General features: G+C 71.6%; 59 protein-coding genes and 2 tRNA genes. 30 read left to right on the forward strand and 31 right to left on the reverse strand.

Going from position 1 to position 52,752, the window contains the following annotated elements; all coding sequences use genetic code 11:
* Positions 1-136: 136 nt before the first annotated feature.
* From QSK10_RS33675 to QSK10_RS33685, 3 genes are all read right to left on the reverse strand, one after another.
* A tRNA-Ser gene (locus tag QSK10_RS33675) sits at positions 137-226 on the reverse strand.
* Positions 227-236: 10 nt separating this feature from the next.
* Complete coding sequence (locus tag QSK10_RS33680; RefSeq protein WP_285667612.1) at positions 237-986, reverse strand: TetR/AcrR family transcriptional regulator; 750 nt, start codon at positions 984-986, stop codon at positions 237-239.
* A 10-nt stretch (positions 987-996) separates the two neighbouring features.
* Positions 997-1,395 carry a hypothetical protein gene (locus QSK10_RS33685; RefSeq protein WP_285667613.1) on the reverse strand — a complete coding sequence of 133 codons (399 nt, stop codon included), beginning with the start codon at positions 1,393-1,395 and terminating at the stop codon, positions 997-999.
* A gap of 132 nt (positions 1,396-1,527) precedes the next feature.
* Here QSK10_RS33685 and QSK10_RS33690 point away from each other — a divergent pair, with 132 nt between their 5' ends.
* The 6 genes from QSK10_RS33690 (at position 1,528) to QSK10_RS33715 (ending at position 8,803) form a co-directional block, all read left to right on the forward strand.
* Positions 1,528-1,968: a nucleoside deaminase gene (locus QSK10_RS33690; RefSeq protein ID WP_285667681.1), complete on the forward strand. Its 441-nt coding sequence runs from the start codon at positions 1,528-1,530 to the stop codon at positions 1,966-1,968.
* A 55-nt stretch (positions 1,969-2,023) separates the two neighbouring features.
* Positions 2,024-3,331: a cytochrome P450 gene (locus tag QSK10_RS33695; RefSeq protein WP_285667614.1), complete on the forward strand. Its 1,308-nt coding sequence runs from the start codon at positions 2,024-2,026 to the stop codon at positions 3,329-3,331.
* A gap of 37 nt (positions 3,332-3,368) precedes the next feature.
* Entirely contained in the window at positions 3,369-5,051 is a 1,683-nt protein-coding gene (locus tag QSK10_RS33700) for a hypothetical protein (RefSeq protein ID WP_285667615.1), read from the forward strand.
* A 7-nt stretch (positions 5,052-5,058) separates the two neighbouring features.
* Positions 5,059-6,765, forward strand: a complete 1,707-nt coding sequence (locus QSK10_RS33705; RefSeq protein ID WP_285667616.1) for a serine/threonine-protein kinase — start codon at positions 5,059-5,061, stop codon at positions 6,763-6,765.
* A gap of 44 nt (positions 6,766-6,809) precedes the next feature.
* Positions 6,810-7,517, forward strand: coding sequence for a purine-nucleoside phosphorylase (gene deoD / locus QSK10_RS33710; RefSeq protein ID WP_285667617.1), 708 nt, complete (start codon positions 6,810-6,812; stop codon positions 7,515-7,517).
* 107 nt (positions 7,518-7,624) lie between these two features.
* Positions 7,625-8,803: an MFS transporter gene (locus QSK10_RS33715; RefSeq protein ID WP_285667618.1), complete on the forward strand. Its 1,179-nt coding sequence runs from the start codon at positions 7,625-7,627 to the stop codon at positions 8,801-8,803.
* Between the two features lie 437 nt (positions 8,804-9,240).
* Here QSK10_RS33715 and QSK10_RS33720 read toward each other — a convergent pair whose 3' ends face one another.
* Positions 9,241-11,184 carry a glycoside hydrolase family 18 chitinase gene (locus QSK10_RS33720; RefSeq protein ID WP_285667619.1) on the reverse strand — a complete coding sequence of 648 codons (1,944 nt, stop codon included), beginning with the start codon at positions 11,182-11,184 and terminating at the stop codon, positions 9,241-9,243.
* 189 nt (positions 11,185-11,373) lie between these two features.
* Here QSK10_RS33720 and QSK10_RS33725 point away from each other — a divergent pair, with 189 nt between their 5' ends.
* From QSK10_RS33725 to QSK10_RS33745, 5 genes are read left to right on the forward strand one after another with little or no spacing between them, the layout of a single operon-like run.
* Positions 11,374-11,763 (forward strand): YbaB/EbfC family nucleoid-associated protein, encoded by a 390-nt coding sequence (locus QSK10_RS33725; RefSeq protein ID WP_285667620.1) that lies wholly within the window; start codon positions 11,374-11,376, stop codon positions 11,761-11,763.
* Positions 11,760-12,074, forward strand: a complete 315-nt coding sequence (locus QSK10_RS33730; protein ID WP_285667621.1) for a WXG100 family type VII secretion target — start codon at positions 11,760-11,762, stop codon at positions 12,072-12,074. Before QSK10_RS33725 ends, QSK10_RS33730 begins: the two co-directional genes overlap by 4 nt.
* Before the next feature lies 1 nt (position 12,075).
* The gene (locus tag QSK10_RS33735; protein WP_285667622.1) at positions 12,076-12,777 is read left to right on the forward strand and encodes a WXG100 family type VII secretion target; all 702 of its coding nucleotides are present in this window, start codon (positions 12,076-12,078) and stop codon (positions 12,775-12,777) included.
* Between the two features lie 28 nt (positions 12,778-12,805).
* Positions 12,806-13,504, forward strand: coding sequence for a CdiA C-terminal domain-containing protein (locus QSK10_RS33740; RefSeq protein WP_285667623.1), 699 nt, complete (start codon positions 12,806-12,808; stop codon positions 13,502-13,504).
* 9 nt (positions 13,505-13,513) lie between these two features.
* On the forward strand, positions 13,514-13,987 hold the full coding sequence (locus QSK10_RS33745) for a hypothetical protein (protein WP_285667625.1): 474 nt from the start codon (positions 13,514-13,516) through the stop codon (positions 13,985-13,987).
* A gap of 29 nt (positions 13,988-14,016) precedes the next feature.
* On the opposite strand, the gene QSK10_RS33750 is transcribed toward QSK10_RS33745, so the two are convergent.
* Positions 14,017-14,205 (reverse strand): hypothetical protein, encoded by a 189-nt coding sequence (locus QSK10_RS33750; protein ID WP_285667626.1) that lies wholly within the window; start codon positions 14,203-14,205, stop codon positions 14,017-14,019.
* Between the two features lie 217 nt (positions 14,206-14,422).
* Between QSK10_RS33750 and QSK10_RS33755 the strand changes: the two genes are divergently transcribed.
* The 4 genes from QSK10_RS33755 (at position 14,423) to QSK10_RS33770 (ending at position 18,432) form a co-directional block, all read left to right on the forward strand.
* Positions 14,423-15,496: an NAD(P)-binding domain-containing protein gene (locus tag QSK10_RS33755; RefSeq protein WP_285667627.1), complete on the forward strand. Its 1,074-nt coding sequence runs from the start codon at positions 14,423-14,425 to the stop codon at positions 15,494-15,496.
* Between the two features lie 245 nt (positions 15,497-15,741).
* Positions 15,742-16,983, forward strand: coding sequence for a vanadium-dependent haloperoxidase (locus QSK10_RS33760; protein WP_285667628.1), 1,242 nt, complete (start codon positions 15,742-15,744; stop codon positions 16,981-16,983).
* 148 nt (positions 16,984-17,131) lie between these two features.
* Positions 17,132-17,884 (forward strand): MBL fold metallo-hydrolase, encoded by a 753-nt coding sequence (locus QSK10_RS33765; RefSeq protein WP_285667629.1) that lies wholly within the window; start codon positions 17,132-17,134, stop codon positions 17,882-17,884.
* Positions 17,881-18,432 carry a hypothetical protein gene (locus QSK10_RS33770; RefSeq protein ID WP_285667630.1) on the forward strand — a complete coding sequence of 184 codons (552 nt, stop codon included), beginning with the start codon at positions 17,881-17,883 and terminating at the stop codon, positions 18,430-18,432. Before QSK10_RS33765 ends, QSK10_RS33770 begins: the two co-directional genes overlap by 4 nt.
* On the opposite strand, the gene QSK10_RS33775 is transcribed toward QSK10_RS33770, so the two are convergent.
* Positions 18,433-19,185 (reverse strand): spermidine synthase, encoded by a 753-nt coding sequence (locus QSK10_RS33775; RefSeq protein ID WP_285667632.1) that lies wholly within the window; start codon positions 19,183-19,185, stop codon positions 18,433-18,435.
* Between the two features lie 25 nt (positions 19,186-19,210).
* Entirely contained in the window at positions 19,211-19,852 is a 642-nt protein-coding gene (locus QSK10_RS33780; RefSeq protein WP_285667633.1) for a TetR/AcrR family transcriptional regulator, read from the reverse strand.
* 157 nt (positions 19,853-20,009) lie between these two features.
* Here QSK10_RS33780 and QSK10_RS33785 point away from each other — a divergent pair, with 157 nt between their 5' ends.
* The gene (locus tag QSK10_RS33785; RefSeq protein ID WP_285667634.1) at positions 20,010-21,188 is read left to right on the forward strand and encodes a cytochrome P450; all 1,179 of its coding nucleotides are present in this window, start codon (positions 20,010-20,012) and stop codon (positions 21,186-21,188) included.
* Between the two features lie 12 nt (positions 21,189-21,200).
* On the forward strand, positions 21,201-21,398 hold the full coding sequence (locus QSK10_RS33790) for a ferredoxin (RefSeq protein ID WP_285667636.1): 198 nt from the start codon (positions 21,201-21,203) through the stop codon (positions 21,396-21,398).
* A 43-nt stretch (positions 21,399-21,441) separates the two neighbouring features.
* On the opposite strand, the gene QSK10_RS33795 is transcribed toward QSK10_RS33790, so the two are convergent.
* The 5 genes from QSK10_RS33795 to QSK10_RS33815 form a co-directional block, all read right to left on the reverse strand.
* Positions 21,442-22,590, reverse strand: coding sequence for a hypothetical protein (locus tag QSK10_RS33795; RefSeq protein ID WP_285667637.1), 1,149 nt, complete (start codon positions 22,588-22,590; stop codon positions 21,442-21,444).
* Between the two features lie 603 nt (positions 22,591-23,193).
* A complete protein-coding gene (locus QSK10_RS33800) occupies positions 23,194-24,123 on the reverse strand; it encodes a DUF2332 domain-containing protein (RefSeq protein ID WP_285667639.1) in 930 nt (309 codons plus the stop codon).
* Positions 24,124-24,130: 7 nt separating this feature from the next.
* Entirely contained in the window at positions 24,131-24,550 is a 420-nt protein-coding gene (locus QSK10_RS33805) for a winged helix-turn-helix transcriptional regulator (RefSeq protein ID WP_285667641.1), read from the reverse strand.
* A 20-nt stretch (positions 24,551-24,570) separates the two neighbouring features.
* Entirely contained in the window at positions 24,571-25,311 is a 741-nt protein-coding gene (locus tag QSK10_RS33810; protein ID WP_285667642.1) for an MBL fold metallo-hydrolase, read from the reverse strand.
* A gap of 59 nt (positions 25,312-25,370) precedes the next feature.
* A complete protein-coding gene (locus tag QSK10_RS33815) occupies positions 25,371-26,231 on the reverse strand; it encodes an EamA family transporter (protein WP_285667643.1) in 861 nt (286 codons plus the stop codon).
* 75 nt (positions 26,232-26,306) lie between these two features.
* On the opposite strand from QSK10_RS33815, the gene QSK10_RS33820 reads away from it, so the two are divergent.
* The 3 genes from QSK10_RS33820 to QSK10_RS33830 all read left to right on the forward strand — a co-directional run bounded on the left by QSK10_RS33820 (position 26,307) and on the right by QSK10_RS33830 (position 29,263).
* A complete protein-coding gene (locus QSK10_RS33820; protein WP_285667644.1) occupies positions 26,307-27,197 on the forward strand; it encodes a LysR family transcriptional regulator in 891 nt (296 codons plus the stop codon).
* 62 nt (positions 27,198-27,259) lie between these two features.
* The gene (locus tag QSK10_RS33825; protein WP_285667646.1) at positions 27,260-28,189 is read left to right on the forward strand and encodes a mycothiol acetyltransferase; all 930 of its coding nucleotides are present in this window, start codon (positions 27,260-27,262) and stop codon (positions 28,187-28,189) included.
* Positions 28,190-28,258: 69 nt separating this feature from the next.
* Positions 28,259-29,263, forward strand: coding sequence for a sporulation protein (locus QSK10_RS33830; protein WP_349497717.1), 1,005 nt, complete (start codon positions 28,259-28,261; stop codon positions 29,261-29,263).
* A 79-nt stretch (positions 29,264-29,342) separates the two neighbouring features.
* Here QSK10_RS33830 and QSK10_RS33835 read toward each other — a convergent pair whose 3' ends face one another.
* Positions 29,343-29,963 (reverse strand): hypothetical protein, encoded by a 621-nt coding sequence (locus QSK10_RS33835; protein ID WP_285667650.1) that lies wholly within the window; start codon positions 29,961-29,963, stop codon positions 29,343-29,345.
* Positions 29,960-30,547: an RNA polymerase sigma factor gene (locus QSK10_RS33840; protein ID WP_285667652.1), complete on the reverse strand. Its 588-nt coding sequence runs from the start codon at positions 30,545-30,547 to the stop codon at positions 29,960-29,962. Before QSK10_RS33840 ends, QSK10_RS33835 begins: the two co-directional genes overlap by 4 nt.
* A 102-nt stretch (positions 30,548-30,649) precedes the next feature.
* Between QSK10_RS33840 and QSK10_RS33845 the strand changes: the two genes are divergently transcribed.
* The gene (locus tag QSK10_RS33845) at positions 30,650-31,192 is read left to right on the forward strand and encodes a chloramphenicol phosphotransferase CPT family protein (RefSeq protein ID WP_285667654.1); all 543 of its coding nucleotides are present in this window, start codon (positions 30,650-30,652) and stop codon (positions 31,190-31,192) included.
* Positions 31,193-31,256: 64 nt separating this feature from the next.
* On the opposite strand, the gene QSK10_RS33850 is transcribed toward QSK10_RS33845, so the two are convergent.
* Complete coding sequence (locus QSK10_RS33850) at positions 31,257-32,195, reverse strand: inositol-3-phosphate synthase (RefSeq protein WP_285667657.1); 939 nt, start codon at positions 32,193-32,195, stop codon at positions 31,257-31,259.
* Positions 32,196-32,247: 52 nt separating this feature from the next.
* Positions 32,248-33,459 carry an NAD(P)/FAD-dependent oxidoreductase gene (locus QSK10_RS33855; protein WP_285667658.1) on the reverse strand — a complete coding sequence of 404 codons (1,212 nt, stop codon included), beginning with the start codon at positions 33,457-33,459 and terminating at the stop codon, positions 32,248-32,250.
* A 117-nt stretch (positions 33,460-33,576) separates the two neighbouring features.
* Here QSK10_RS33855 and QSK10_RS33860 point away from each other — a divergent pair, with 117 nt between their 5' ends.
* The gene (locus QSK10_RS33860; RefSeq protein WP_285667659.1) at positions 33,577-35,745 is read left to right on the forward strand and encodes a DUF4132 domain-containing protein; all 2,169 of its coding nucleotides are present in this window, start codon (positions 33,577-33,579) and stop codon (positions 35,743-35,745) included.
* Here the strand turns inward: QSK10_RS33860 and QSK10_RS33865 are convergent.
* Positions 35,723-36,490: a helix-turn-helix domain-containing protein gene (locus QSK10_RS33865; protein ID WP_285667660.1), complete on the reverse strand. Its 768-nt coding sequence runs from the start codon at positions 36,488-36,490 to the stop codon at positions 35,723-35,725. The two genes, QSK10_RS33860 and QSK10_RS33865, sit on opposite strands and share 23 nt — an antisense overlap.
* Before the next feature lie 86 nt (positions 36,491-36,576).
* Here QSK10_RS33865 and QSK10_RS33870 point away from each other — a divergent pair, with 86 nt between their 5' ends.
* Positions 36,577-36,918 (forward strand): nuclear transport factor 2 family protein, encoded by a 342-nt coding sequence (locus QSK10_RS33870; protein WP_285667661.1) that lies wholly within the window; start codon positions 36,577-36,579, stop codon positions 36,916-36,918.
* 1 nt (position 36,919) lies between these two features.
* Positions 36,920-37,933 carry a zinc-dependent alcohol dehydrogenase family protein gene (locus QSK10_RS33875; RefSeq protein ID WP_285667662.1) on the forward strand — a complete coding sequence of 338 codons (1,014 nt, stop codon included), beginning with the start codon at positions 36,920-36,922 and terminating at the stop codon, positions 37,931-37,933.
* Here QSK10_RS33875 and QSK10_RS33880 read toward each other — a convergent pair.
* Positions 37,923-38,828: a LysR family transcriptional regulator gene (locus tag QSK10_RS33880; protein WP_285667663.1), complete on the reverse strand. Its 906-nt coding sequence runs from the start codon at positions 38,826-38,828 to the stop codon at positions 37,923-37,925. The two genes, QSK10_RS33875 and QSK10_RS33880, sit on opposite strands and share 11 nt — an antisense overlap.
* Before the next feature lie 96 nt (positions 38,829-38,924).
* Here QSK10_RS33880 and QSK10_RS33885 point away from each other — a divergent pair, with 96 nt between their 5' ends.
* Positions 38,925-39,317: a nuclear transport factor 2 family protein gene (locus QSK10_RS33885; protein ID WP_285667664.1), complete on the forward strand. Its 393-nt coding sequence runs from the start codon at positions 38,925-38,927 to the stop codon at positions 39,315-39,317.
* Between the two features lie 53 nt (positions 39,318-39,370).
* Here the strand turns inward: QSK10_RS33885 and QSK10_RS33890 are convergent, their stop codons facing one another.
* From QSK10_RS33890 to QSK10_RS33915, 6 genes are all read right to left on the reverse strand, one after another.
* Positions 39,371-39,793 carry a VOC family protein gene (locus QSK10_RS33890; RefSeq protein WP_285667665.1) on the reverse strand — a complete coding sequence of 141 codons (423 nt, stop codon included), beginning with the start codon at positions 39,791-39,793 and terminating at the stop codon, positions 39,371-39,373.
* Positions 39,794-39,822: 29 nt separating this feature from the next.
* Positions 39,823-40,152: a helix-turn-helix domain-containing protein gene (locus tag QSK10_RS33895; RefSeq protein WP_285667683.1), complete on the reverse strand. Its 330-nt coding sequence runs from the start codon at positions 40,150-40,152 to the stop codon at positions 39,823-39,825.
* A gap of 94 nt (positions 40,153-40,246) precedes the next feature.
* Positions 40,247-41,080, reverse strand: coding sequence for an alpha/beta fold hydrolase (locus QSK10_RS33900; protein ID WP_285667666.1), 834 nt, complete (start codon positions 41,078-41,080; stop codon positions 40,247-40,249).
* 276 nt (positions 41,081-41,356) lie between these two features.
* A complete protein-coding gene (locus tag QSK10_RS33905) occupies positions 41,357-41,851 on the reverse strand; it encodes an HIT family protein (RefSeq protein WP_285667667.1) in 495 nt (164 codons plus the stop codon).
* Between the two features lie 141 nt (positions 41,852-41,992).
* Positions 41,993-42,068 (reverse strand) — tRNA-Arg (locus QSK10_RS33910).
* A gap of 88 nt (positions 42,069-42,156) precedes the next feature.
* The gene (locus tag QSK10_RS33915; RefSeq protein ID WP_285667668.1) at positions 42,157-42,831 is read right to left on the reverse strand and encodes a hypothetical protein; all 675 of its coding nucleotides are present in this window, start codon (positions 42,829-42,831) and stop codon (positions 42,157-42,159) included.
* A 126-nt stretch (positions 42,832-42,957) separates the two neighbouring features.
* Between QSK10_RS33915 and QSK10_RS33920 the strand changes: the two genes are divergently transcribed.
* Positions 42,958-43,488: a GNAT family N-acetyltransferase gene (locus tag QSK10_RS33920; protein WP_285667669.1), complete on the forward strand. Its 531-nt coding sequence runs from the start codon at positions 42,958-42,960 to the stop codon at positions 43,486-43,488.
* A gap of 98 nt (positions 43,489-43,586) precedes the next feature.
* On the opposite strand, the gene QSK10_RS33925 is transcribed toward QSK10_RS33920, so the two are convergent.
* Both QSK10_RS33925 and QSK10_RS33930 read right to left on the reverse strand, forming a co-directional pair.
* Positions 43,587-45,266 carry a DUF885 domain-containing protein gene (locus QSK10_RS33925; RefSeq protein WP_285667670.1) on the reverse strand — a complete coding sequence of 560 codons (1,680 nt, stop codon included), beginning with the start codon at positions 45,264-45,266 and terminating at the stop codon, positions 43,587-43,589.
* A 10-nt stretch (positions 45,267-45,276) separates the two neighbouring features.
* Complete coding sequence (locus QSK10_RS33930) at positions 45,277-46,206, reverse strand: prephenate dehydrogenase (RefSeq protein ID WP_285667671.1); 930 nt, start codon at positions 46,204-46,206, stop codon at positions 45,277-45,279.
* An 80-nt stretch (positions 46,207-46,286) separates the two neighbouring features.
* Between QSK10_RS33930 and QSK10_RS33935 the strand changes: the two genes are divergently transcribed.
* From QSK10_RS33935 to QSK10_RS33945, 3 genes are all read left to right on the forward strand, one after another.
* A complete protein-coding gene (locus QSK10_RS33935) occupies positions 46,287-47,486 on the forward strand; it encodes a PQQ-binding-like beta-propeller repeat protein (protein ID WP_285667672.1) in 1,200 nt (399 codons plus the stop codon).
* Positions 47,487-47,499: 13 nt separating this feature from the next.
* Positions 47,500-47,964, forward strand: a complete 465-nt coding sequence (locus QSK10_RS33940; protein ID WP_285667673.1) for a hypothetical protein — start codon at positions 47,500-47,502, stop codon at positions 47,962-47,964.
* A gap of 72 nt (positions 47,965-48,036) precedes the next feature.
* Positions 48,037-48,498 carry a tRNA adenosine deaminase-associated protein gene (locus tag QSK10_RS33945; protein ID WP_285667674.1) on the forward strand — a complete coding sequence of 154 codons (462 nt, stop codon included), beginning with the start codon at positions 48,037-48,039 and terminating at the stop codon, positions 48,496-48,498.
* 66 nt (positions 48,499-48,564) lie between these two features.
* Here QSK10_RS33945 and QSK10_RS33950 read toward each other — a convergent pair whose 3' ends face one another.
* Positions 48,565-49,002, reverse strand: coding sequence for a DoxX family protein (locus QSK10_RS33950; protein ID WP_285667675.1), 438 nt, complete (start codon positions 49,000-49,002; stop codon positions 48,565-48,567).
* Between the two features lie 59 nt (positions 49,003-49,061).
* Between QSK10_RS33950 and QSK10_RS33955 the strand changes: the two genes are divergently transcribed.
* The gene (locus QSK10_RS33955; protein ID WP_285667676.1) at positions 49,062-49,622 is read left to right on the forward strand and encodes a TetR/AcrR family transcriptional regulator; all 561 of its coding nucleotides are present in this window, start codon (positions 49,062-49,064) and stop codon (positions 49,620-49,622) included.
* Positions 49,623-49,867: 245 nt separating this feature from the next.
* On the opposite strand, the gene QSK10_RS33960 is transcribed toward QSK10_RS33955, so the two are convergent.
* The 4 genes from QSK10_RS33960 to QSK10_RS33975 all read right to left on the reverse strand — a co-directional run.
* Entirely contained in the window at positions 49,868-50,479 is a 612-nt protein-coding gene (locus QSK10_RS33960; protein ID WP_285667677.1) for a hypothetical protein, read from the reverse strand.
* A 99-nt stretch (positions 50,480-50,578) separates the two neighbouring features.
* Complete coding sequence (locus tag QSK10_RS33965) at positions 50,579-50,938, reverse strand: hypothetical protein (protein WP_285667678.1); 360 nt, start codon at positions 50,936-50,938, stop codon at positions 50,579-50,581.
* 4 nt (positions 50,939-50,942) lie between these two features.
* Positions 50,943-51,524: a hypothetical protein gene (locus tag QSK10_RS33970; RefSeq protein ID WP_285667679.1), complete on the reverse strand. Its 582-nt coding sequence runs from the start codon at positions 51,522-51,524 to the stop codon at positions 50,943-50,945.
* Positions 51,521-52,752: hypothetical protein (locus QSK10_RS33975; RefSeq protein ID WP_285667680.1), on the reverse strand; the 1,232-nt coding region annotated here is incomplete at its 5' end. The genes QSK10_RS33970 and QSK10_RS33975, both read right to left, overlap by 4 nt.

Raw genomic sequence — 52,752 nt, forward strand, 5'->3', positions numbered from 1 at the left:
CTGGGGGCTGGGGGCTGGGGGCTGGGGGCTGGGGGCTGGGGGCTGGGGCAGGGGCAGGGGCAGGGGCAGGGGCAGGGGCAGGGACTGAGGCCCGAACAAACAAAAACGCCGCCCGAAGGCGGCGTTCCCGTATACCTGGCGGTGGCGGTGGGATTTGAACCCACGGACGGGTCACCCCGTCACACGCTTTCGAGGCGTGCTCCTTCGGCCACTCGGACACGCCACCGTCGACCACCTTACTCGACGCCCTCAGCCCTCGTCGCGCGGGTATCCGCCGGCACCGAATCGGCGGGCACCGAAGCGGACACCAGATAGTCGCGAATCACCCCTTCCACCTGCCTCACCAGGGGCCGCACCACCTTCCACCGCGACAGCCCCACCAGCCTCCCCACCAGCGGCGCCGTCCGCCGCGCCAGCCCTCGCGACCGCTCCTGCCCGGCCGTCCGGTCGTACACCCAGTACAGGCACACTCCCATCTGGTAGAGCCACAGCAGCTCCGGCAGTGTCTCGCGCAGGTCGGGACTCACCCGAACGCCCGCCAGGACCTCCCGGTAAAGCGCGATCCCCCGCGACCGGGCTTCCGCCGATTCCGGCGAGAACGGCGACAGCGGGGACGCCGGGTCGGCCGCGTTGCGGAAGAACTGCCCCGCGAAGCGGTGGTAGGGCTCGGCCACGTCGAGCCAGGTGTCGAGGGTGATGGCGAGGCGCTCGGACAGGTCGTCCACGCCGGTGAGGCGGGGCAGGACGATGGCTTCGTGGGCTTCGGCCATGCGGAGGTAGAAGCCCTGGATCAGGTGGTCTTTGGAGGCGAAGTAGTAGTAGGCGTTCCCGACCGACACCCCGGCTTCGGCCGCGATCGCGCGCATCGTCGTCTTGTCGTAACCGCGCTCATCGAACAACCGCAGCGCGGTCTCGATGATCGCGCTGCGGGTGCGCTCGCCGCGGGCACGGGCACGGTCCGCGGCGGGCGGGTCGGGTTCGGTCACGGATCCGAGCTTAGAAGGCCCGGCCGGCGGGGTAGGGCGGAAGGGGATGGACGACGCGGCGGCGCTCGGTGGCCCGGGTGCGCAGGCCGCTGAGGACGGCGAGGTTGACCATGTGCAGGATCCCGACCAGGAGGAGGATGCCGCCGAGGCGGGTGACGACCGACTCCATGACGTGGCGGGGGGTCATGGTGCCCGAGCCGATGACCATGACGAGGGCCACGAACCCGAAGTTGATGAGGTAGAAGCCGACCTGGAGGAGACGGTTGATGGCCACGGCGAGGCTCTCGTTCCCCTTGAAGGCCTCGCGGAGGAACATCAGGCCGTTGCGGGCCAGGATCTGGCTGACGGTGATCACCATCCCGGCCGAGACGACCAGGTAGACGATGTAGCCGACGATGACGGGTTCCATTGGGCACTCCCCACGTGAGACGTAGTTGAACACGTTCAACCGACGCCGACTCTACGGCATTTTTGAACGTGTTCAAGCTCGGGTCCCGGTGACCGCCGTTACCCTCATCTGGTGAACCGCTACGACGCCCAGATGACGCGCGCCCTCGAACTGGCGCGCGCCGCCGATCCGCGGGACGTGCCGGTGGGGGCCGTCGTCTACGGGCCGGACGGCGTCGAGCTCGGCGCCGGGTCCAACGAGCGCGAGGCGACCGGCGACCCGACCGCGCACGCCGAGATCCTGGCGATCCGGCGGGCGGCGGCCCGGAAGGGCGACGGGTGGCGGCTGGAGGGCTGCACGCTGGTGGTGACGCTGGAGCCGTGCACGATGTGCGCGGGCGCGATCGTCCTGTCGCGGCTGGCGGTGGTGGTCTTCGGCGCGTGGGAGCCGAAGACGGGCGCGGTCGGCAGCCTGTGGGACGTGGTGCGCGACCGGCGGCTGAACCACCGCCCGGAGGTCCACGCGGGCGTCCGCGAACAGGAATGCGCGGCCGTCCTGCACGAGTTCTTCCAGCACGGTGATCATCGGGACTGATCTGGACATACCGCCGGGCGAGGTCGACACTGGGTGCATCGGAAGGAGGCCCCCTGTGACGGCTCCCCCACTGGTCTCCGGCGCGCGCCCGTTCCTCGGGCACGCCGTCGAGATGTACAAGGACGCCTACCCGCTCCTCAAACGCGGCCACCGCGAGCACGGCCGTGTGTTCTCCCTGCGCCTGGCGGGCAAGCCCGCCGTCGTCTTACTCGGCGACGAGCACGACCGCTGGCTGTTCAAGGAGACCGACCGGCTGTTCTCCATCAGCGAGGGCATGCCCTTCTTCGCGCGGATGTTCGACCCCGACATGTACTTCCTCGCCGGACCCGAGGAGTACCAGCGGCAGCGCGAGATCCTGCTGCCGCGCTTCCAGGCCCGCTACCTGGAGCACTACACGCACGTGATGGCCGACGAGACCGAGCAGTGGCTGGCGGGGCTGAAGCACGAGGGCGAGTTCGACATCATCGAGGAGTTCGGCCCGCTGATCATGCGCATTGCGGCGAAGTCGTTCCTGGGTGAGGACTTCGGGGAGAAGCTGGACACCGACTTCTTCACCGAGTTCCGGAACTTCTCGGCCGGGCTGGACGTGATCTTCCCGTCCTGGCTGCCGCTGCCGCACTTCATCCGCAGCCGCCGGGCGCGGGCGCGGCTGCACGCCTCGCTGGGCCGCCTCATCGACGAGCGGCGCGAGCACCCGACCGATCCGCCGGACTTCCTCCAGTGGCTGCTCACCGCGTCCTACATGGACGGTGAGCCGCTCCCGGACCGCCTGGTGGTCAACATCGTGCTGGCGCTGGCCTGGGTGGGCCAGGAGACGACGACGGGTCACGCGAGCTGGGGCCTGATCCACCTGCTGCAGAACCCCGACGAGCTGAAGAAGGTGGTGTCCGAAGTGGACGCCATCGCCGACGGCCCGCTCACCCTCTCCGGGGTCCGCGCGGCGCGCTACCTGGACGCCGCCCTGCACGAGACCGAGCGGCTGCGCCCGGTGGCGGGCCTGATCGCCCGGGGCGCGCTGGAGGACATCGAGGTCGGCGAGTACACGATCGCCAAGGGCGACCGGGTGTTCCTGTCGCCGTCGATCACGCACCGGCTCCCGGAGCTGTTCGAGAATCCCGAGGAGTTCCGGCCGCAGCGCTTCATCGACGATCCGAAGGCGGCGGGGCTGCTGATCGGTTTCGGCGGCGGCGTGCATCGCTGCCTGGGCGCGCGTTTCGCCTACCTGGAGATGCAGATCATCCTGACGCTGCTGCTGCGCGGGTTCCGGCTGGAGCTGCTGGACGCCGAGCCGCGCCCGGTCCCCGGCCCGGGCACGAAGTGGCCGCAGGGTCCGGTGCGGGTCCGCTACGAACGCCGGACGTAGCGCGCAAACGCTTGCCGCGTGGGACTAATCTCCCTGCATGACCGCCCCGGCCCCCTTCTACCGCGACGACACCGCGTCCGTCTTCGCCGTCACCGCACCGGGAGGGGGTCCGGCGATCATGGTCGCCGGGCATCTGCCCGTGGCGGCCTCCCGTTTCGATCCCTGGGCGCGGGCGCTGCTCGCGGTGGCCGCCGGACCGGGCCTGGCCCGGATCCACCAGGCGGCGAGGGAACCCGACGGCCGGCCGGTGCTGGTCGTGGACGCCGGGGGCGTCACGCTCGCCGAGCGGCTGACCACGTCCGGCCCGCTGCCGGTGGCCGAGGCGCACACGGCGGCGTTGTCGCTGGCCGAGACGCTGTCGCGGGTGCACGCGGCGGGTCTGTGGCACGGCGCGATCTGTCCGTCCACTGTGGTTCTCCAGGACGGCGTGCTGCTGGCCGGTTTCGACGCCTGCGCGCCCGGTCTGGCCAAACCTGTCACGGGACGCTTCGCCGCGCCCGAGGGCGCTCCGGGCCCGGCCGCCGACGTCTACGCCCTCGCCGCCACGGTCTACCTGGCGCTCGGCGGGCGGCCGGGCGAGTCGACCGCCGACCTGTACGACGTCCCGCCGCCGCTGACGGCGATCCTGCGCGCGGCCCTGGCGGCCGATCCGGCGCAGCGCCCGACGGCCGCGCAGCTGCGTCAGGCACTGACCACGGTCGGCGCCACCGAGAACATCCTGCCCACCGCGCCGCTTCCGGCCGCGCTGGTGGGTTCCGACGTCCGGCCGGTGAACCAGGCCGTCGTCAACATCAACATCGCGATCGCCGGGGCCGCCGCGGCCGGTGCGGCCACCGCCGCCGGTGTCATCGCGGGCAAGGCGCTGCCCGGGATGCTGGGGGCCGGGGCGAAGACGGGCGCGGGCCTGGCGCTCAAGATCGGCGCGGGCGCGCTGGCCGCCGCCGTGGTCGCCACCGGCGTCGCGGTCGCCATCAACGTGCTGTCGGAGGAGGAGGCCCCGGCGCCCAGGGAGCCGCTGGTCACCGCGATCCAGCAGTTCGACTTCGCCAACGCCACCTTCACCGACGCCGATCGCGGCACCACCGCGGCACTCCAGGGCGGCAAGTCCGAGCCCTTCGACTACGACAAGAGCACCGGCGGCTACCGGCTCGGCGATCCGCCGATCGTGTACGCCGACGCCGACGGCGACAACGACCAGGACGCGATGGTCATGCTGGTCCAGGAGGGCGGCAACGGCTTCTTCGAATCGGTCTACATCTGGCTGTGGCAGGACGGGAAGGCCGTGCAGATCCCGCACGCCATCGCCGACGGCGGACGCTGCGGCAGCCGCGTCGGCGCGTTCACCGGCGAGGCCGACCGGTTCCGGCTCACCCGCGACATCGTGGTCGCCACCCCGACCTGCGCGCAGCCGCAGTACCAGTCGGAGACGGTGGCGATCGGTGTCCGGCAAGGTTTCCCGGTCACCCTCGAACCCGGTTTCGGCGCCGCCGCCTCCTGCATCGTCGGCGAGTACGAGGAGGCCAAGGAGATCACCGGCTACAAGCCGCTGCTCGCGCCGGACGACTTGGCGCCCGCGGTCGGCGAGCCGGAGGAGTTCACCCGGCTGGAGGCGATCCTGCTGACCTACTCCGGCGCGGACAACACGTGGGCGCGGGTGCGAATGACCCGGACGGACGGTTCGGTCGTGTGCGGTTGGCTGCGTGGCGACCGGCTGAAATAGGACCACAATGGACGACGTGACCCCCGTCTTCACCGACGCCGCCGCCGAGGTCTTCATCGACCCGCTCGGCCTGCGCGTCGTCTCGCTCCAGCCCGCCCCGGGCGACTACGACCCCTGGGCGGCGAGGCTTTCGGCCGCCGCCGATCCGGGCCTGGCGGGCGTCCGGCACGCCGGGCGCGACGAGCACGGCCGGGCGGTGCTGGTGGTCGAGGCGGCCCCGGTGACGCTGGCGGAGCGGCTGGTGGAGCACGGCGCGATCGGCGCGGCCGAGGCCGTCCGGGTGGGACGCTCGATCGCCGGTGGGCTGGCCGCGCTGCACGCGTCCGGTCTGGCGCACGGCGCGGTGTGCCCGTCGACGATCGCGCTGGGCCGCCGGGCGTTCCTGGCCGGTTTCGACACCTTCGCGCCCGGGCTGGCGCGGCCCGGCGCGCGCAACCCGTTCGCGCCGCCCGGGGACGCCGGTCCGGCCGCCGACGTGTGCGCGCTGGCGATGACGCTGTACCGCGCGATGGGCGGGCAGGGCGCGGTGACGGCGATGTACGACGTGCCGGACGCCCTGACGGCGCTGCTCAAGGCGTGCACGGCGGCCGATCCGTCGCTGCGGCCGGGCGCGGCGGCGCTGCGGGACCTCCTGGCGGGCCTGACCGTCCCCGAGGGCACGGTCCCGCCCGTCCCGCTGTCTCCGGAGGCGGTTGGCGCCGACGTGCGGCCGCTCACCGACAAGGTCGTCTCCATCAACATCGCCGTGGCCGGTGCGGCCGCCGCCGGTGCCGCCGTCGCGGCGGGCGTGGTCGTCGGCCACGCACTGCCCGGGCTGGCGGGCGTGGGCGCGAGCGCGCAGGCGGGCGCGGCGGCGGCGAAGTCCGGCGTGGGCCTGCTGCTCACCAAGATCGGCGTGGGCGTGGTGGCCGTGGCGGTCGTGGCGACCGGCGTCGCCATCGGCGTCAACGCCTTCGGCGGCGGCGGTTCCGGGGACGACGCCCCGGCGATCGTGGCCGGGCCCTCGGCGTCGTCCAAGCCGAACGGGCCCCCGACGGCCGAGATCAAGAACTACGACTGGGCCAACGCGACCTTCCAGGGCTTCGAGGAGGACCAGGACTCGCGAGTGACGCTGTCCGGCGGCAAGGCCGACGTGTACTCCGAGACCGAGTTCATCGAGATGCCCGACGTGCCCCTGTACGCCGACCTGGACGAGGACGGCGACCTGGACGCGGTGACCATGCTCGTCCGGCACGGCGGCAACGCCGAGCCCACCACCGTGTTCATCTGGCTGTGGACGGATGGGAAGGCCGTGCAGATCCCCGGCTGGGTGGTGGGGCGCGTCCACTGCGGCGACGAGTTCGAAGCACCGGTGGTCGACGGGAACACCGTCAGAATGAAGATCTGGCGGCGCATCGCCTCGCCCATGTGCGCCCCGGACCCCAAGGACTTCGAGATCACCGAGGTCACCATCGCCGTCCGGGGCGGCTTCCCCGTCGCCTTGAACCCGTACGGCGCGGTGTCGCGCTGCCCGGCGGCGCTCTCCACGCAGCAGGTGACCGCCGTCCCGCTGGTCTGGCGAGACCCGGCCGCGCCGGCGGTGGGCACGGCGGGTGAGTTCACGTCCATCACCGCCGAACCCTCCACCGGCACCGAGCCGTGGACGGTCGCGCGCCTGGTGCGCAGCGACGGGACGGTCTCCTGCGGGTGGGCCCCGGCGTCCACGGTGTCCTAGGTTGTGAGCCACGAGACAGGCCGCCACATGGCAGGATGCGGATCATGAGTCATCACATCGGCGCCGAGCCCGGCCAGATCGCAGAGACCGTCCTCATGCCCGGCGACCCGCTGCGGGCCAAGTGGATCGCCGAAACGTTCCTGGAAGGGGCCGAGTGCTACTCGACCGTCCGGAACATGTTCGGTTTCACCGGTCAGTACAAGGGCCACCGGATCTCCATCCAGGGCTCGGGCATGGGCATGCCCTCGGCGTCGATCTACACCCACGAACTGCTCGCCGAGTACGGCGTGAAGACCATCGTGCGGGTCGGCTCGGCCGGGTCGATCCAGGACGACGTGAACGTCCGCGACGTCGTGATCGGCATCGGCGCGGCGACCGACTCCTCGATGAACACCAACCGCTTCGCCGGGCAGCTGTCCTACGCGCCGGTCGCCGACTACGGCCTGCTCAGCGCGGCCGCCGAGATCGCCGCCGGGCGTGAGGGCACCACCCACGTCGGGCAGATCCTGTCCAGCGACGTGTTCTACGGCGACTCGCTCGACACGTACAAGAAGGCCGCCGAGTACGGCGTCCTGGCCGTGGAGATGGAGGCCGCCGCGCTGTACACCCTGGCGGCGAAGTTCAAGGCGCGCGCGCTGACCATCTGCACCATCTCCGACCACATCTTCAAGAACGAGGCCCTCCCGGCCGACCAGCGGGAACGGACCTTCGGGGACATGGTGGAGATCGCGCTGGAGGCGGTCACCCGCTAGACGACGGACGGCCCGTGCGATGCGCGCGGGCTTTCCTTTTGCTCAGCGCGTCCCGCTTTCGGCAACAGAACTTGCCGTTCGGGCGTCCGCTTCCGGATCGTCGCGGCATGGAGACGACCACCGCCCCGCCCACGACCCGGCTCCCCGCCGGGGTCTACCTGCTCGGATTCAGCCTGTTCGCGATGGGGACCGCCGAGTTCCTGCTCGCCGGCGTCCTGCCCGCCGTCGCCGAGGACCTGGACGTGTCCCTGTCCTCGGCCGGGATGCTCATCACCGCCTTCGCCCTCGGCGTGGTCGTCGGCGGCCCGCCCCTGGCCGTCCTGAGCCTGCGCTGGCCGCGCCGGACCGCGCTCGTGGCGACCCAGGCGGTCTTCGCCGCCGCGATCGCCGCCGGGCTGCTCGGGAACTACCCCGTCCTGCTGGCCACCCGGGTCGTGTCCGGCGTCGCCTACGCGGGCTTCTTCGCGGTGGCCTCGGTGACCGCGATCAGCCTGGTGACGCCCGACCGCAACGCCCGCGCGTCCGGCGTCGTCGTCAGCGGCCTCAGCGTGGCGATGGTCGCCGGTGGACCCGCCGGGACCCTGCTCGGGCACTTCACCGACTGGCGCGGCGGGTTCTGGGCGGTGGTCGCGCTGACCGTCCTGGGCATCGCCGGGTGCGTGGCGGGGCTGCCCCGGCAGAGCCGCGCTTCGGCGCGTCCCGGCGTGGCGCGTGAGCTCGTCACCATGCGGCGACCGCGCCTGTGGGGGCTGTACGCGGTCACCATCCTGACCACCGGGGCGTACATGATCACCTTCAACTACCTGGCGGCCGTGCTCACCGGCGTCACCGGCATCCCCGAGGTGTGGGTCCCGGCGGTGCTCGCCCTCTTCGGCGTCGGCGCGTTCGCCGGACTGTCGGTGGGCGGCCGGACCTCCGACCGGCGCCCGCACGCGACACTGCTCACCGGGACCCTCGGCGTGGCGGTGCTGTCGCTGCTGATGGTCCCGGCCGCCGGATCGGCGTGGACGGTGGTACCGGCGGTACTGCTGCTCGGAGTGGCGGCGTTCCTGCTGAACCCGGCGATCTACGGGCGGGTCTTCGCGGTGGCCGCGGACGCGCCGACCCTGGCGGGGGCGACGACGGTGTCGGCGTTCCAGCTGGGGATCAGCTTGACGCCGGTGATCGCGGCGGTGCCGCTGGCGATGGGGATGGAGCTGACGACGGTGAGCCTGGTGGGGGCGGGAATGGCGGTTCTGGCGGTGCCGTTCGTGCTGCTGGACGGGCGGCGAGGGGCGCCCGCGTAGGGTGCGCCGGACGACCGGGACGGCGTGGGTGTCGCTCGATTGGGGAGGAGGGCCGGGGCGTCGGCCCGGCCCTTCGGGCGGGTGCGTGGGGCTTGCGGCCGTGGTTTGTCGTTTTCTCCGTTTGGTGCCCAAGGGGCTTTGCCCCCTGGACCCCCACCAGGGAACTCCGTCCCCGCCGACCCCGGGAACTCAAAACATTTCTCCCGAGCCGGAGGCGGCCTCTGTTCTTCGGCACACGGTGATTCGTGGCTCTGGGGGTTGGTTGCGCCGCTGCACGCGCGCGTCATTCTTCGACACGCGATCAAAACCCCACCCTCGCGCCCACGGCCGCCCCTCGGCCTCCGGCCTCGGGCGGCCTGTGGCCTCGCTCCCCAAGAACAAGCCCCGCCCCCGGACGTTGTCCGGGGGCGGGGTGTGGAGGAGTAAGGCTCCTACACCTATTTGAGTCCGTTATTGATGGCGGCCGTCAATGTCCCGTCGTCCCCGTCCAGGGACCAGATCATCGCGCCGCCGAGTTTCTTCGACTTGATGTACCCCATCTTGGCGGTCATCGTCGCGGTGTCATCGTACGACCAGAACTCGCCGTTGGCGTACAGCCAGATCGCCATGGCGGCGGGGTCCTGGTAACGGGTGCCCGCCTTGTTCTTGAGGACGTCGTAGTCCTCGATGCCGTTCTCGTACTTGCCCGGCGCGGGGCCGGTGCCGATCTGGTAGAGGCCGTTGTTCGCGGAGGGGACACCCGTCCAGCCCCGGCCGAAGGCGGGGACGCCCAGGACGAGCTTGGCGGCGGGTGCGCCGCGGGTGAGCCACTCGTTGATCGCCAGATCCGAGGACCACTTGGCGGGCCACGGGTCGGCGGCGGGAGAGTAGATCTGCGCCTGGTGGTTGGTCTGGTTGTCCCAGGCGCCGTGCAGGTCGTAGCCCTGGACGGTGACGAAGTCGAAGTTCGCCATCAGCTGGGGCACCTCGAAACCGGCGGTGATCTTCACCGGGTCGGCCGGCACGAACGCGGTCAGCTCGTACTTGCGGCCCTTGGTGTTGCCGTATGCGTCGATCTGCCTGCGGAACTCCGCCACCAGGGCGGTGTAGTTCTGCTTGTCCTCGGGACGCACGACGTTGCCGGTGTTGCCTTCGCTCGCCGGCCACTCCCAGTCGAGGTCGACGCCGTCGAAGATGCCCTCGGCGACACCGGCGCCGCACTGCGGCTCACCGCTGATGCAGGGCAGGTTGCCCTTCAGGTAGAGGTCGATGCAGCTGGACACGAAGGCCGCCCGGTTGGCCGGGAGGGCCGCGTTGGACAGGTACTTCGACCAGGTCCAGCCGCCGAGCGAGATCATCACCTTGAGCTTGGGGTACTTCGCCTTGAGCTTCTTGAGCTGGTTGAAGTTGCCGGCGAGGGGCTGGTTGTAGACGTCGCCGACGCCGTCGACGGTCTGCGAACCGTCGAAGCGGCGCTGGTAGTCGGCCCACGCGTCGCCGACCCCGGCCTGGTTGGCCTCGAAGCAGCGGCCCTGCTCATTGACGTTGCCGAAGGCGTAGTTGATGTGGGTCAGGTTCGCCGCCGCGCCACTCGTCACGAGGTCCTTGACGAAGTAGTTGCGGTCGTAGATGCCCCACTGGGTGAAGTAGCCGACCTTCTTGTAGGCGCCGGGGTCGCCGGGACCACCGTCGTCGGGGAGGGTCGCCTTGCTGACCTCGTTGCTGAAGCCGGACAGGTTGCCCTTGGCGTCGGTGGCCCGCACCTTGAAGGTGTAGGTCGTGTTCGGCGTGAGGCCGGAGACGACCGCCGAGGACGACGTGCCGGGCGCGGTGGTCTTCAGGGCGCCGTTCACGTGGATCTCGTAGCCGGTGACGCCCTTGTTGTCGGTGCTCGGCGTCCACGACAGCGAGACCGAGTTGGTCGTCGCGCCGGTCGCCTGGAGGTTGCCGGGAACCGTGGGCGGCTGAGTGTCGTCACCACCACCGCCACCACCGCAGTCGGCGCCGTTGATGGTGCAGTTGGTGGGCGGGGAGTTCGTGCCGGAGTAGGAAACGTTGAACCCGACGCTCAGGGTGCCGCCCGGAGCGATCGCGCCGTTCCAGCCGGCGTTCTTGACCGTGACGTCCTGCCCGCTGGTGGTGTAGGTGCCGTTCCACAGACCGGCCAGCCGGTGGCCGGTGGGCAGGGTGAACTTCAGGGTCCACGAGGTGGTCGCGCTGGTGCCGGAGTTCTTGATGGTGTAGTCGGCGCCGTAACCCGAGCCCCAGTCAGTGCCGAGCTTGTACGTGGCGGTGAGGGTTTCGGCGGCATACGCCGGCTGGGTCGATGTCGCGACGAGGACGAATGCCGTCAGGCCTAATAAGAAGGCCCGCAGCGTGGTTCGAAAGGGCGTCTTCCGCATAATTCCGTCTCCCAGGAATTAGTTAGGAACTTTTGCAGAGAAGTGATGTGAAGGTTATGACACCGTGACATCACTGTCAAGACTCCTGTCTTTTAACGGATCGAGCGCTCCGCCACCGGACCGGCGCCCACAGTGGACCTTGCGCGGCCCCACTACCGTGTCGGCTTCTTTCGCCCGAAAGGAGCCACAGTGGACGGAATTCCGGACCCGGCGGAGGCGCGCGGGAAGATCGCCGCCTGGCGAGGACGGATCGACCGCCTCGCCGCCGACACCGCCGCGATGAGCGCGCGGATGAGCGAACTCCGCGTCACCGCCACCGATCCCGGCGAGTTCGCCGAGGTCACCATCGACTCCGGAGGGTCCCTTGTGGACCTCCGGTTGAGCCCGCGCGTCGGGCGCATCCCCCACGACGAGATCGCCCGCAACGTCCTGGCCGCCCTCGACGAGGCGAAGCGCCGGCTGGCCGGGCGGTCCCGCGAGGTCATCGAGGAGACCATCGGCGGCACCGAGGCGGGCCGCGCCATCGCCGAACGCGTGCAACAACGCCTCACCCCCGAGCCGAGAGAGGAGCGCCGGTGAACTTCCAAGTGGATCCCGAAGAGCTGCGCGGGCACGCCAGGAACCTGGAATCGATCGCGGAGGGTTTCCAGGCCGTCAAGGACGCCAGCGCGCACATCGCCCAGGACGACGAGGCCTACGGGCAACTGTGCGGATGGATCTCGGCGATCCTGGAGGGCCGACACGGCAAGCAGGACGACCTGGTCGCCTCGGTGGAGGCGAACCTGCGGGCCTGCGCGCGGGCCCTCGTCCGCAACGCCGACCGCTACCGCGACACCGAGGACGGTCACGCCAAGGGCTTCGACCGCATGATCAGCGGACCGGGTGGCTGACATGACCAATGGATCACTGATCGCCCCCGTCACCTCCACCCGCAGAGCGTGGACCGGCGCGGGGCTCGCCGACGGCGTCCAGGGGCTGGTCGAGGCCATCCAGGGCGGTAGCTGGAAGCAGGGCGTGCTGGCCGGAGCCGGGCTCGGCCTGGAGATCGCCGGCAGTGTCATGGACCCCTTCTCGGCCCTGCTGTCCAACGGCATCGGCTGGGCGATGGAGTACTTCGAGCCGCTGCGGGAGATGCTCGACTGGCTCACCGGCAAGCCCGACACGGTCATGTCGCACGCGGCCACCTGGAACAACATCGCGGGGGCGTTGTTCGAGATGGCCGGAGCCCTCAAGGACTCCCTGGCCCGCGACCTCCCCACCTGGGGAGGCGAGGCCGCCGAGGCGTACCAGGCGCTCATGGCGAACAACGTGGACGCCGTCGGCGGCCTCGGCGCCACGGCCGCGGCGATGGCCGTGGCCACCGAGGGCGCCGGCGGGCTGGTGTCCCTGGTGCGCGAGATCGTCCGCGACCTGATCGCCGAACTCGTCTCGCACGTCATCGTCTGGGTGGCCGAGGCGATCTTCGTGGTGACCATCCCGGTCATCGCCACGCAGATCGCCGCGGCGGTGGTGAAGTGGTCGGGCATGGCCCTCAGCTACATCACCGCGCTCGTGGAGAGCATCCAGAACCTGAGCAAGCTGGTCGACGGGTAGGCGGCCGATGCGACGATCATGGTTGGTGATGACACTGCTGGCCATCGGGCTGGCACTGGCGAAGGGCCCGAAAGGGCCCGGTGGCGACGGCCCGGACGGCCCCGACGGCTCACCCGGCCGCCCCAAGGGCGACGGCGACGGCGGCGACGGGACCCCCGCGAAGAAGTACGGGGACGTCGACGCGAGCAAGTCGGTCTCGGACGCGCAGGCGGCGGTCGAGGGGAAGGTCGCGGCGGGGAAGCCGAAGGACTCCGACGGGGACGGGGAGGCGGACCTGCCGGGCACGACTCACATGCGGCTCACGCCGTCCAACCCGCCCGATCCGAACGCGACCCCGCGCGGCACTCCCACCGAGGTCAGGGGCAACACGGCCAAGAAGCGCGCGCTCGAAGCCGAGAACCGGGCCGCCGACACGCTCGCCAAACAGGGCTACGACGTCGAACAGAATCCGCCGCCCAAATCCAATGGCAGGGAGCCCGATTACAAGATCGAAGGCGAGTACGCCGACTGTTACGCTCCGGCCGAGGAGACATCCGTCGACAACGTGCGAACCAAGATCTCCGACAAGGTCAAGAAGGGCCAGGCCGACCGGATCGTCCTGGACATGGATGCCGCGGTGACGGCGACCCCGGAGAGCATCCGGGCCCTTCTGGATCGCAGGCCGATCAGCGGGCTCAAGGAGATCAAGATCGTCCGCCATGGCCAAGTCATCGACTTCTACCCTTAGGGAGCCGAGGTGTCCACAAGCTACGAGTTCAATACACCGTCCTACTCGGTCGCCCGCCTGTCGGAGTACTTCGGCGCGCTGCTCGGTCTGTCGAAGGCCGAGCCTCCCGCCGACTCCCCCCTCACGGGTCCCGCCTGGTGGGTCGCGCTGGCCACGACCCACGCGTCGGACGCGCCGACGGCCGCCGCTCGCATGGGAACCGGCGGCGCCTTCGCGTCGGTGACCTTCGAGCCGCGTAAGGCCCTGTCATGGGAAGAGGAGACCGCCGGGCTGAGCCGGATCATCCGGGCATCGGTCGCCCTCCTTCAGCAGGCTCCGAACGTGGCGGGCTACCTGGAGTTCTACGACGACATCGTCGTACTGGAGAAGCGCGCCGGTGGTCCGCTGGTGGTCAGCCCGCGGCTGATCGATCGCGGTGACCTGGACGACCTGGGTGTCTTCGCCCCGCTCCTGCGCGGCCTGACGGTGGCGCCGATCAACTGAACACGGGGCCGGGTTCGTCCCGGCCCCGCTCAGCAGCCTCCGTCCGCGCGTTTGCACTCGGTGCACGAACTCAGGCCGCCCACGACCGTGCACCACCGGCTCCAGTGGTGGTACTGGTCGCACCAGCAGAGTTCCATCCACGAGGTGTCGGCCTTGGCCTTGGTCGCGGGCACGAACCGGCCCAGGACGCGGTCGGCGAGACGGTTGATCGCGCGCATGCCGGTCTCCATTCGTCGAGGTTGACGTGTGTGAACCTATGTCCGGTTCCACCTCCCCGACACGGCCGTGATCCACTGGGCTTCCGCGTCCACCCTGTGGCTTCCCGGACCAACCCGCGCGGGTCCCCGGAGTCTCTTCTTTGGGTGGCGGCCGAAGGGTCGGAGACCCCCGTCACCCGCCGGAATGCCGCCCTCCTCCACCACCGTTTTCCAGGGCATGAGCTCCGAGCCGCGTCCCGTCGCCGCCGAGCTCGACGCCGTGGTCATCGGTGCCGGGCAGGCGGGTCTGTCCTCGTCCTACTTCCTGCGCCGCGCGGGGATCGAGCACGTGGTCTTCGACCACAATCCGGCGCCCGGGGGCGCGTGGCAGCACCGCTGGGACTCCCTCACCGTGGCCAACACGCACGGCGTGTACGACCTGCCGGGGCTGCCGCTGGACTTCGGGCACCTGGACCCCGCGCTGCACGCGAACTCCGCGATCCCGGCCTACTTCGGCGACTACGAGCACCGCTTCGAGCTGCCGATCCGGCGGCCGGTGAGCGTGACGGCCGTCCGCGAGCACGGGGACGGGCGGCTGCTGGTCGAAACCAGCGCCGGGGACTACGTGACGCGGGCGCTGGTCAACGCCACCGGCACATGGGAGAAGCCGTTCTGGCCGCACTACCCGGGCCTGGGCTCGTTCCGGGGCCGGATGATCCACTCGGCGGGCTACACCTCGGCGGCGGAGTTCGCCGGCAAGAAGGTCGTCGTCGTGGGCGGCGGGGCCTCGGCGTTGCAGCACCTGCTGGAGATCTCCGAGGTCGCCGCGACCACGTGGGTGACGCGCCGGGAGCCGGTGTTCTCCACCGAGGAGTTCTCCGAGGAGCGCGGGCGCATGGCGGTGGCCAAAGTGGACGCCCGGGTGCGCGCGGGCCTGCCGCCCGAGTCGGTCATCTCGGTGACCGGCTACAGCCTGACGCCCACCATCAAGGCGGCCATGGAGCGCGGGATCCTGGACCGGCTGCCGATGTTCGACCGGATCACCCCCGACGGCGTGGCCTGGGACGACGGGCGCTTCGTGCCCGCCGACGCGATCGTGTGGGCGACGGGGTTCCGGGCCTCGCTGGACCACCTGGCGCCACTGAAGCTGCGCGAGCCGGGCGGCGGCATCCGCATGGACGGCACCCGCGTGGCCGCCGACGCGCGCGTCCACCTGGTCGGCTACGGGCCGTCCGCCTCGACGGTGGGCGCCAACCGGGCCGGGCGCGCGGCGGTCAAGGAGATCCGGGCGCTGCTGGCGAACGTGAACTAACGCCGTCGGCGCAACGTGCCCGGGCATACCCCTTCCGGGCGTCAACCGAATGGCCGACCGGGCAGTTCGGCCGTCCGTCCATATTGGAGAGTCCACACAGGACGGACAATACCGGCGGAGTCCCGCGAAACCCCGGCTATAAAGGAATCCGGCCCGGGCGGTGCGCGCACCACGCGCGGCACGCCGGGGCAACGGGGGCACGCGCATGACGGGTCCCCGGGGGCAGATGACGGGGGTCACGCCACATGAGTTTCAATCCGGTCCACCACTGGAACGACGTCCTTCTCGACACCATCCGGGCGGTCGGCGGACCGCCGACCACGCTCTCCCGCGCCGGCGCGATCGTGCACGTGGCGATCCACGACGCCGCCGCGGCCATCACCCGCGAGAGCGCGACCTACGCGCTCAAGTACGCGCCACCCGGGGACGACCGGCCGCCGTCGCTGTTCGCGGCGATCAACCAGGCCGCCCACCGCGCGCTGAGCGCGCTCTACCCCGCGCGCGACTTCTCCATCGCGCTCGACGAGGCCAGCGCGCGGGTGCCGGAGAACGATCCGGTGCGCATCGTCCGCGGCGCCACCCTGGGCGCCCGGGCCGCCGACACCGTCCTGCGGCTGCGCGCCGCCGACGGGTCCGAAGTGGACGCTCCGTACACCGCCGCGCTGGAGCCGGGCGCCTGGCGCCCCACCGGTTCCGGGCCGGCCGCGTCCCCGCACTGGGGCCTGGTGAAGCCGTGGGCACTGCCCACCGGCGACCACTTCCGCCCGCGCCCGCCCGGCGACGCCGACGACTACGAGAAGCTCCTGGCGAGCGGCTTCTATCAGCGGCAGGTCGAGGAGGTCCGCGAGCTGGGCGGGCGCGAATCGCGGTCCCGTACCGAGGACCAGACGCGGCTGGCGCACTTCTGGGCCAACGACCTGGACGGCACGTACAAGCCGCCGGGGCAGCATTACGCGCACACGAAGGCGATCGCGCTGAGCTACAAGCTGCCGGTGGTGGAGAACGCGCGCCTGTTCGCGCTGCTGTCGCTGGCGCTGGCCGACGCGGCGATCGCCGCGTGGGACGTGAAGTACCTCGGCCCGGTGGACGTGTGGCGTCCGGAGACCGCGATCCACCTGGCCGGGAGCGACGGGCGTCCCGAGACCGCGCCGGACCCGTCGTGGCGGCCGCTGTCGGCCGACCGGTCCGGGGTGAGCTTCACGCCGCCGTTCCCGGCGTACGTGTCGGGCCACGCGACCTTCGCGGGCGCGTGGGCGGAGACCCTGCGGCTGTTCCTGGGCACCGACGCCGTGGAGTTCGCCGCCACCACCGACGACCCGCACGCCAAGGGCGCCGTCCGCCGCTTCAGATCCCTGACCAACGCCGCCGAGGAGGACGCCATCAGCCGCGTCTACCTGGGCGTCCACTACCGCTTCGACGCCGATGCCGGGCTGGACCTGGGCCGCTCGGTGGCCGGGCACGTCTTCGCCAACTTCCTGCCCAAGTAGGCGACCGGAGCCGGTGGGGGCGGCGCGGGGGCCCCGCCCCCACCTCCGGCTTATCAGTGAACGGGTGGCCGACGCCACCCCCGCGCGGTTCGACATCGCAGGTCAAGGTGCGACGCGCGGGATGCGCGGGTGGGGCATACTCCCCGACGTGCCGAGATCATTGGAACGACTGTCCGGCGAGGTCTGGCTCTACCCGGGCGATCCCGATCCCGCGCTGGTCCAGGGCTGCGTGGGCGTGATCGCCACGCCCGAGGGCAGCGTCGTCGTGGACGCCGGCCAGTCCCCCGCGATGGCGCGCGACGTCCAGGCCGCCATCGCCGAGGCCGGACTGCCCAAGGCGACCCACCTCGTCTACACCCACCACCACTGGGACCACACCTGGGGCGCGTGCGCCTGGGACGGCGTGGAGGTCATCGGGCACGAGACGGGCGCGGAGATCCTCGCCGAGCAGGCGAAGCTGCCGTGGAGCCCGGACTACCTGGAGGCCGAGATCGCGGCCAACAACAAGCTGGAGCCCAGCTACGGCGGGCGTCACTTCGCGATGAAGGACTGCTGGGACGGCTTCACCATCGTCCCCCCGCACCGGACCTTCACCGACCGGCTGGAGCTGCCCGGCGGCATCGAGGTCCGCCACGTCGGCGGGAACCACGCCCCGGACTCCAGCGTCGTCGTGGTCCCGGAGGCCTCGGTGATGCTGCTCGGCGACGCCTTCTACCCGCCGCCCTTCCACCTGCGGAAGATGGACGACACCACCGATCTGGCGATGATCCGCGCGTTCCTCGCCGAGGACTTCGAGTGGTACGTCGACGCCCACAACCCGCCCCGGCGGCGGCGCTCGGTGAAACTGGCGGCGGGCTTAATGACGGCCGCCGGACGCTTCCGCCGCAGGCCGCGCCCATGAGCGTCCTGCTGGTCGGGGCCAACCCCATGATCGGGCTCAAGGACGCCGAGGGCCCCACCGCGATCGCCTCGGTGTGGGTGGTCGACTGGTCGGCGCACGGCCCGGGCAACGTCCTGGTCCTGTGGCGGCGCGGGCTGCCCGTCCGCGTGCTGGGCGCGAACCTCGAACTGGCCCGCTGGCTGACCGAGGACTTCACCCGCCACTTCCCGGAGTTCCACGGCCTCGACTGGACCGTCGGCGGCCTGGAGGAGACACGGGTGACGGTGTCCCTGGACTTCGACGGCCTCGCCGTCACCGCCGGGGACGTGGCCATCGCCGCCGGGGACGTCCTGGACCGGCGCACCTTCGCCACCGACGTGTTCCCCTTCGGCGACCTGGTCCGCAAGCTGTCGCTGGTGTACATGCCGGTGACGCGCGCGGCGATCCGCGTGGGCGGCGAGGAGCTGCCCGGCGGGGTCGTGCTGGAGGGTGGGGCGGACGATCTTCCGGGAACGCAGCGGATCTCGTCGAGCGCGTTCCTGACGGCGGCCGAGGTGTGGTCGGAGTAGCTAGTCCACGAAGGGCCCGGCCCCCGCGGTGAACCCCGCCAGGGCCGGGCCCTTCAGCACGTCCCGCCCGTCGCCGGCCAGGCGCCCGGCGCCGCGTCCGGCGGCGACCACGAGGTTCCCGGCGCGGCGTCCGCGCAGCATGCCGGGTTCGCCGAGGACGGCGATCTCGCCGAAGGCCTCGCGCAGGGTCGCGGCGAAGCGGCGGCCGAAGGCCAGTGGCGGCAGGTCGGTGACGTTGGCGAGGTAGATCCCGCCGGGGGTCAGGACGCGGCGCAGCTCGGTGGCGAATCCGGTGGTGGCGACGTGGGGTGGCATCGCCGCGCCGTTGTAGACGTCGCCGACGGCCACGTCCCAGGTGCCGGGCGCGAGTCCGGCGAGGGCGGCGCGGGCGTCGTCCACGGTGACCTCGACGCCCTTGGGCAGGGGCAGGCGGGTGCGGACGAAGTCGGCGAGGGCGCCGTCGACCTCGACCACGCGCTGGGTGGAGCCCGGGCGGGTGTGGGCCACGTACCGGGGCAGGGTCATGGCGCCGCCGCCGAGGTGGAGGACGCGCAGGGGCTCGCCGCGTTTGCCGGCGGCGTCCAGGACGGCGGCGACGCGGCGGACGTAGTCGAAGGCGAGCCGGGCGGGCTCGGCGAGGTCCACATGGGACTGTTCGACGCCTTCGACGTAGAGGGTCCAGGCGCCGGTGCGCCCGGGTTCGGGTACGAGCTCGGCCCGGCCTCCGGCGACGGTCGCGGTGATGGTGTCCACGGCGTCACAGTAGGCCGGGCGGTGGTCAGTCGTGGTGGAAGTCGGTGAGGGTGACGGTCGGGCCGGGCAGTTCGCCGCCGCCGGGGCGGAGTCCGTCGAGGACGATCTCGACGTGCCGCCGGGTGATCCACTCCTTGTCCTCGGTGAGCTCGCATTCGTGGCGGACGAGCATCCCGATGAGGATGATCATGTCGCCGGTGGACACGTCGGTGCGCATCTGGCCGCGCTCCTGGGCGCCCCTGACGAGGGGGTCGAGGAGTTCGAGCATGCGCTGGCGGGCGTCGGCGAGTTCGGCGATCTCCTTCATGGCCTGGGCCATGCGGGGGCGGAGGGCTGAGAGGGTGCCGCCGAGGCGGAGTTCGACGCAGCGCCGGACGAACCGGCACAGTGCGCCCCACGGGTCGGTGGCGTGGTCGGTCTCCTGGCGGGAGACGGTCATGAGGCGTTCGAGCCCGGCGGCGATGACGGCTCGCAGCAGGGCCTCGCGGTCGGCGAAGTGACGGTAGAGGGTGCCGACGCCGACTTCGGCGCCGCGGGCGATCTCCTCCATGGGAACGCCGATGCCGTGGCGGATGAAGGCGAGGTGGGCGGTGGCGATGATGCGGTCGCGGTTGCGCTGGGCGTCTGCGCGACGGCGGGCGGGGACGGGGCTGGGGGCAGTGGACACCGTCGTGCCTTTCTCGTGTCCTATCTGGACGGTACTACTCCGGTTGGCTACAGTGGAGATCCGGAAGAGAATCCTCCGCTTTCTGGCGAGAGTGAGGCCTATCATGACCCAATCTCAGGCCCCTGAGCTGCCGGTCGACCAGATTCCAGCCTTTCCGATGGAACGCACCTGTCCGTTCCACCCACCCGCCGCCTACTCCGAGATCCAGGACGGTGACGCACCGGTCAAGGTGCGGTTGACCCGTTCGGGCCGGATCGCCTGGCTCATCACGTCCCACGACCAGGTCCGTCAGGTCCTGGCGCATCCCGGTGTCTCGTCCGACCGGACGGCGCCGAACTTCCCCCTCGCGGTCAATCTCGACCCCGAGGAGATCAAGAACATGCCGAAACCGGCCCTGATCGGGCTGGACCCGCCGGAGCACTCGGTGCAGCGCCGCCAGGTGATCACCGAGTTCACCGTCCGCCGCACCAAGGACCTGCGGCCGCGCATCCAGCAGATCGTCGATGACGCCATCGACGATCTGCTGGCCGCCGGGAAGGGCGCCGACCTCGTGGAGCACGTCTCGCTGCCGGTGCCCTCGATGGTCATCTGCGAGCTGCTCGGCGTCCCCTACGCCGATCACGACTACTTCCAGGAGCGCACGAGGGCCCTGCTGTCGCGCGACAGCACCATCGAACAGGGCCGCCGGGCACTGAACGAGCTGGGGGACTACTTCGTCGAACTCCTCACGGCGAAGGAGAAGAACACCCCCGACGACATGCTCGGGCGGCTCATCACCGCCGGGCGCGCCGACGGGACCTACGACCGCGACGAACTGGCCGCGCTGGCCCGGCTGCTGCTCATCGCCGGGCACGAGACCACCGCGAACATGATCAGCCTCGGCACGGTGGCGCTACTGGAGAATCCCGAACAGCTGGCGAAGCTGAAGGCCGACTCCGGCCTCCTGCCGACCACCGTGGAGGAACTCCTGCGCGTCTTCGCCATCGCCGACGTGGCCACCTCCCGCACCGCGCTGGTGGACATGGAGGTCGGCGGCGTCCTCATCAAGGCCGGGGACGGCATCATCGCCTCCGGGCTGGCCGCCTCGCACGACCCGGGCGTCTTCCCCGAACCGCACGCGATCGACGTGACCCGCTCGGCCCGCGCGCACGTCGCGTTCGGCTACGGCGTCCACCAGTGCCTCGGGCAGAACCTCGCCCGCGCCGAACTGGAGATCGCCTACGAGACCCTGTTCCGCCGCGTGCCGGGCTTGACACTGGCCGTCCCGGCCGAAAACCTGCCGTACAAGAACGACGCGTTCATCTACGGGATCCACGAGGTTCCGGTGACCTGGTAAGGGAGAACGGGCATGCGCATCAAGGCGGACCGGGACGTCTGCGTCGGAGCGGGCCAGTGCGTGCTCACCGACCCCGACGTCTTCGATCAGGGCGTGGACGACGGGATCGTGTGGCTGCTCGCCGAGGTCCCCGGCCCCGAGCACGAGGACAAGGTGCGCGAGGCGGTGTCCCTGTGTCCGTCCGGGGCACTGTCGATAGTGGAGGAATGACGCCGAGGGCGCGGCCCCTTCCCGGGCCGCGCCCTCGCTCGCGCTAACCGGTGACCGCGCTCCACGGCACCCAGCCGCAGCCCTGCGGCTGCCCGTCGGCCCACGTGATCACCGCGATCGCGTACCCGTTGTCCAGCTTGGTGTCCGGCTTCGGCTGGTGGTGCACCTCCAGCTTCGACACCTCACCCGCCTGCGCCAGCTTCGGCGCGTTGGACGCGTTCAGCGCCAGCGGCTCGGCCTTGCCCGTCACGTCCGCGACCGCCGAAGCCGCCGCCGGAGCCACCCGGCACCGCGTCGTCGCCGAATGGTGCGGGCCGATGACCTCGACCGGCACATTCCCCGCCATCGCCACCGTGATCGTCTCGGTGGCCGCGTCACCGCCGCACACGTTCGCCACCGACCGCACCACCGACAGCCCGCCCTTGCCCGCGCTCATCGCCAGCGGCGGCAGCGTCCCGCAACCCCACTGCCAGCTCGCCTCGAACGCGATCGGCCGGGCCTCCTTGCCGTCCCAGATCCAGATCAGGATCTGCGACCACGGCTGCGCCGCCGAACCCGCGTACTCGACCAGCGCGGCGGCGTCCTCATCGCCGTCACCGTCGAGATCGGCGTACACCGGGTCCTTCGCCGAGACCACGAAGTCGCCCGCCTTGCCCTCCTTGAACGCGGTGAGCTCGCCCTTGATGTACACCTTGGCGTTCTTCAGATCGACCGTCCGCACACCCTGATCGGTGACCGCGCTCTGCGAAGGCGACGGGCCCGCGACCGCCGGATCCCCGTCCTTGTCCTTGTTCAGCCAGTTCACGCCGAAGTAGACGGAGGCGCCCAGCACCACGACCGCGCCGACGATGATGGCGACCAGCGGCAGGATCTTCCGCTTCTTCTTCACCGGGTACTGCTGCTGCGGTGGCGGCGGCGCCTGCTGCTCGAAACCCGGCTGGAGGGAAGGAAGCGGCGCCTGCGACCACTGGCCCTCGTAGGGCGGCGGCGACCACTGGCCCGGCTGCTGACCCGGCTGCGCGGGCGGCTGACCGGGCTGCACCGGCGGCGGCTGCGCCTGGTTGATCGGCGCGGTGTCGGGCTCCTGCGACGAGGGCGGCGGCGGGTAGACGCGGTGCCCCGGCTCGTAGGGCGGCGGCGCGCCCTGCGACGGGTCCCACGGAGTTCCGGGAGGGGGAGGCGGGCTGGTCATGCAGCGACTTTAGCCCCGGCGGGCAACGCCGAGCCGAAGCGGGAGTCACGGCTCGGCGGCGAAGGGAACGGCCACCGTCACCCGGCCCGACGACCCTCTCGGTACGGGCGCCGACCACGGGGATCACGCGGCGACCGGCGGTGCCGTCGATCAGCCCGGCGGGGAAGACCGCGATCGGGCCGACACACGTTCGCCGGTCACCACGATCGGCCGGTCCCCCGAACTACCGCCGGTGTACCCCATCTCCGGGCCGTCGGCCGCCGCCTTCATCGCACCGAAGGGTCACGCGGCCCATCGGCCCCGCGCACACACGCGGAGACCTCTTTTCGGTGGGGGCCCAGAGCCCGCCCCGCTGGGGCGAACGTAACCCCACCCCACGCCTGGTCCACCAAACGGCCCACCGCGCGACCTGTGGAAAACCACCGCGATGTGGATAACTTCCAGGCGTGGCGGCCTTCCGGACGGCGGCTGAGCCGCGCTCACCCGCCTGCCGGAGCGGCGGGAGCCTTCCGCGGCCACGCGGTCAGCCGGAGTGCCGTCCCGCCACCGCCCGAGGGACCGGCCCCCGCGCAGCCACCGGCCGTCACCCGGCCAGATCGTCGATCACGGCCACCCGATCCACCGCCCGTGCGAATCCGAGAACCCCATGATCCGCCCGTCCATGCTCACCACCTCCGTGTTCACGTCCGCCTCGACCTCGGTCCCCGGGACCACGCCCGGCGACTCCAGCGCGATCCAGTGCCCCGGCAGCGAGGTCACGGTCGCGGCGAATCCCTTGCGGGCCTCGGCGTCCACGACGTAGGCGAGGGCCGCCGAGTGCTGCACGACCAGGGTCGCGCCGGCGGGGGCCTGGGCGGCGAGGGCGCGCAGGTCGGTGAGCATGTCGCCCTGGACGAGGCGGGGCGGGTCGGCGCGGACGATGTCGGCGGCGGCGTGCAGGCGGGTGCGGCGCTCGTGGTGTTCGGGCCAGACCAGGGCGGTCAGCCAGCGCAGGACCTCCTCGTCCCGGATGTCGAGGGGGTTGAGGTCGAGTCCGGCGCGCCAGACGATCTCCGGCAGCCGCTTCGGCAGCGGGACGTCGCCGCGCGGCTCGCACTCCAGCAGCACCGGCCCGTCGCCGAGTTCGTGGGTGCCGTAGCGGTAGCGGTAACGGTCGGGGTAGAGGTTCAGGCCGGCGCTGGCGCCCACTTCCAGCAGCGCGATCGGTCCGTCCACTTGCGACAGCACGGGCAGCAGCGCGGCGCACCGGTTGGTCTCGTTGGTCTGCGTGCGGTGGGCGAGGATCACCGCCACCACCTCGTCCCAGCGGGACAGCACCCACTCCCGCCAGTCCGATGTGGACTCCACGGGGCCGTCGAGGTAGCGGGTCGCGCCGAAGAGGAGGTTCGGCTGGCGCTTGGGCTCCGGCAGGACGCTCAGGCGGGCGATCAGCTCGGCGTCGCCCGCGACCAGCAGCGACAACGCCTCGTACAAGGGGGATGTGGGCGCGGTGTGCTCGGCGAAGGCGCGGTACCAGCGCTCGGTGACGTCCATCCGGCGATTATGGACCGCCGTCGTGCCGCGCGCGTGCGGCGTTGATCTCATTGACGTGGCGCTCGGCCCAGTCGCGCACCGCCGACAGGGGTTCCTCCAGGGTGAGGCCCAGCTCGGTGAGCCGGTACTCCACGCGGGGCGGGACGGTCGGGTACGAGCGGCGCTCCACGAGCCCGTCGCGCTCCAGCGAGCGCAGGGTCTGGGTGAGCATCTTCTCGCTGATGCCGTCGATGGCGTCCCGGATCTCCCCGAAACGCTTCGTGCCGGTGCTCAGGACGCCGACGATCAGCGCGGTCCACTTGTCCGCGAGGCGATCGAGCGCCGCCCGCGAGGGGCAGGGCGCGCTGTAGACGTCGGCGGGCCGCCCGTCGGGGAGCCAGGCGAGGACCCGGCCGGGCGTGCCCGGCCGGGGGCGTCGAGTGCGCATGGCCCCATACTAACCAGTGGTTAGCGACCGAAGACCGTCCCGGTGAAGTGCCCGCCGGCGAAGGGGACGTCGTCGGCCAGCAGCTTCTCGCGCGTGCGCTGGGCCTCCCCGGGGTCGGCGTCGAAGGCGAAGCACAGGGACGGGGCCGCGACCTGCGCGCGGGTGTGCAGGGCGTCGCCGATGATCAGCAGGCGCTCGCCGCCGTCGGCGATCTCCACCGCGAGGTGCCCGGGGGTGTGCCCGGGCGCGGCCAGGACGCGGACGCCGGGCGCGACCTCGTCGCCGTCGGCGGCGAACTCCACGCGCGCGGCCAGGGCGTCCTGGATCGCCGGGGACGGGCCGACCGGCGAGTCGGTGCCGTGCCAGTGCCGCCATTCCGCCTCGGCCACCACGTACCGGGCGTGGGTGAACGCCTCGGCCCAGCCGACGTGGTCGTGGTGGAGGTGGGTGAACAGGACGGTGTCGACGTCGGCGGGCCGGTGGCCTTCGGCGGCGAGGCTGTCCGGCAGGGCGCCGCTGGAGAAGGACGCGAAGCCGGGCACGTCGAAGGCGACCGGCCCGAGCCCGAGGTCGACCAGCAGGAGCCGGTCGGCGGTGGCGATGAGGAAGGACCCGACGCTGACCGGCAGGCGGGTGGCCGCGCCGGTCCAGGCGGGGAACGCGGCGGCGGGTTCGAGGAGCCCGTACCCGTCGGGCAGGTAGGTGACGGTGATGGACCCGACGCGGCGGGTCTCCCTGGCGGCAATGGAAAGCTCGGTCATGCCACTAACCGTAGGTAAGTGGCTCTCTCCCGGGAAGTACGCACTTGCAAGTGGCCGCACTATGTCCGTTTCCCGCCCCGGGCGGCTCCGGCCGCCGCCAGGCTCACCAGGCCGATCCCGGCGACCTGCCACCAGTGCGGCACCTGCGACAGGAACACCGTGCCGATGACCAGCGCGAGCGCCGGTTCCAGGCTGAGCAGCGTCCCGAAGGCGCCCACCGCCATCCGCCGCAGCGCGAGCATCTCCATGACGTAGGGCAGCACGGGCAGCAGCAGCGCGATCCCGAGTCCCACCAGGACGATCCGGCCGTCCAGGCGCGGGACGGCGTGCCCGGCACCGGCCACGGCGGTCACCAGGGCGGCCACGGTCATCGACAGCGCGAGCCCGGTGAGGCCGGGCAGGCGATCGGCGACCTTCTGGGTGAGCAGGATGTAGGCGGCCCAGCAGGCGGCGTTGCCGACGGCGTAGGCGAGCCCGAGGGGGTCGACGGATCCGTTCCACGGCTGGGTGACCAGGACGACCCCGGCGAGCGCGATGGGCGGCCACAACAGCCCGAGGCGCCCGGCGCGGCGGAAGACGCCGATGCCGAGGGGCCCGAGGAAGCCGACGGCGACGACCGCCGACAGCGGGAGCCGGTCGATGGCGGCGGCGCTGAGCAGGGTCATCAGGCCGCTGGCGGTGCCGAGCAGCGCGACGCCGCCGAGGTCCTTTTTGGACATCGCCCACGGCTTGGGTCGGGTCACCGCGAGCAGGATCACCGCCGCCCAGGACAGGCGCAGCCAGGTGGTCCCGGCGGGCCCGAGGTCGTCGAAGAGGAGGGTGGAGGCGGCCAGCCCGGACTGGACGAGGGTCATCGAGCCGAGGGTGAGGGCAACGGCGGTCCCCACACCACCGGCCTTCGCGGGGAGAGCGACGGTCATGCCTCCACCTCACCCGAGATGATCGTCCCGGTCCAGCGATTGTTCCGGGACAGACCATCCCGTTACCGTGGACGAATGGATCTCCACCTCCTCCGCGTCCTGCTGGAGCTGCACCAGCACGGGACGATGCGCGCCACCGCCGAGGCGACCGGCTACGGCACGTCCACGATCTCCGTCCAGCTCGCCGCGCTGGAGAAGCAGGCGGGGGCGGCGCTGCTGGAGCGCTCGGGCCGCACGGTGCGCTTCACCCCGGCCGGGCGGCGCCTCGTCGAGCACGCCGGGCAGATCCTGGCGGCGGTGGAGTCGGCGAAGGCGGACCTGTCGGCCTCCGGCCCGGCCTCGGGCGTCCTGCGGGTGGCGGGTTCGGCGAGCGCGCTCAGCGGGGACCTGATCCCGGTGGCGGCGGAGCTGAAGCGGACGCATCCGGCGCTGCGGCTGGAGCTCCAGGAGCGCGAGCCGGCCGAGGTCTCGGCGCTGCTGGCGGAGGACGCGGTGGACCTGGGTTTCGTCTACGACTTCGACGTGGTCCCGAAGTTCGCCGACAACGGCGCGCACGTGCGCCAGACCTGCGACACGCCGATGCGGCTGGCGGTGCCGTCCTGCATGGCGCGGGTGGAGTCCTTCGCCGAGCTGCGCGACGAGCCGTGGGTGGTCAACTCGCGCGGGGAGGACGACACCGAGCTGGTGGAGCGGGTGTGCGGACTGGCGGGTTTCGCGCCGTTCGTGGCCCACAAGGCCGACAGCCTGGGCCTGGTGCTGGACTTCGTGGCGGCCGACCTGGGGGTGGCGCTGGTGCCCGCGCACGTCCCGCCGCGCGAGGGTGTGATCGTGATGCCCTCGCCGGGGCTGGAGCCGCGGCGGCGGATGTTCGCGGTGACGCGGCCGGGCCGGCACACGTGGCCGGCGATCGCGCTGGTCACCGAGGCGGTGGTGGGCCGCACGAGAACGTTACCGGTATTTCCTTGACACAGGTAACGGTGGCGTGGTTATGATCAGCGCGCATCAGCAACCGAACCAAGGGATTCCTCTTGATCATTCGCACCGCCCGCTCCACCGAACTCCCCGCCCTCACCACCTACGCCGGTGAGGACGACCGCAACGCCTCCCGCGCGGACTACCTGACCTCGCTGCTCGACAAGAAGTGCACCCACCCCGAGTGGGCCTACGTCGCCGAGGACGCCGACGGGAACCTGATCGGCAACATCGTGCTGTGGACGCGTCCCGGCGGCGAGAAGCCGACCGACTTCGTCCTGTTCGACGCGCCCTGGGACGACACCACCGTCGCCCGCGCCCTCCTGGACCACGCTTTCGCCGAGGCCGCGAAGATGGGCGCCGACCACCTGGCGCACGTCGTCGACTCCCCCGCCGAGGCCCCGCAGTACCAGGTCGAGCCCGAGAAGCGCTGGGCGCTGCTGGCCGACTACGGCTTCGACCTCACCCGCGACGGCAACCGCTTCCGCTGGCAGACCGGCACGCCGGTGCCCGAGGACGACCCGCGCGTCACCTGGAAGTCCATCGTGGAACTGGGCGAGGCCCCGTTCGTGGACATGGCCGAGCGGATCCTCTCCGACACCAAGGACGCGATCCTGCGCGCCGACATCGCCGAACTCGGCCTGCGCGGAGCGGCCGAACTGCTCATCTCCGACATGAAGGAAATGGAGCACGAGCCGGAATGGTTCGAGCTCGGTTTCGACGATTCCGGCGAAGCGGTGGCACTGAGCCTCCCGGCGAAGAACCCGGGCTTCCCGGTCATCGGATTCGTCGGCGTCGCCCCGGCCGGACGCGGCAAGGGCTACTCGACCGCCATCGTCATTCGCGGCACGCGCATCCTCGTCGCCAATGGCGCCACCGACATTCGCGGGGATTGCGATGCCGGGAATGTGGGCATGTACAAGGGTTTCGCACGTGCCGGATATGACAATTTCGCCGACCGGAAGGCTTTCTCCCGGGCGATTTGACGAACGGCGCTTAACTTGGAGTAGACCCGGTGGGCCGCCCACCGCGTCCGACAAGGAGTGAATGCCGTGGTGTTCAAGAAACTTGCGCGCGCTTTCGGGGCCGGGGGCCCGAGCGTCGACACCGTACTCGACCGCCCCGACGTCCGTCCCGGTGAGGTCCTCTCCGGCACCGTGCACATCGCCGGGGGCGACCACGACGTGGAGATCGAACACGTCGCCCTCGGCCTCGTCACCCGGGTGGAGGTGGAATCGGGGGACAGCGAGTACAACTCCACCGTCGAATTCAGCCGCGCCCACGCCGGCGGGCGGTTCCACCTGCCCGCCGGTCAGCGCTACTCCCTGCCGTTCCAGATGCAGGTCCCGTGGGAGGCCCCTCCGACGGTCTTCTACGGGCAGCACCTGCACGGGATGACCATGGGCGTCCGCACCGAACTGTCGGTGGCCCGCGCCATCGACAAGGGCGACCTCGACCCGGTCAACATCCACACCCTGCCCTCGCAGGAGGCGGTCCTGGCGGGCATGCAGCGCCTGGGCTTCCACTTCCGGCGGGCGGACCTGGAGAAGGGCCACATCCGCGGCACCCAGCAGCAGCTGCCGTTCTACCAGGAGATCGAGTTCGCTCCGCCGCACCAGTACGCCGGTCGCATCAACGAGGTCGAGCTGACCTTCGTGACCACCGCGCACGGCATGAACGTGATCCTGGAGGCCGACAAGCGCGGCGGCATGTTCTCCCACGGGCACGACGCCATCGGCCGCTTCGACGTCTCGCACCAGCAGGCGGCGGGCATGGACTGGGCCGCCGGGATCAACGACTGGCTCGCCCGCATCGGCGGCCACGGCGGCGGACACGGTCACGCCCACGGGGGTTACGCGCCGCCGCAGCAGCACGGCTACGGACACCCGTCGCCTTACGGCCACGGACAGCCCCACTACCGCCACGGGCACGCCCAGTACCGCCACGGACGCCGGGGCCACGGCCACGGCGGCGCCATCGCGGGCGGCATCGTCGGCGGCCTGGCCGCCGGGTTCGTCCTCGGCGAGATCGCCGACGACATCGGCGACATCTTCGACTAGCCGACCGCCTGCCCACTGGGCTGCCGGCCAGACGAAAGGCGCCGTCCCGCACCGGGGGCGGCGCCTTCTTCGTCCGCCGCTACTCCACCGCCACGCAGTCACCCGGGTCGGCGGAGGCGTAGGCCAGGCCCACCAGGGGCTCCTCGATCTCGGCGCCCTCATCGGAACGCACGTGGTAGACCGCCATCAGCAGCGTCTCGCCGTGGGCGAACTCGGCGCGATCGAGCGTGAACGTCGCGCCCCCGTCCGGGGTGCGCTGTGCGCTGAAGCTCCCACCGGAGGAGGGCGAGGTGTAGGCGGGCCACCGGCAGTCCCGGTACACGCCGTCCAGGACGGTCACGTTCGCGCCGATGCCCTCCTTCTTGAGGGCCGCCTCCAGTCCCGCGCCGTCCTGGATGTCGCCGACGGTCACGGTGACCGACTCCCCGTCGACGGCCAGCGAATAGCCCACCGGGCGCTGGTTCCCGGACACCGGGACCGAGACCGCCACCGCCGGGGCGGCGTCCGGGGACCCCTCGCCCGAGAAGCCGAGCATCGGCACCGCCAGCGCCGCCACCACGGCGATCCCCGCCAGCGCCATGCCGAACCGGGCGGGCTTGGGCACCCGCGCCCAGTTCCGGCGGGTCTGCGCGCGGTTCTCCACCACCTGCGTCAGCTCCGCCAGCAGACGGGTCTCGTACCCGCCGAGTTCTTCCTTCACGATCTCGCCTCTCCGGTCGTGGCCACCATGACCGGTGGCGTGGACAGCTCGCCGCCGACACGGCGGCGGGCCCGGTGCAGCCGCACCCGCGCGGTACCCGGGCGCAGGCCCAGGACGCGCGCGGCCTCGACGACGTCCAGGCCGTCGAGCGCGACGAGTTCCAGCACGGCCCGTTCGCCGCGGGGCAGACCGTCCATGGCCTCGTAGAGGGCCCGGCTCCCGGCCGCGGCGTCGACGCGTTCCTCGGCGCGCGTCAGGTCGTCGGGGTCCAGCCGCCGCATCCCGGCGTCCCGGCTCGCCCCGGCCCACTCCCGGGCCCGGCGCCGCCGTTCGGCCAGGATCACGTTGCGCGCGACGCCGTAGAGCCAGTTGCGGGGTGTGCCACGACTTGCCCGGTAGGACTTCGCCGAGCCGATCGCGGCCAGGAACACCTCCGCGACCAGGTCGGCGGCCTCGTAGGGCTCGGCGACCCGGCGCGCGACGAAGTGCTGGACGGCCGTGATGTGCGCCCGGTAGAAGGACTCGAACGCGGCCGGGTCGGTACCGATGCGCGCCGTCTCATCCGCGGGTGCGTGCTGGCTCACGGATCCCGGTCTCCCTTCGCGTGGTTCGGGCCGTACAGGCCGTACGGGAGCTATTGGCGTCGGCGGGCGAAAGCGTTACAAGCGCTGGTCTAGGCTCCGCTGATGCGATCGGTCATCTTCCTCAACGGCGCCTCCTCCGCCGGTAAGACCACCCTCGCCAAGGCCCTCCAGGACCGCCTGCCCGAGCCGTACCTGCACCTCGGGCTCGACACGGTCTTCGGCTCGGTGCCGGACAAGTGGGGAAGCACCGGGGAGTTCTCCGCCGACGGCTTCGCCTACACGCCCGTCCCCGACGGCCTGTCGATCACCTACGGGGACGCCGGTGAGCGCATCCTGCGCGGCTTCCACCGCGCGGTGGCCGCGCTGGTGGCCACCGGCGTCGGCGTGATCGTCGACGAGGTCCTGCTGGACGGGCGCGCCCGCGACGACTGGCGCGAGGTGCTGGCACCGTTCGGCCCGCTGTACGTGGGCGTCCACTGCGACCTGGACGAGCTGGAGCGCCGCGAGAAGGAGCGCTACTCGGCGCGCGTCCACGGCCTGGCCCGCTGGTCGGCGCTGCACGCGCACGAGGGCATGGCCTACGACCTGACCGTGGACACCACGTCGGTGCCCGCGGCGGAGCTCGCGGCGCTCATCACCGGCTAGGCGGCCGTTCCCGGCGGCGACACAGTGCTATCAAATCGCCGTTCCCGGCGGCGATACAGCACTATCAAATCGCCGTTCCGGGCGGCGATTTCATCAGATCGGCGACCTCTCCGGGGTACCCGCCGCGTCCCTCCCGCTTGGCCGCCGCCGCCAGCCGCACCAGGTCGATGTTCACCCCGGCCGCGCCCGCCGGGTCGTGCACCTTGAGCTTCAGGTCCATCGCGATCTCGGCGCCGCCCCAGCCCTGCGCCTCGATGTTCAGGTGCAGGATCTTGCGGGATCCCAGGTGCGGCATGTACCCCAGCGGCGCGACGGCGACCTTGCCGGCGTTGGCACCGAGCGCGTTCATCTTGGACTTCTTCTTCGACTCGCCGTGCTCGACGAGGTTGCGGAAGTCCTCGGTGCCGCCCAGGTTCACCTGGTAGGAGCTGGTCAGCGTCACGCCCCGCTCCTCAAGCAGGCGCAGCAGGGTCGCGTGCACCGCCGAGGCGCCGAACTGGCTGGTGAGGTCGTCGCCGAGCAGCGGCAGGCCCGCCTCGGTGAACCGGCGCAGCAGCTCGGGATCGCGCGCGACGGCGTCCGCGGTGGTGTTGACGAACGCGGCCCCGGCCCGCAGCGCCGCCTCCGCGTAGGCGCGGGCGATCTCGGGGCGCCCACTGGGGGCGGAGTAGAGCACGACCTCGGCGCCGCCGAGCGCGGCGGCGATCCGGTCCACCTCGTCCACCGTGGACAGACCCCGGGTCACCGTGACGCCGGAGGGTTCGAGCGCGACGTCCAGCCGGAAGTTGTTCGGGGGCATTAGGACGGCCTCACTCAGGTCGGCGCCCACTTTGGCCTCGGACATCGCGAAGGCCGCGACGATCTCGACGTCGGTGACCCCGAGCCCGGCGATCTCGGGACGCCGGATGCCCACGGCGCTGCCGGTGGCGCGGTAGAGCGCCAGGCCCTGGACGAGGGCGGAGGTGTTGTTGCCGACGCCGATGGTCGCCAGTTTGATCTTCATCGGGTGAGGGTAAGTGGATCGCGGCGGCCTGCCAAGACCGCCGCGATCCCGCCTAGAGCGCCTTGCCCGGGTCGGCCAGCTCCTCCGGGTCGACCCGCCGCCGCTCCCGGATCAGCTTCTGCACCGGGGCGATGCCCTCGTCCCACATGTTCACGTGCATCCCGGCCACAACTTCCCCGTCGCTGAGCCAGAAGGCGTAGAACGCGTTGCCGGGCACGTCCCCGCGGGTGACGAGGGTGTCCCAGCCGCCCGGCGGGAACCAGCCGGCGTACTCCATGCCCAGGTCGTACTGGTCGGAGTAGAAGAACGGGACCGGGTCGAAGCCGGCCGGCAGGCCCAGGATGGACCGGGCCGCGGCGGGCCCGCCGTCGAGGGCGTTGGCCCAGTGCTCGACGCGCACGTGGCGTCCGTAGAAGGAGCGGTACTGGGACGCCGCGTCGCCCACCGCGTACACGTGCGGGTCGTCGGTGCGGAAGTCCTCGCCGACCACGATGCCGTTGTCCACGCTCAGCCCGGCCTCGGCGGCCAGGGCGGTGTTCGGGACCGCCCCGACGCCGACGACGACCGCGTCGGCCTCGACGCGGTCACCGGAGTCGGTGAGCACGGCGGTGACGCGGTTCCCGTCCACGTCGAAGGCCGAGACCGAGGCGCCCAGCCGGAAGTCGACGCCGTGGGCGCGGTGCGCGTCGGCGAAGTGCGCGCCGATCTCGGCGCCCAGGACGCCGTAGAGCGGGGTCGGCTGGGGTTCGATGACGGTGACGTCGCAGCCGTAGCCGCGCGCGGCGGCGGCGACCTCCAGGCCGATCCAGCCGCCGCCGACCAGGACGATGCGCCCGCCCTTGATGAGGGTCTCGCGCAGGGCGGTGGAGTCGCCGAAGTCGCGCAGGTAGTGGACGTCGCCGGGCAGCGGCAGCCGCCGCGCCGAGGCGCCCGTGGCCAGCAGCAGCCGGTCGTAGCGCAGGTGCGCGCCGTCGGCGAGCTCGACGGTGTGGTCGGCGCGGCGCAGGGAGGTCGCGGGGCGGCCGAGGAGGAGTTCGATGCCCTGTTCGGCGTACCAGCCCTCGTCGTGGAGGTACACCTCGTCGGCGGGCGCGCCGTTCAGGTAGGCCTTGGACAACGGCGGCCGGTCGTAGGGCCGGTGGGTCTCACCGCCGATCAGGACGACCCGCCCGCCGAAGCCCTCGGCTCGCAGGGTCTCGGCCGCGCGTGTCCCGGCGAGCCCCGCGCCCACGATGAGGACGGTGTCTTCGCTGGTCAAGGCCATGATGCCTCCATCCGTCGGTGCTTGCACCATATCGAGCGCGGGACGCCGAGGGAAGCTCCCTGTCGTAGCAACGGCCTAGTCTGTGCGCGTCTTCCCCGCGACACCTGGAGCCACCCCATGACCGATCCCGCCGCCCTGGCGAAGATGCGCGAGGCCCTCGAACGCGAGAACGCCGATCACCACTGGCATCACCACTACGAATGGGACGAACGGGCCGTCATCCTCGCCGAGCACGGTGAGCTGGCGGAGTCCCTGCTGGTCTCGATCCGGCGGAACGTGGCCGGGATGGACATCAAGGGCGCGGTGGAGGTGCCTCCGGCGCTGGCCGTGCCACCGCTGAACCCGGTCGAGCCGTGGGCGGTGCGCGCCAACGCCGACGCGGTGGACGAGGCGTGGGCGGCGTTCCTGGCGCACCTGCGCACCGCCCAGGCCGGCAGGCCCTCGAACGCGTGGATCAAGCGCGCGTCGGCGCTGCTGGCCGCCCTGGGCCCGCAGGCCCCGGCGGCGCTGGCCGAGTGGGCCGAGCTGGCGCCGGTCACCGCGCCGGAGCCGATCCCGTTCAGCTGGTACGGCGAGAGCGGCACGCACGTGTGGGACGCGTTCAACGCCACGGCCCTCAAGGGCCTGCTGTGGACGCTGCCGCTGCTGCCGGCCTCGGCCTCGCTGGCGCGCGCGGTGGGCCGGGTCGTCGAGCGCGCGCTGCGCAAGATCCCCGGCGTCGGGCCGCAGAGCCCGAAGCTGGCCAATGCGGCGGTGTACGCGCTGTCGGCGATGGAGGGCCCGGACGCGCTGGCGCAGCTGGCCCGGCTGGCCTCGACGGTCACGTTCAAGGGCACGCTGAAGCAGATCGACGCCGCCCTGGACCGCCGGGCGCTGGCGATGGGCCTGACCCGCGACCGGATCGAGGAGATGGCCGTCCCCCACTACGGCCTGACCGAGGTGGGGCGGCTGGCCGAGGAGCTGGACGGCGTCACCGTCGAGCTGCTGGTCGACCCGTCCCCGCGCCTGGCGTGGACGAACGCGGCGGGCAAGACCGTGAAGAGCGTGCCCGCCTCGGTCCGCCGTGACCACGCCGAGCGGCTGGCGGAGCTGAAGGGCGCGGTGAAGGACATCGCCAAGATGCTCACCGCCCAGGCCGAGCGGCTGGACTCGCTGTTCCTCGCCGAGCGCGAGTGGGCGATGCCGGAGTGGCGGGAGTACTACCTCGACCATCCGCTGGTGGGCACCCTCGCGCGGCGGCTGCTGTGGCTGGTGGGGGACGCGGTGTGCGCCTGGGACGGCGGCCTGGTGGCGCTGGACGGCACGCCCGTCCCGGACGGGCCGGTGCGGCTGTGGCATCCGATCGGCCGCGAGATCGCCGAGGTGATGGCCGCCCGCGCGTGGCTGGCCGAGCGGGGCGTGGTGCAGCCTTTCAAGCAGGCCCACCGCGAGGTGTACCTGCTGACCGCCGCCGAGGAGAACACCGGCACCTACTCCAACCGCTACGCCGCGCACGTCCTGCGCCAGCACCAGTTCCACGCGCTGGCCTCGGCGCGTGGCTGGGCCGACAAGCTGCGGCTGATGGTCGACGACTCCTACCCGCCGGCCACGCGTGAGCTGGCGCGCTGGAACCTGCGCGCCGAGTACTGGGTCGAGGGCGCCGGGGACGACTGGAACACCGACACCACTGAAGCCGGGACCTACCTGCGGCTCATCACCGACCAGGTGCGCTTCTACCCCCTGGACGCCCCGACCAACTGGGCGCACGCCGGTGGCGGCGGCTACGGGGTGTGGGGGACGGCGCCGGGCGAGCCGCTGCCGCTGGACACCGTCCCACCGCTGGTGTTCAGCGAGATCATGCGCGACGTGGACCTGTTCGTGGGCGTGGCCTCGGTGGGCAACGACCCGACGTGGCAGGACGGCGGTCCCGAGGGCCGGTTCCAGAACTACTGGCGCGAGTACGCCTTCGGCGACCTGTCCGGCACCGCCCAAACCCGCCGCGAGATCCTCACCGCGCTCGTGCCGCGCCTGGCGATCGCCGACCGCGCGCACGTGGACGGGCGGTTCCTGGTGGTGCGCGGCGACCTGCGCACCTACAAGATCCACCTCGGCTCGGGCAACATCCTGATGGACCCCGGCGACCAGTACCTGTGCATCGTGCCCGGTCAGGCCAAGGACGGCGGCGACAAGGTCTTCCTGCCCTTCGAGGGCGACCGGACCCTGGCGATCGTCCTCAGCAAGGCGCTGATGCTGGCCCGGGACACCGAGATCACCGATCCGACCATCACCCGGCAGATCCGGCGCTGAGGCGCAGGGCCGCGGCCGTCTCCTCGTCGGCGGGCAGGAACGCCTCCAGGTGCAGCTCCGAGACGGTCACGTCCACCGCGGTCGCGAAGCTGGTCAGCGTGGTCAGCAGGCGCAGCTCGGTGCCCCGGTGCATCAGCCGCAGCGGGACGCCGAAGCCCATGTGGTCGGGGCCGGTCGGGGCGTCCGGGACGTAGGGCGCCAGCTCGGCGATGAGCGCGTCGAGCACCGGGTCGGGGCTGCGCAGGGCCCGCATGCGCAGCCCGTCGATGACGTGGCGGCCCCATTCGGCGAGGTTCAGGACGCGCCGGGGCATCCCGTCGGGGTGCAGCGCGACCCGGTACACGTTGCCCATGAGCTCCGGCGCGACGTCCTCGGCGATGATCGCCGCAACGGCGGCGTTGGCGGCGATGAGCTCGCCCCGGGGGTCGGAGACGACCGCCGGGTAGGGCATGTGGCCCTCGATGATGCGCCGGAGGGCGTCGTGGACGGGGCGCAGCTCGGGGGCGTCCAAAGGGGTCTCCGTGTAGACGGGCGCGAAACCCGCGTTGTAGAGCAGGGCGTTGCGTTCGCGCAGGGTCAGCTGCATGGACTCGGCCAGGCGCAGCAGCATCGCGCGGCCGGGTTTGGAGCGGCCGCTCTCCACGAAGCTCACGTGGCGCTGGGTGGTCCCGGCGCGGGCGGCCAGTTCGAGCTGGCTGAGGCGGCGGCTGGTGCGCCAGCGGGCGATCTCGGTTCCTACGGTCACCGGCCCTTTCTATCCCCGGTTCCAGCATCGATGCCATTCCCCACAAGGAATTGAGGATCATTCCCCGGTGCCGCAAGCTTGGCGTCATGAGTCCTGAAGCCATGGGCACCGCCGAGGTCATCGACCGTTTCAACGCCGTCTTCCACGAGCACGATCCGGCCGCGCTGGACGCCGTCCTGCACGACGACGTGGTCCTGGACCTGATCGAGGGCGGCTCCCTCGAAGGCCGCGAGGCGGCCGGAAGCTATTGGAAGAAGATCGCCGAGGCCGACGGGACCTTCGAGGTCGAGGCCGTGCACATCGCCGGCGAGTTCGCCACGATCCCCTGGACCTACCACTTCCCCGGCGGCCACAGCCGGGGCGTGAACCTCACCCATGTGCGCGACGGCGTCGTCGTCCGCAGCACCGGCTACTCGCGGGAGAACTGACATGCGCTCTTACCACCTCACCGCCCTTGGCACCGTCGACGGTTATGTGCTGCGAGAGGAGGAGCGGCCCGAGCCGGGCCCGGGCCAGATCCTGGTGCGCGTACGGGCCGTCTCTTTCAACAAGCGCGACGAGATGATCCTGAACGGCGTCTACCCGATGCCCTCCAAGCCGGACCTGATCCCGATGAGCGACGGCGCCGGGGACGTCGTCGCCCTCGGCGAGGGCGTGACGCGGGTGGCCGTCGGTGACCGCGTCATCGGCTCCTACTGGTCGCGCTGGGAGGACGGCCCGCTCACCTATGACGCCGCCGACCAGCTGGGTTGCAGCAGCGACGGGATGCTGACCGAGTACGCGCTGATGGACGCACGGGCGGCGGTGCGCTTCCCGGATTCCCTCAGCTACGAGGAGGCCGCCACCCTGCCGTGCGCGGCGGTGACGGCGTGGACGTCGATCACCGGCGGCGCCCCGATCGTCCCCGGCCAGACCCTGGTGACCCTCGGGACGGGCGCGGTCTCGCTGTTCGCGCTCCAGCTCGGCAAGCACCTGGGCCTGCGCGTGCTGATCACCACCTCCCGCGACGAGAACGCCCAGGCGCTGCGGGACCTGGGCGCCGACGCGGTGGTCAACTACCGCAGCGAACCCAACTGGAGCAAGGCCGTCAAGGAGTTCACCGGCGGCCGCGGCGCCGACATCGTGGTCAACACCGCCGGACCCGGCGGCGCGGCGGAGTCGATGCGCGCGGCCGGCCTCTACGGCCACATCGTGCAGCTGACGACCACCGCGCCCGGCGTCGAATCCGTCTCGTTCCCCGGTGACGCGTGGGCGCAGACGATGGCCACCGTCCGGCGGGTCTTCGTGGGCAGCCGCGCCGACCTGGAGCAGGTGGTCGAGCTGATCGCCGCCACCGGCATGAAGCCGCAGGTGGACAAGATCTTCACCTTCGACGAGCTGCACGAGGCCTTCCGCTACTACCAGTCCGGCGCGGCCTTCGGGAAGGTCGTCGTCACGGTCTAGGGGAGGCGAGGCCTAGTTCGGCGAAGAACCGGCGGGCGTGCGCGGTGAACGCGCGCGCCGCCGGGCTCACCGCCCCCTCGGCCCGCCACACCACCCCGACCTCGCCGTGCACGGGCGTGGCCAGCGGCACCGTCACGAGGTTCTTCTCGTAGGCCGCCGCCGACTCCGGGATCAGCGCCACCCCCAGCCCGAGCGCGGCCAGCCGGGCCAGGAACAGCGGATCGCTGCCCTCGAAGGCCACCCGCGGCCGCCCCAGCCCCTCGGCCTCGTGCGCCTCGTCCACCAGCCGCCGGACGCCCGTCCCGCGCCGCATCGCGATCAGCGGCCGCCCGCTCAGTTCCTTCAGCCGCACCGACTTGCGGCGGGCCAGGGGGTCCTCGACGCGCAGCGCGGCCACCACGTCCTGCCGCAGGATCACCTCCGCGGCCAGCCCGGCGGGCAGTTCCCCGACCACGGCGGCGATGGCCAGGTCCAGCTCACCGCGGTGCAGCTCGCCGATGACGTCCTCGGCACCGGCCTCCACCAGGCCGATCTCGATGCCGGGATGCTCGGTGTGGAACGCGGCCAGCAGCGTGGGGACGTCCAGGACGCGCGGCAGCCCGATCGTCCCGACGCGCACACGTCCCCGGACCAGCCCGGTGAGCTCCTGGACGGCGCACTCCAGCCCGTCGACGGCCGCCAGCGCGGCCCGCGCGTAGGGCAGGACCGACTCGCCGACGGGGGTGAGCGCCACCGTCCGGGAGGTGCGGTCGAACAGCTCGTGCCCGAGCTCCTTCTCCAGCTGCCGGATCTGGGTGCTCACCCCCGGCTGGGCGACGTGGAGGGCTTCGGCGGCGCGGGTGAAGCCGCCCTCGTCCACGATGGCGAGGAAGTACCGGAGGTGACGCAGTTCCATAACCGGAGCTTATCTCGGGCAGTAGATCCAGCTCTTGGACTTATGAGTCGATTCGCGGGAGGGTATGAGGGTAAGCGACGAACGAGGGAGTGAGACATGAGCACCAAGACCGAAACCGAGATCCGCAATGCCGAGATCGCCCGCGCCTACTTCGCGGCCTGGGACGCCAAGGACTGGGACGCCTACCGCGCACTGCTGGCCGATGACGTCGACTTCGTCGGCGCGATGGGCAAGGTCGCCGGGGCCGACGAGGCCGTCCAGGGCATCGCGTCCTTCGCCCACGTGATCCGCGAGGTGAAGGTGGAGAAGATCTGGGTGGACGGCGAGGACGTCATCACCTGGTTCCACCTGCTCACCACCGCCGAGGACGAGCCGGTACCGGTGGCGAACTATTCGAAGATCCGCGACGGGAAGATCGTGCGCATCCGCGCCGCCTTCGAGGGCTCGCGGGTGGGCAAGGCGATCGAGAAGGCCGCCGCGGAGAAGTGATCCGCGCGTGAAGGAGGCCCCGGCGTAGTGCCGGGGCCCTTCGCTTGCGCCCGTCAGGGCATCGCGTACGGCTGCGTGAGCCGGAAGTTGTTCCCCGAGGGGTCGCGGAATGCGGAGTCCAGGCCGTAGGGGTACTCGGTGGGCTCCTCGGAGAACTCGACGCCCCGCGCGGTGAGTTCCTTGTAGGAGGCGTCGAGGTCCTCGGTCACGAGGAAGACCGTCCCCGCGAAGCCCTTCGTGACGAGGGAGAGGGTCTCCCGCGCGGTCCCGGCGTCCATGACCGGCTCGCCCGGGATCGCCATGAGCACGATGTTCAGGTCGGGCTGACCCGCGGGGCCCACGGTGAGCCAGCGGAAGTCGCCCATCTCGGGCATCGTGACGTCCGAGCGGACCTCGAAGCCGAGCTTGCCGGTGTAGAACTCCAGGGCGGCGTCCTGGTCGTGCACCCACAGCTGATAGTTCGCGATCTTGATCATTTCGCCCTCCAGAAGTCTCAAGGCCGACCCTACGGAGGCGGGCCCGCCGTGTCTTCTCGAAAGCTCTTGTTCTTCGGCCGCCCGAAGAACTTCAGGATGCAGGAAGGGACCATCGCGTAGGTTTCGGGCGCCGGGAACCGCGCGCGATAGGCCGTCGGCGGCATCCCGTAGACCCTCGTGAAGGTCGTCGTGAAGGACCCGACGCCCGTCCAGCCGACCGACACGCAGATCTCGGCCACCGCCCGGTCGGTGAGCCGCAGCAGCGCCGCCGCCCGCTCCAGCCTGCGCGTCAGCAGGTAGGCGTGCGGGGACTCGCCGAAGGCGCGCTTGAAGCTCGCGCTGAACTGCGAGCGCGACAGTCCGCCGCCCGGGCCAGGTCCGCCACGGTGAGCGGCTCGGCGTACCGGCGGTCGGCGAGATCGCGGGCGCGCAGCAGATGCCGGGCGGGCGGGATCACGCCTCCAGTATCAGCCATTCCAGGACGCGCGGGGTCGCCGCGAAGTGCCCGGCGTGCCCGGCGCCGTCCTCGATCTCGGCCGCGGCGGACGGCATCCGGGCCGCCAGCCAGCGCGCGTGCGCGGCCGGGACGACGCTGTCCTGCGCCCCGTGCCACAGCCGCGCCGGGACCTTCACGTCGGCCGGGTCGAAGCCCCACGGCAGCCCGAACAGCGCGCGCACGTCGTCCACCCACCCGTCGAGGCCGGGCCGCACGGCCTCGGCGAAGGCGGCGTCCAGCATCGCGCGCACCTCCGGCCGGGCCAGGACCTCCCGCTCGCGCTCGGGCAGCGCGGGCGGGCCGGGCGGGTTCTCCGCCAGCCGTGCGCGGACCGCGTCGCGCCCGATCGCGGCGGCCCGCGCGCTGCGCACGTTGCCGTCCATCATCCCGGCGGTCCAGTCGAGGCCATCGGCGTCGCGCGGGGCGAGCGCGGCCAGCGAGGCGACCCGCGTGACCCGCTCCGGGTGCGCGGCGGCGAAGGCGAGCGCGTGCGGCCCGCCCCCGGAGACGCCGAACAGCGGGAACCGGCCGAGCCCCAGCGCGTCGGCGACGGCCGCGACGTCGCCGGCGCCGTCGGCCACGGTCCGTCCGGGCAGCGGGGTGGAGTGCCCGAACCCGGGCCGGTCGAAGGTGATGAGCCGGACGCCCAGCCGCTCGAACAGCGCGCCGTCGGGGTACCGGGCGAGGCGGCTCATGGGGCTGCCGTGCAGGTAGACGACGGGCGTGCCGCCGGGCACGCCCCATTCCTCGACGGCGATGGTGCGCCCGGTGGGGGTGGTGATCTCGCGCATGGGGCGAGCGTATGAGCGCGGGCGGCGGTATCGGCGGTCTTTACGCCGTGGGCAGAGCGGGCGGTCCGGGAGGTCCGCCCGCCCCCGCCCGTTCCGCCGGGTCCCCTCCATGAGCCGGGACCCCCGCGCACCGAGAACCGTGCCCGGCGGATCGCCGGGGGAGAGAAGGCTCCCGCCGGGCACGATGGCACTGCCCGGCAAGGATCGAACGCGCGAGCGACGGCGTCAACCCCCGCTTCACCCGGTCGGGTGATGAACACTGCCGGAGCCCGGACGTCAGGCCGCCCGCAGCGCCTCGGCGATGAGCCGCCCGGCCTTCTCGTGCTCGGCGTCCTCCGCGGGCGGCAGGACCTCCTCCCACACCGGCAGCGCGTACTTGGCGGCGTCGAGCATGCCCGCCGGGCGCGGCATCAGCCACACGTGGAAGTGCGCGCCCCCGTCGCCCCAGCGGTACAGGTGCACGCGCGCGAAGCCGCCGAGCCCGAGGATCGCCCGCTCGGTGCGCGCGATCAGCGTCCCGAAGCTCGCGGCGACCTCGCCGGGCAGGTCCTGGAACGAGTCGGCGTGGACGTGCGAGGCGATCCACACCGTCCCCGGAATGCTCCCGCTGAACGGCACGTACACCGCCCAGTGCTCATCGGACCAGATCGCGTCATCGCGCCCGCACACACCGCACGGCTCACCCCCGTCCTCACCCCGCCGGGGCGGCTCGGGCAGCACGGGCGGGGACAGCAGGGTGGCGTCGGGCGAGCCTTCGAAGGGGAGTTTCATGACGTCCTCCTCGCGGCGGGACGGTTTCCCGCCTGCGAGGTCCATTCAGCCGGACGCGGCGGGCGCGCGCCTGATCGTGTTCGCTCTTCTGGGCGTGGACGCGAAAAAACCGCCCCGGTGAACCGGAGCGGCTGAATCGACTGGCGCGCCCGAAGGGATTCGAACCCCTAACCTTCTGATCCGTAGTCAGATGCTCTATCCGTTGAGCTACGGGCGCTCATCCCCGCGTTCCCGCGGCGACCGGCTAATACTAGCGGGTCCCCTTCGCGGCTCGCGAGCGGGTTAGGGAGAGTGACGGCTCCCACCTACTCCGCCAGGACGCGGTCCACGAATCCGGCGTAGAGCTCGGCCTGGCCGAGGGCGCCGGAGGTGTCCCAGATGCCGCGCTCGTAGTCGGCGACGGTCTCGGGCAGCTCGAAGTGGGACACCCAGGCGTAGCGGCGTTCGCGGCCGGGCCAGTAGCGCTGGTGGGCGGCGAACCAGGCGACGTAGGCGCGGTGGAGGGCGGCGTCGAGGAGGTGCGCGCGCTGCCAGCCGTCGGTGCAGGACGACAGCTCGTTGGTCACCTCGGGGGCCTCGGCGGCCAGGGAGGTGCGGGAGACGTCGGTCAGGCGCCACGGGAACAGCGAGACCGCTCCCCTGGCCTTGGTGCCCGCGCCGGAGCGGTCGGAGAGCATCACGCCGTAGGCGAACCCGGCGACGCGGCGGACGGGGGCGTCCAGCGAGCTCCAGCCCTCGCCGTCGGCGAGCCCGTCGAGTTCGGAGGTGAAGCGCTCCAGGGACACGTGCTCGACGGGGACGTCGTCCCCGACTGCATTTCCGGCGGGGATGGAGGTGAAGCCGTCCGGTTCGCCGTCCCACACGCACACCAGACGTTCGTCACCGCCGGGGAGCGACAAACCGGGCGCGTAGACGAACGCGGGCTTGTGCGAGGTGGCGAGGCGGGCGGAGGCGCGGATGAGACGAGGCGGCAACGACATGCGACAAGGGTGCCCAGACCGGTCGGGGATCGTCCACCGGACGAGACGCACGAAACTTGACCGTTGGGGGACACTCTTCGGGTGACTTCCCATCAGTACCCCCCTTCCACCCTCGATTCGCTGTGGGTGGGGAGGCGCGTTCGGCTGCGCGCCATCGAACCCCAGGAGTGGCAGCGGTACCGCGACTTCGACCACAACTCGGCCGATCAGCGCAATGTCGACCGGGTGCACCCCCCGCGCTCGGTCGCCGGTTACGAGCGGTGGGCGAACGAGCAGGCGCTGCGGGACCAGGGGGACGAGTTCTGGCTGGCCATCGCCGACGTGGAGACCGACCGCCCGGTCGGCTCGATCAGCACCAGCCGGGTCGACCACACCGCGGGCGTCTACTGGTACGGCGTGGGGATCTTCCGCGAGGACCAGCGGCGCGGCTACGCCTCCGAGGCGATCCGCATCGTGCAGCGCTACATGTTCGGCGAGCGGCGCTTCCAGAAGTGCCAGGCGGGCGTCTACGGCGACAACCCGGCCTCGCTGGGCCTGCACCAGTCCCTCGGCTTCGTGCAGGAGGGACGCCTGCGCAAGGCCGTCTACCACGACGGCCGGCACCAGGACCTGGTCATCTTCGGCATGACCGTGGACGAGTTCCGGAACCTCCGGTAAAGCCAGCAGAGTCGCAACCTGCGGTAAAGCAAATAGAGCCGGAACCTGCGGTAAAGCGAAAAGGGCCGCCTCCTCGGAGGCGGCCCTTCGCGTGAGCCTTAGATCCGGTCCATCGCCTTGCGGAACGGGTCCAGCCCGAGCGCGCCCAGGTTCAGCGCGTCGGTGTGGAAGGCCTTCAGGTCGAAGGCGGCGCCCTTGCGGGCCTTGGCGTCCTCGCGGGCCTGGAGCCAGATGCGCTCGCCGACCTTGTAGGACGGGGCCTGCCCGGGCCAGCCGAGGTAGCGCGAGACCTCGAAGTGCAGCATCTGGTCCTCGATGCGGCAGTGCGCGCGCATGAAGTCCCAGGCCATGGACGCGTTCCAGGTCGCGCCGGGGTTGAACCCGAAGGGGTTGTCCTTGGGGATCTCCAGCTCCATGTGGACGCCGATGTCGACGATCACGCGGGCCGCGCGGAACGCCTGGGCGTCGAGCATGCCGAGCTTGGCGCCGGGGTCGGCGAAGTAGCCGAGCTCGTCCATGAGGCGCTCGGAGTAGAGGGCCCAGCCCTCGCCGTGGCCCGAGCACCACATCATCTGCCGCTGGAAGCGGTTGAGCAGCTCGGAGCGGTAGGCGGTCTGGCCGACCTGGAGGTGGTGGCCGGGGACGCCCTCGTGGTAGACGGTGGTCACCTCACGCCAGGTGGAGAAGCCGTCGGCCTCGTTCGGGACCGACCACCACATGCGCCCGGGGCGGGTGAAGTCCTCCGAGGGACCGGTGTAGTAGATCGCGCCGTCGGCGGTGGGGGCGATGCAGCACTCGATGCGCCGGATGGGCTCCGGGATGTCGAAGTGCGTGTCGGCGAGCTCGGTGATGGTGCGGTCGGCGAGCTCCTGCATCCAGGCCTGGAACTCCTCCTTGGTGGCGATGTGGCGGGCCGGGTCGGCGTCGAGCGCGGCGACGGCCTCGTCCACGGTGCCGCCGGGGACGATCTCACGGGCGACCTTGCGCATCTCGGTCTCGATGCGGTGGAGCTCCTGCCAGCCCCACTCGTAGGTCTCCTTGAGGTCCACCGCGGCACCCAGGAAGTAGCGGGACGCGCGCGCGTAGCGGTCGGGGCCGACGGCGTCCTTCTCGGGCGCCTGGGGGGCCAGCTCGTCGCGCAGGAAGGCGCCGAACTCGGCGACGCCCCGGCGCGCCGCCTCCGCGCCGGCGGCCAGGTCCTTGGCGAGGGCGTCGGAGGGCGCCTTGCCGTCGACGGTGACGCGGGAGACGAGGCCGGTCCAGAAGTCGGCGCCCTCGGCACCGTTCCAGTTGTCGGTCTGGTCGGCGCACTCCTTGACCTGGCGCAGCGCGGCGACGCGGCCCTGGGCGGCGGCTTCGCGCAGGGTCTCGCGGTAACCGGCGAGGGCCTCGGGGACGCGGGCGAGGCGGGCGGCGATGTTGGCGGCCTGCTCCTCACCGGAGATCGTCATGAGGTCGAAGACCTGGCGGATGGACTGCAAGGGGGAGGCGATGACGTTCAGGTCGGCGCCGTCACCGGCGTCGTGGCGTTCCAGGGAGAGCGCGATGCGCTCGACCATGCCGTCCTTGGCGACCTGTTCGCGCTCGTCGGAGGGGGTGGCGGCGTCAAGGGCGGCGAGGGTGCGCCGTCCGGCCTCGGCCTCGCGTTCGGCGCCCGCCGGGGAGAAGTCGTCGAACTCGTGGTCGTGTCCCTCGACGCCCTGGTACGTGGCGGTGATGGGGCTGAGGGCGATCTGCTCGTCGACGAACTTGTCGGCGATCTCATCAACGGGTCTCATGGCCGCGACACTACGGCACCCTGAGCTGGGGTCGCATCACCGTTATATGACGGTCGTCTTCGACCGTGTGGACCCAGCCGCCCTCCGCTCCGAGCGCCAGCAGGGCCGTTCGGTCGACCACGACCGTCTGCGCCGGTCCGGGCCGGACGGGCCACGCGCGGCGGGTGTGCCAGGCGGGGGTGAACCAGTCGCGGACGGCGGCCTGCGGGTCGGGTCCGTCGAGGGCTGCGCGGGCCTCGCGCAGGGAGTCCAGGACGCGGTCGAGGGCCTCGCGGACGGCGTCGGCGTTGCCGCCGGCCATGGCCGCGACGAGTTCGGGCCGGGTGACGGCCACGCGCGTCCCGTCGCGGTAGGACCCGGCGGCGAGGGTGCGCTGGAGCGGGTCGGTGGCGGCGTGCACGAGGGCCCCGGCGAGCAGGTGCGGGACGTGGCTGACGGCGGCGACGGCGGCGTCGTGCGCGTCGGCGCCGACGGGGACGACGCGCGCGCCGAGCCCGGTGAACAGCCGCGCGAGGTCGAGCCAGTCGCCGAGGTCGGTGTCGCCCTCCAGGCACAGGGCCCACACCTGGTGGCCGAAGAGGTCGGCGTCGGAGTGGGCGAAGCCGCTGCTCTCCTTGCCGGTCATGGGGTGACCGCCGACGTAGCGGCGTCCGGCGAGCAGGTCGCGGACGGGCCGTTTGACCGACACGACGTCGGTGAGGAGCCCGTCGTAGTCGCCGAGCCCGTCGAGGACGGCGGGCAGCGCGGGCAGCGGGACGGCCAGGACGGTGACGTCGGCGCGCCAGTGGTCGAGGGTGTGGGCCACGCGCAGACCCGCCGAGGTCGCGGCGAGGCGGGTGGTGGGGTCGGCGTCGTATCCCGTCGCGTCGTGCCCGTTGGCGTGGAGCGCGCGCAGGAGTGAGCCGCCGATGAGTCCGAGACCGATGACGCCTATTCGCACCGACACAGGCTCTCACAATCCCGGGTCCGGCCGTTATTCCGTGACACAATCGTCGCTCACGGTATAAGGGGGCGTGACCTGTGGCGCTTTCGAAGCGTAGATGGTGGATCTTCCCGGCCCTGGCGGTCCTTCTGTGGGCCCTGCTGCCGACCCCCGCGTTCGCGGCGGTTCCCGCGACGCCGATGCGGACGGTGTCGTTCAACGGGCCGGTCCGGGCGGTGGCCTACCTGGGCGACACGATCTACGTGGGCGGCGACTTCACCGCCGCCTACCTGGACGGCAAGCGCAGCTGGCGCTCGCACATCGCCGCGCTGAACGCGAAGACGGGCGCGCTGCTGCCCTTCGCGCCGGAGCTGGACGGGACGGTCCACTCGCTGGCCGTCTCCGGCTCCGATCTCTACGTGGGCGGCTATTTCACCGTCATCGACGGCTGGAAGCGCCGCCACATCGCCCGGTTCACCGCCGGGAAGCTGCACCCGTGGCGGCACAGCCTGTCGGGTGTGCCGCGCGCGCTGACGGTGGCCGACGGGAAGCTGTACGCGGGGGGCAGCTTCACGGTGGCCGACGACCAGGCGCGCGGCAACGTCGCGGCCTGGGACCTGACGCAGGACGCGCTGCTGCCGTGGGCGCCGGTGACCGACGGGACGGTCCGCTCGATCACCCCGGGCGTGGGCCGGGTCTACCTGTCGGGCGTGTTCAACAACATCAACGGGGTGCAGGCGCGCAAGCTGGCCGCGGTGCGTCCCGACGGGTCCCTGGACACCGCCTTCGCGCCGAAGCTGAGCGTGATCGTCTACGACACCGTCGTCACCCACGACCGCGTGTACGCGGCGGCGGGGGGCAGCGGCGGGCAGGTGCAGGCCTACGACCTGTCGGGGAACCTGCGCTGGGAGAAGACCACCGACGGGGACGTGCAGGCCCTCGCGGCGATCGGCGGCACGATCTACGCGGGCGGGCACTTCGAGAACGTGTGCGCCAGTTCCCGCACCGGCACCAACGGGGTGTGCCTGGACGGCTCCAGCGCCGTGCGCGGCAAGTTCCTCGCGCTGAGCGCCGACGGCGTCCTCGACGGCTGGGACCCGGGCGCCGATTCGACCGTGGGCGTGTGGTGCCTGGCGACCAGCGGGACCGCGCTGGCGGCCGGCGGCGAGTTCCTGACCTTCGCGGGCGGCACGATCCAGCAGCGGGGCTTCGCGCAGTTCCGGGCCTTAGGGTTTCGGCGCGAAAGTACGATCGCAGTCGAGACACCTCGACGCGCGAGGAGAGACAGCCCTTCATGAGCGACGGCCTTCTATGAACGACACCTCGCCCTGGACGGCGCCGGACGCCCCGGCGGCGCCGCGCCCTCCCGCGTACCCGCCGCAGGCGCCCGCTCCCGTCTCGTGGGGCGGGCAGGCGCCACGCGGCCGGATCGGCGCGACCTCGTGGGCCGAGCCGCTGCCGCGGTCCTACGCGCCGGTCCCGCAGCGTCCCCGCTACCGGGAGGCACTGCGGATCACTCCGGGTGGGATCTGGTCGGGCGCGGCGGTGGCGTGCGGCTGGTTCCTCATCTCTGGGTTGCTGGCCACGACACTCTCCGCGTACGTGTGGGTGACCGCTGTCGCAGCACTCGTCGCCTGGCTGGCGGCCTCGCTGCTGGCTCGGTACGGTGACCGTGGCGCCGCAGCCGGGGTCGCCGTCGTCACTGGCATGGCCCTCGGCATCGCGGGGCTCGTCGTCGAGGTGAACGCCGTCGGCGGCGACTGGATTCTCTGGTGACCAACTCGTGTCGGCGAGCCTTTCGGGGTGCCCACCGGTGCGGGTGATAAGCATCCCGTCGGGGGTGGGTGAATGACGTACTTTGCTTTCGCGGCGGTCCGGTCTGGCAATGACTGGTCCGTCCATGAGTTCGACCTGGACGGCGTCGATGACATCGACGAGGTCACCGATCGTCTTCGCGACGTCGACGACTCCGCACAGGTCACGCTCGCCTTCATCGAGGCCGATGACGAGTATCTGACGGTCCTGCGTCTCGACGAAGGCGACGACCTGCGGATCTTCTCCTCGGACGCCGAGTACGGCAACGCGTCCAAGCTCGGCGCGGCCCTCCTTGAGGACCTCACCGACGGCGAGCCGGTGGAGATGGACGCCGACCCGGTCGGCGAGGCGGACCTGATGGCCGACCTGGGCGTGTCCGCGAGCTTCCTGACCGGCCTGTGCGCCAAGGACGGGATGCTCCCGGCGGACGTGGTGGCCGAGGTCGCCTCGGTCCTCGGGTTCGCCGACGACATCGACGAGTTGCGCGAGCCCTAGGCCCGTACGCACGCGTTGGAGCGCGGCATCACCGCTCGGGCGGTGGTGCCGCGCTTCGTCGTGCCCTCACAGGGCCGCGATGACCGCCGCGGCCAGGTAGAGGACCTGCTCGGCGGCGCGCCGGGGAATCGGCGTGGGCTTCTTGCCCGCCAGCTCGATGCCGTTGCGGGCGGCGTTCATGTTGGCCGGGAACATGGCCAGCAGCAGCAGTCCGAGGCAGATCGCGGCCGCCCGCGCGGTCGGCGGCACCCACAGCCCGATCGCGCCGGCGATCTCGGCGACGCCGGTGAAGGTGACCAGGAAGCCGGGGGCGGGCAGCTTCGGCGGGATCATCGCGATCATGCCGCGCCGGTACAGCGGCACGAAGTGGACGACGCCGGTCACGATGAACATGAGCGACAGGCCGCCGCGCACGGAGTGGGTCCAGTCGAAGTAGTCCACGCCCAGGAAGCCGAGGACGCGGAAGACGGCGGTTCCGCCGAGTAGGGCGATGAGGGGCGCCATGACGACCTCCGAGGTAATCTAGTCAGTGTCAAGACGAACAGTATCTTGTCATCGACAAGATGTCCACCCGGGAGGCCGTCATCGGTTACCACCACGGAGATCTGCGCCGCGCCATCGTCGACGCCGCCGTCGAGTCCATCGCCGAGAGCGGCCCGTCCGGCTGGTCCCTGCGCGAACTGGCCCGCCGCGCGGGCGTGTCGCACGCCGCGCCCGCCCACCACTTCGGCGACAAGGCCGGCGTCCTCACCGCCGTCGCCGCCGAGGGCTTCCGCGGCCTGGCCGCCTCACTCGCGCAGGCCGGCGACTTCCTGGACCTGGGCCTGGCCTACGTCGCCTTCGCGACCAGCCACCCCGCCCACTTCCAGGTGATGTTCCAGCCCGAGCTCTACCACTCCGGCGACCCCGACCTGTCCACCGCCGCCGACGCCGCCCGCGCCGCCCTCACCGACGGACTCCGCGAGACCGGCCTCGACGAGCCCGGCATGGAGCTGGCCGCCTGGTCCATCGCACACGGCTTCAGCGCCCTCTGGGTGTCCGGCGCCCTCCCGGCGGAACTGGGAAAAGACCCCGTGGCGGCCGGGCGTGAGGTCCTGGCCCGCCTGCTGGACGGACGCCGCTGAACGGTGGGTCGTGCTCGCACGGCCCACCGTTTCTCACACCTCACCCGGGACACACGCTCTACCCGGGCGGCGCCGACGGTGGCCGGACACGTCGTCCCGGGCCGGGCTTCTTCGGGCGGCGTCCTACGTGGCAGCTCTCTACTCGGGCCGCGTTGGTTCGGGCCGCATTCTCCTCGGCGGCGCTCCATTCGGGCTGGGCTTCTTCGGGCTGGGCTTCTTCGGGCTGAGCTTCTTCGGGCGGCGCTCTATTCGGGCAGCGCCGACCGCGGCCGCCGGGCGATCAGCACGCCCTCGACCATGCCCTCGTTCGCCTCGATCGCGGCCATCAGCGTGTCGATCTGCCCCGCGACCGGCTTCTCCAGGTCCACCCCCGCCGCCGCCAGCCGCTTGAGGTACGTCTCGGTGTCGTTCTCCGAGGGCGGCGTCAGCTTCATCACCGCCGCCCGCACCTTCGCCGTCCCGTAGGAGTTCAGGTACAGCGCCCGCTGCGCGGCCCGCCCGTCGTCCATCGTCTCGAAGACCGCGAAGGTCCCCACCGCCCCCGGCGCCTTCCCGATCGCCGTCGGCGCACCCCGCAGGTTCCCCGGATTGTTCGCCCGCCACGCGATGGTGCCCCCGAGCTTCACGTACGTGGCGTAGGCGATGAACCGCTTCGTCTTCACCTGCTTGGCGGCCTCGTTGATGTCGATGACGTCGATCGCCGACGCCGCCTCACCCGCGACCCAGACACCCTTGATGGTGAGCTTCGGAAACCCACCGCCACCGCCCTTGTCCTGCCGCTGCAGGAACGCCGTGACCACCCGATTCCCCACGGCCCGCTGCATCGCCAGCACCCCGTGCTCCCGCCGCTCGGCCACGCGCCGAGCGTCGTCCGGCCCCGGCCGCACCGGCCGCGTTCGTGCGCTGCCCATACCCCGAGGGTCCTCGCATGCGGACCCGACCGCAACCGATCCCCGTCACTCCCCCCGCGACCGCCGCGGCGGCTCCACCTCGTCCCACAGCACGTTCATCCGCGTCAGATCACCGCGCTGCACCACCACCGGCAGCACATCCCCCACCATCGGCGCCCCACCGGCCCGCACCAGGCACCCATGCCGCAACCGCACCGGATCGGCACCGGGCAACCGCACCTCCCCGTCGATCTCGACGGCCACCCCCCGCCCCCGCCGATCGACCCGCAGGACGGTGAACTCACCCCGCACCGGATCGGTGACGGCCATGGCCGCGCGCCGCTTGCGGACGTGACGCAGGAAGAAGGGGAAGGCGATGGCGTCGATGACGAGGAAGCCGATGAGGACGGCGAGCCAGACGGGCATGGACTCAGGATGCCTCAAGGTAGGCGCGCAGATAGGCGCCGAGCAGCCCGGGAAGCGTGTCGTGATCGGGCTGGTGTTCCATCGCGCAGTAGTGCTCGGTCTCCTCGAACTGCCCGGGGGTCCAGCTCGCGCCGATCGCGGCGGCGATGTCCTTGCGCCCGAACACATTGCCCTCCGGCGCGTCCTCGGGATCGGAGGACCAGACGCCGAAGGTGAGGGACGTGATCGTCCCGGCGGCGCCGATCGCCTCCACGTGCCGCCCGGACCGTGAGATCCGTTCGGTGTTCAGCAGGAAGACCCGCCCGGCCAGCGACTCCGGCGTCCGCCCCAGCCGCTCGGCCAGCTCGTGGAGCGCCTCCTCCTCGGCGATGAGCACGACACCGGTGAGATCGGCCGGGACCTCGGCGACGTCGATGAACTCGACCGGGATCTTCGCCGCCTCGCCCGCCTCGGCGGCGAAGGCGTCGAGCTTGGCGTACTCCCGCCGGGTGATCGGCGTGCCGTCGTCGTGTTCGTCCACGACGGCCGCCCAGGAATCGGTCAGCGCGAACAGGATGCGTCCCAAACCGGCACCGTCCTCGATCATGTGGCGTGGTTGTCGAGCTCGATCTTAAGTTCCACGTTGAAGCTGGCCAGGATCGTCGTACTGCGGCTGACACCGTACTCGGCCAGCAGCTGGTTGTGATAGGCCTGCATCTCGGGCAGGCGCTTCTTGCTCACCTGGCCCTCGTAGTGGGCCATGAGCGCGCCGACGGTCGTCTCGTCGCCACCGGACACCTTCGCCGAGACGACCTTGCAGCCGAGCTGCAGCATGATCAGGTTGACGTAGGGGACCGAGACGCTGCGCATCATCGCCTCGTCCATCTCCGCGCCCCGCTTGAGTCCGGCGTCGCGGTGGACTTGGAGCAGCGCCGGGATGTTCTCGACGGTGTCGAGCTTGACCGCCTTGATGGCGCCGAACAGCTTCTTGCCCTTGCGGAGGTCCGCCTCCTGCGCGGCGGTGAGGGCGCTCGCCGGAAGACCCTTCGCCCGCAGATCGGCCTTGGCCGCCTTGACCGCCTCGTTCCCGGCGTACTCCTCGAACTTCTTCAGCTGCCGCAGGTTCACGTAGGTGATGAGCCGTGTGCCCTTGCCCGGCACGATCGGCACGGCCGGAGCGGTGATCCAGCGCTTGTCATTGGGGATCGCGTCGAGGAAGTGCTCCTTGAGCGACAGCTCGAAGGTGTCGGGGTTGAAGACGTTCGTGACGTGCCCGGTGGCCTTCTTCTGCTTGTTCTCGTAGTACTCGACCGTCGTGGTGATCGAGTACTCACCGCCCGCCTTCGAGACATGGCCGTCGCCGGTGAAGCGGAAGTCGTCCTGCCCCTTCTCGTTCGGGTCGATGCTGTCGAACGCGCCCGGCACGAACTTGTCGTCCCGCTTCCCGGACGGGTTGACCTTGCCCTCGACGTGGACCCGGTCCTCTTTGCCCTCGTGCCCGGTGACGACGAGCTTGAGCTCCTGCATCCTGTACTTGGACTTGATGCCCGGCAGCCGCTTCTCGATCTCCTCACGCGGCATCTTCCGCTCGACAAGGGAGTTTGCCGCGTCCAGACCCGCGTCGAGGTCCTTCTGCTTGCGCTTCTCATCCCGCTCGTCGGTGCCGTTCTTGCCCTTGAAGCTCCCCTTGAGTTTCGCCCAGATCTTCTTGCCGAAGCCGACGATTTTGCCGACGACCCAGTCGACGGCTTTCATGACGGGTTTGGAGAGTGCCTGGAAGAACTTCTTGACCTTGTCGGCGATCCCGCCGACCCCGAGGAGTGCGGCGAGGAACC

The sequence above is a fragment of the Actinorhabdospora filicis genome (genome assembly GCF_030269765.1).
Taxonomy (GTDB): Bacteria; Actinomycetota; Actinomycetes; order Mycobacteriales; family Micromonosporaceae; genus Actinorhabdospora; species Actinorhabdospora filicis.

What these genes read in the sequence shown, in the direction of transcription:
- QSK10_RS33945 (WP_285667674.1), top strand. Translation starts at nt 48,037, where the DNA reads ATGACGTACTTTGCTTTCGCGGCGGTCCGGTCTGGCAATGACTGGTCC.
- QSK10_RS33690 (WP_285667681.1), top strand. Translation starts at nt 1,528, where the DNA reads ATGACGCGCGCCCTCGAACTGGCGCGCGCCGCCGATCCGCGGGACGTG.
- QSK10_RS33785 (WP_285667634.1), top strand. Translation starts at nt 20,010, where the DNA reads ATGGAACGCACCTGTCCGTTCCACCCACCCGCCGCCTACTCCGAGATC.
- QSK10_RS33890 (WP_285667665.1), bottom strand. Translation starts at nt 39,793, where the DNA reads ATGATCAAGATCGCGAACTATCAGCTGTGGGTGCACGACCAGGACGCC.
- QSK10_RS33875 (WP_285667662.1), top strand. Translation starts at nt 36,920, where the DNA reads ATGCGCTCTTACCACCTCACCGCCCTTGGCACCGTCGACGGTTATGTG.
- QSK10_RS33880 (WP_285667663.1), bottom strand. Translation starts at nt 38,828, where the DNA reads ATGGAACTGCGTCACCTCCGGTACTTCCTCGCCATCGTGGACGAGGGC.
- QSK10_RS33685 (WP_285667613.1), bottom strand. Translation starts at nt 1,395, where the DNA reads ATGGAACCCGTCATCGTCGGCTACATCGTCTACCTGGTCGTCTCGGCC.
- QSK10_RS33855 (WP_285667658.1), bottom strand. Translation starts at nt 33,459, where the DNA reads ATGGCCTTGACCAGCGAAGACACCGTCCTCATCGTGGGCGCGGGGCTC.
- QSK10_RS33750 (WP_285667626.1), bottom strand. Translation starts at nt 14,205, where the DNA reads ATGCGCGCGATCAACCGTCTCGCCGACCGCGTCCTGGGCCGGTTCGTG.
- QSK10_RS33800 (WP_285667639.1), bottom strand. Translation starts at nt 24,123, where the DNA reads ATGGACGTCACCGAGCGCTGGTACCGCGCCTTCGCCGAGCACACCGCG.
- QSK10_RS33950 (WP_285667675.1), bottom strand. Translation starts at nt 49,002, where the DNA reads ATGGCGCCCCTCATCGCCCTACTCGGCGGAACCGCCGTCTTCCGCGTC.
- QSK10_RS33845 (WP_285667654.1), top strand. Translation starts at nt 30,650, where the DNA reads ATGCGATCGGTCATCTTCCTCAACGGCGCCTCCTCCGCCGGTAAGACC.
- QSK10_RS33860 (WP_285667659.1), top strand. Translation starts at nt 33,577, where the DNA reads ATGACCGATCCCGCCGCCCTGGCGAAGATGCGCGAGGCCCTCGAACGC.
- QSK10_RS33735 (WP_285667622.1), top strand. Translation starts at nt 12,076, where the DNA reads ATGACCAATGGATCACTGATCGCCCCCGTCACCTCCACCCGCAGAGCG.
- QSK10_RS33940 (WP_285667673.1), top strand. Translation starts at nt 47,500, where the DNA reads ATGAACGACACCTCGCCCTGGACGGCGCCGGACGCCCCGGCGGCGCCG.
- QSK10_RS33885 (WP_285667664.1), top strand. Translation starts at nt 38,925, where the DNA reads ATGAGCACCAAGACCGAAACCGAGATCCGCAATGCCGAGATCGCCCGC.
- QSK10_RS33810 (WP_285667642.1), bottom strand. Translation starts at nt 25,311, where the DNA reads ATGACCGAGCTTTCCATTGCCGCCAGGGAGACCCGCCGCGTCGGGTCC.
- QSK10_RS33740 (WP_285667623.1), top strand. Translation starts at nt 12,806, where the DNA reads ATGACACTGCTGGCCATCGGGCTGGCACTGGCGAAGGGCCCGAAAGGG.
- QSK10_RS33955 (WP_285667676.1), top strand. Translation starts at nt 49,062, where the DNA reads ATGTCCACCCGGGAGGCCGTCATCGGTTACCACCACGGAGATCTGCGC.
- QSK10_RS33770 (WP_285667630.1), top strand. Translation starts at nt 17,881, where the DNA reads ATGAGCGTCCTGCTGGTCGGGGCCAACCCCATGATCGGGCTCAAGGAC.
- QSK10_RS33915 (WP_285667668.1), bottom strand. Translation starts at nt 42,831, where the DNA reads ATGTCGTTGCCGCCTCGTCTCATCCGCGCCTCCGCCCGCCTCGCCACC.
- QSK10_RS33815 (WP_285667643.1), bottom strand. Translation starts at nt 26,231, where the DNA reads ATGACCGTCGCTCTCCCCGCGAAGGCCGGTGGTGTGGGGACCGCCGTT.
- QSK10_RS33720 (WP_285667619.1), bottom strand. Translation starts at nt 11,184, where the DNA reads ATGCGGAAGACGCCCTTTCGAACCACGCTGCGGGCCTTCTTATTAGGC.
- QSK10_RS33925 (WP_285667670.1), bottom strand. Translation starts at nt 45,266, where the DNA reads ATGAGACCCGTTGATGAGATCGCCGACAAGTTCGTCGACGAGCAGATC.
- QSK10_RS33755 (WP_285667627.1), top strand. Translation starts at nt 14,423, where the DNA reads ATGAGCTCCGAGCCGCGTCCCGTCGCCGCCGAGCTCGACGCCGTGGTC.
- deoD (WP_285667617.1), top strand. Translation starts at nt 6,810, where the DNA reads ATGAGTCATCACATCGGCGCCGAGCCCGGCCAGATCGCAGAGACCGTC.
- QSK10_RS33970 (WP_285667679.1), bottom strand. Translation starts at nt 51,524, where the DNA reads ATGATCGAGGACGGTGCCGGTTTGGGACGCATCCTGTTCGCGCTGACC.
- QSK10_RS33965 (WP_285667678.1), bottom strand. Translation starts at nt 50,938, where the DNA reads ATGCCCGTCTGGCTCGCCGTCCTCATCGGCTTCCTCGTCATCGACGCC.
- QSK10_RS33790 (WP_285667636.1), top strand. Translation starts at nt 21,201, where the DNA reads ATGCGCATCAAGGCGGACCGGGACGTCTGCGTCGGAGCGGGCCAGTGC.
- QSK10_RS33900 (WP_285667666.1), bottom strand. Translation starts at nt 41,080, where the DNA reads ATGCGCGAGATCACCACCCCCACCGGGCGCACCATCGCCGTCGAGGAA.
- QSK10_RS33850 (WP_285667657.1), bottom strand. Translation starts at nt 32,195, where the DNA reads ATGAAGATCAAACTGGCGACCATCGGCGTCGGCAACAACACCTCCGCC.
- QSK10_RS33700 (WP_285667615.1), top strand. Translation starts at nt 3,369, where the DNA reads ATGACCGCCCCGGCCCCCTTCTACCGCGACGACACCGCGTCCGTCTTC.
- QSK10_RS33820 (WP_285667644.1), top strand. Translation starts at nt 26,307, where the DNA reads ATGGATCTCCACCTCCTCCGCGTCCTGCTGGAGCTGCACCAGCACGGG.
- QSK10_RS33705 (WP_285667616.1), top strand. Translation starts at nt 5,059, where the DNA reads ATGGACGACGTGACCCCCGTCTTCACCGACGCCGCCGCCGAGGTCTTC.
- QSK10_RS33795 (WP_285667637.1), bottom strand. Translation starts at nt 22,590, where the DNA reads ATGACCAGCCCGCCTCCCCCTCCCGGAACTCCGTGGGACCCGTCGCAG.
- QSK10_RS33870 (WP_285667661.1), top strand. Translation starts at nt 36,577, where the DNA reads ATGAGTCCTGAAGCCATGGGCACCGCCGAGGTCATCGACCGTTTCAAC.
- QSK10_RS33805 (WP_285667641.1), bottom strand. Translation starts at nt 24,550, where the DNA reads ATGCGCACTCGACGCCCCCGGCCGGGCACGCCCGGCCGGGTCCTCGCC.
- QSK10_RS33905 (WP_285667667.1), bottom strand. Translation starts at nt 41,851, where the DNA reads ATGAAACTCCCCTTCGAAGGCTCGCCCGACGCCACCCTGCTGTCCCCG.
- QSK10_RS33715 (WP_285667618.1), top strand. Translation starts at nt 7,625, where the DNA reads ATGGAGACGACCACCGCCCCGCCCACGACCCGGCTCCCCGCCGGGGTC.
- QSK10_RS33760 (WP_285667628.1), top strand. Translation starts at nt 15,742, where the DNA reads ATGAGTTTCAATCCGGTCCACCACTGGAACGACGTCCTTCTCGACACC.